48 protein-coding genes (1 of these 48 only partly in view) are annotated in these 57,671 nt (G+C 52.4%); 14 read left to right on the forward strand and 34 right to left on the reverse strand.

The annotated features are described in order from the left end of the window. Positions 1-65: 65 nt before the first annotated feature. A complete protein-coding gene (locus KKH3_RS16390) occupies positions 66-2,366 on the reverse strand; it encodes a TonB-dependent siderophore receptor (RefSeq protein WP_039361524.1) in 2,301 nt (766 codons plus the stop codon). 426 nt (positions 2,367-2,792) lie between these two features. Here KKH3_RS16390 and KKH3_RS16395 point away from each other — a divergent pair, with 426 nt between their 5' ends. Together KKH3_RS16395 and KKH3_RS16400 are read left to right on the forward strand one after the other, a co-directional pair. Further along, the gene (locus tag KKH3_RS16395; protein ID WP_039361526.1) at positions 2,793-3,776 is read left to right on the forward strand and encodes a helix-turn-helix transcriptional regulator; all 984 of its coding nucleotides are present in this window, start codon (positions 2,793-2,795) and stop codon (positions 3,774-3,776) included. A 110-nt stretch (positions 3,777-3,886) separates the two neighbouring features. Next, positions 3,887-5,215 (forward strand): MmgE/PrpD family protein, encoded by a 1,329-nt coding sequence (locus KKH3_RS16400; RefSeq protein WP_039361528.1) that lies wholly within the window; start codon positions 3,887-3,889, stop codon positions 5,213-5,215. A gap of 98 nt (positions 5,216-5,313) precedes the next feature. On the opposite strand, the gene KKH3_RS16405 is transcribed toward KKH3_RS16400, so the two are convergent. From KKH3_RS16405 to KKH3_RS16425, 5 genes are all read right to left on the reverse strand, one after another. Next, positions 5,314-7,026, reverse strand: coding sequence for a hypothetical protein (locus KKH3_RS16405; protein WP_039361530.1), 1,713 nt, complete (start codon positions 7,024-7,026; stop codon positions 5,314-5,316). A 128-nt stretch (positions 7,027-7,154) separates the two neighbouring features. Continuing rightward, complete coding sequence (locus KKH3_RS16410) at positions 7,155-8,333, reverse strand: dienelactone hydrolase family protein (protein ID WP_039362547.1); 1,179 nt, start codon at positions 8,331-8,333, stop codon at positions 7,155-7,157. Between the two features lie 161 nt (positions 8,334-8,494). After that, the gene (locus KKH3_RS16415; RefSeq protein ID WP_080756550.1) at positions 8,495-10,408 is read right to left on the reverse strand and encodes a rhamnogalacturonan lyase; all 1,914 of its coding nucleotides are present in this window, start codon (positions 10,406-10,408) and stop codon (positions 8,495-8,497) included. 191 nt (positions 10,409-10,599) lie between these two features. Continuing rightward, positions 10,600-11,784 carry an MFS transporter gene (locus KKH3_RS16420; protein WP_039361531.1) on the reverse strand — a complete coding sequence of 395 codons (1,185 nt, stop codon included), beginning with the start codon at positions 11,782-11,784 and terminating at the stop codon, positions 10,600-10,602. Then, positions 11,781-12,974 carry a serine hydrolase domain-containing protein gene (locus tag KKH3_RS16425; protein WP_039361533.1) on the reverse strand — a complete coding sequence of 398 codons (1,194 nt, stop codon included), beginning with the start codon at positions 12,972-12,974 and terminating at the stop codon, positions 11,781-11,783. The genes KKH3_RS16420 and KKH3_RS16425 overlap by 4 nt, the downstream gene beginning before the upstream one ends. Before the next feature lie 119 nt (positions 12,975-13,093). Between KKH3_RS16425 and KKH3_RS16430 the strand changes: the two genes are divergently transcribed. Then, positions 13,094-13,990 (forward strand): LysR family transcriptional regulator, encoded by an 897-nt coding sequence (locus KKH3_RS16430; RefSeq protein ID WP_039361535.1) that lies wholly within the window; start codon positions 13,094-13,096, stop codon positions 13,988-13,990. Positions 13,991-14,050: 60 nt separating this feature from the next. On the opposite strand, the gene lpdA is transcribed toward KKH3_RS16430, so the two are convergent. The 4 genes from lpdA to pdhR all read right to left on the reverse strand — a co-directional run bounded on the left by lpdA (position 14,051) and on the right by pdhR (position 21,186). Beyond that, positions 14,051-15,475, reverse strand: coding sequence for a dihydrolipoyl dehydrogenase (gene lpdA / locus KKH3_RS16435; RefSeq protein ID WP_039362549.1), 1,425 nt, complete (start codon positions 15,473-15,475; stop codon positions 14,051-14,053). A gap of 236 nt (positions 15,476-15,711) precedes the next feature. Then, positions 15,712-17,601 (reverse strand): pyruvate dehydrogenase complex dihydrolipoyllysine-residue acetyltransferase, encoded by a 1,890-nt coding sequence (aceF, locus tag KKH3_RS16440; RefSeq protein WP_039361537.1) that lies wholly within the window; start codon positions 17,599-17,601, stop codon positions 15,712-15,714. 14 nt (positions 17,602-17,615) lie between these two features. Beyond that, a complete protein-coding gene (aceE, locus tag KKH3_RS16445) occupies positions 17,616-20,279 on the reverse strand; it encodes a pyruvate dehydrogenase (acetyl-transferring), homodimeric type (protein WP_039361539.1) in 2,664 nt (887 codons plus the stop codon). 142 nt (positions 20,280-20,421) lie between these two features. Beyond that, entirely contained in the window at positions 20,422-21,186 is a 765-nt protein-coding gene (gene pdhR, locus KKH3_RS16450; RefSeq protein WP_010306328.1) for a pyruvate dehydrogenase complex transcriptional repressor PdhR, read from the reverse strand. Between the two features lie 681 nt (positions 21,187-21,867). Here pdhR and KKH3_RS16455 point away from each other — a divergent pair. Continuing rightward, the gene (locus tag KKH3_RS16455; protein ID WP_039361541.1) at positions 21,868-23,226 is read left to right on the forward strand and encodes an amino acid permease; all 1,359 of its coding nucleotides are present in this window, start codon (positions 21,868-21,870) and stop codon (positions 23,224-23,226) included. A gap of 78 nt (positions 23,227-23,304) precedes the next feature. Here the strand turns inward: KKH3_RS16455 and ampE are convergent, their stop codons facing one another. Together ampE and ampD are read right to left on the reverse strand one after the other, a co-directional pair. Then, positions 23,305-24,159: a beta-lactamase regulator AmpE gene (gene ampE, locus KKH3_RS16460; RefSeq protein WP_039361543.1), complete on the reverse strand. Its 855-nt coding sequence runs from the start codon at positions 24,157-24,159 to the stop codon at positions 23,305-23,307. Then, positions 24,159-24,731, reverse strand: a complete 573-nt coding sequence (ampD, locus tag KKH3_RS16465) for a 1,6-anhydro-N-acetylmuramyl-L-alanine amidase AmpD (RefSeq protein WP_039362552.1) — start codon at positions 24,729-24,731, stop codon at positions 24,159-24,161. Before ampD ends, ampE begins: the two co-directional genes overlap by 1 nt. Positions 24,732-25,147: 416 nt before the next feature. Between ampD and KKH3_RS16470 the strand changes: the two genes are divergently transcribed. From KKH3_RS16470 to hofC, 5 genes are all read left to right on the forward strand, one after another. Continuing rightward, positions 25,148-26,008, forward strand: coding sequence for a nucleoside-specific channel-forming protein Tsx (locus tag KKH3_RS16470; RefSeq protein ID WP_039361545.1), 861 nt, complete (start codon positions 25,148-25,150; stop codon positions 26,006-26,008). Positions 26,009-26,153: 145 nt separating this feature from the next. Beyond that, positions 26,154-27,044, forward strand: coding sequence for a carboxylating nicotinate-nucleotide diphosphorylase (nadC, locus tag KKH3_RS16475; RefSeq protein ID WP_039361547.1), 891 nt, complete (start codon positions 26,154-26,156; stop codon positions 27,042-27,044). 317 nt (positions 27,045-27,361) lie between these two features. After that, entirely contained in the window at positions 27,362-27,808 is a 447-nt protein-coding gene (gene ppdD, locus KKH3_RS16480; protein ID WP_039361549.1) for a prepilin peptidase-dependent pilin, read from the forward strand. A 2-nt stretch (positions 27,809-27,810) separates the two neighbouring features. Next, a complete protein-coding gene (gene gspE, locus KKH3_RS16485; protein ID WP_039361550.1) occupies positions 27,811-29,283 on the forward strand; it encodes a type II secretion system protein GspE in 1,473 nt (490 codons plus the stop codon). Further along, complete coding sequence (gene hofC, locus KKH3_RS16490; RefSeq protein ID WP_039361553.1) at positions 29,280-30,485, forward strand: protein transport protein HofC; 1,206 nt, start codon at positions 29,280-29,282, stop codon at positions 30,483-30,485. Before gspE ends, hofC begins: the two co-directional genes overlap by 4 nt. A 78-nt stretch (positions 30,486-30,563) precedes the next feature. On the opposite strand, the gene KKH3_RS16495 is transcribed toward hofC, so the two are convergent. Continuing rightward, entirely contained in the window at positions 30,564-31,604 is a 1,041-nt protein-coding gene (locus tag KKH3_RS16495) for a GMP reductase (RefSeq protein ID WP_010681506.1), read from the reverse strand. 286 nt (positions 31,605-31,890) lie between these two features. On the opposite strand from KKH3_RS16495, the gene coaE reads away from it, so the two are divergent. From coaE to yacG, 3 genes are read left to right on the forward strand one after another with little or no spacing between them, the layout of a single operon-like run. Then, positions 31,891-32,517 (forward strand): dephospho-CoA kinase, encoded by a 627-nt coding sequence (gene coaE, locus KKH3_RS16500; protein WP_039361555.1) that lies wholly within the window; start codon positions 31,891-31,893, stop codon positions 32,515-32,517. Further along, positions 32,510-33,262: a cell division protein ZapD gene (gene zapD / locus KKH3_RS16505; RefSeq protein ID WP_039361556.1), complete on the forward strand. Its 753-nt coding sequence runs from the start codon at positions 32,510-32,512 to the stop codon at positions 33,260-33,262. Before coaE ends, zapD begins: the two co-directional genes overlap by 8 nt. A gap of 57 nt (positions 33,263-33,319) precedes the next feature. Further along, complete coding sequence (gene yacG, locus KKH3_RS16510) at positions 33,320-33,514, forward strand: DNA gyrase inhibitor YacG (protein WP_039361558.1); 195 nt, start codon at positions 33,320-33,322, stop codon at positions 33,512-33,514. Between the two features lie 44 nt (positions 33,515-33,558). On the opposite strand, the gene mutT is transcribed toward yacG, so the two are convergent. From mutT to secM, 3 genes are all read right to left on the reverse strand, one after another. Next, positions 33,559-33,954 (reverse strand): 8-oxo-dGTP diphosphatase MutT, encoded by a 396-nt coding sequence (gene mutT, locus KKH3_RS16515; RefSeq protein ID WP_039361561.1) that lies wholly within the window; start codon positions 33,952-33,954, stop codon positions 33,559-33,561. Positions 33,955-34,044: 90 nt separating this feature from the next. After that, positions 34,045-36,747 carry a preprotein translocase subunit SecA gene (secA, locus tag KKH3_RS16520; RefSeq protein ID WP_039361563.1) on the reverse strand — a complete coding sequence of 901 codons (2,703 nt, stop codon included), beginning with the start codon at positions 36,745-36,747 and terminating at the stop codon, positions 34,045-34,047. Positions 36,748-36,858: 111 nt separating this feature from the next. Continuing rightward, positions 36,859-37,374: a secA translation cis-regulator SecM gene (gene secM, locus KKH3_RS16525; RefSeq protein WP_181939659.1), complete on the reverse strand. Its 516-nt coding sequence runs from the start codon at positions 37,372-37,374 to the stop codon at positions 36,859-36,861. Positions 37,375-37,400: 26 nt separating this feature from the next. Between secM and KKH3_RS16530 the strand changes: the two genes are divergently transcribed. Beyond that, the gene (locus tag KKH3_RS16530) at positions 37,401-37,928 is read left to right on the forward strand and encodes a DUF721 domain-containing protein (protein WP_039361567.1); all 528 of its coding nucleotides are present in this window, start codon (positions 37,401-37,403) and stop codon (positions 37,926-37,928) included. 12 nt (positions 37,929-37,940) lie between these two features. On the opposite strand, the gene lpxC is transcribed toward KKH3_RS16530, so the two are convergent. The 17 genes from lpxC to KKH3_RS16615 form a co-directional block, all read right to left on the reverse strand. Continuing rightward, positions 37,941-38,858 carry a UDP-3-O-acyl-N-acetylglucosamine deacetylase gene (lpxC, locus tag KKH3_RS16535; protein WP_039295256.1) on the reverse strand — a complete coding sequence of 306 codons (918 nt, stop codon included), beginning with the start codon at positions 38,856-38,858 and terminating at the stop codon, positions 37,941-37,943. A gap of 104 nt (positions 38,859-38,962) precedes the next feature. Continuing rightward, positions 38,963-40,114: a cell division protein FtsZ gene (ftsZ, locus tag KKH3_RS16540; protein WP_005975217.1), complete on the reverse strand. Its 1,152-nt coding sequence runs from the start codon at positions 40,112-40,114 to the stop codon at positions 38,963-38,965. Between the two features lie 67 nt (positions 40,115-40,181). Next, entirely contained in the window at positions 40,182-41,438 is a 1,257-nt protein-coding gene (gene ftsA, locus KKH3_RS16545; protein WP_010298002.1) for a cell division protein FtsA, read from the reverse strand. 53 nt (positions 41,439-41,491) lie between these two features. Further along, positions 41,492-42,316 carry a cell division protein FtsQ gene (gene ftsQ / locus KKH3_RS16550; protein ID WP_039361569.1) on the reverse strand — a complete coding sequence of 275 codons (825 nt, stop codon included), beginning with the start codon at positions 42,314-42,316 and terminating at the stop codon, positions 41,492-41,494. Between the two features lies 1 nt (position 42,317). Then, positions 42,318-43,238 carry a D-alanine--D-alanine ligase gene (locus KKH3_RS16555; protein WP_039361571.1) on the reverse strand — a complete coding sequence of 307 codons (921 nt, stop codon included), beginning with the start codon at positions 43,236-43,238 and terminating at the stop codon, positions 42,318-42,320. Positions 43,239-43,246: 8 nt separating this feature from the next. Continuing rightward, on the reverse strand, positions 43,247-44,707 hold the full coding sequence (gene murC, locus KKH3_RS16560) for a UDP-N-acetylmuramate--L-alanine ligase (protein ID WP_039361573.1): 1,461 nt from the start codon (positions 44,705-44,707) through the stop codon (positions 43,247-43,249). Between the two features lie 62 nt (positions 44,708-44,769). Then, positions 44,770-45,861: an undecaprenyldiphospho-muramoylpentapeptide beta-N-acetylglucosaminyltransferase gene (gene murG / locus KKH3_RS16565; protein ID WP_039361574.1), complete on the reverse strand. Its 1,092-nt coding sequence runs from the start codon at positions 45,859-45,861 to the stop codon at positions 44,770-44,772. Continuing rightward, positions 45,858-47,060 (reverse strand): cell division protein FtsW, encoded by a 1,203-nt coding sequence (ftsW, locus tag KKH3_RS16570; protein ID WP_039361576.1) that lies wholly within the window; start codon positions 47,058-47,060, stop codon positions 45,858-45,860. The genes murG and ftsW overlap by 4 nt, the downstream gene beginning before the upstream one ends. Then, positions 47,060-48,376, reverse strand: coding sequence for a UDP-N-acetylmuramoyl-L-alanine--D-glutamate ligase (murD, locus tag KKH3_RS16575; RefSeq protein ID WP_039361578.1), 1,317 nt, complete (start codon positions 48,374-48,376; stop codon positions 47,060-47,062). Before murD ends, ftsW begins: the two co-directional genes overlap by 1 nt. Positions 48,377-48,379: 3 nt before the next feature. Further along, positions 48,380-49,462 (reverse strand): phospho-N-acetylmuramoyl-pentapeptide-transferase, encoded by a 1,083-nt coding sequence (mraY, locus tag KKH3_RS16580; protein ID WP_039361580.1) that lies wholly within the window; start codon positions 49,460-49,462, stop codon positions 48,380-48,382. Then, entirely contained in the window at positions 49,456-50,817 is a 1,362-nt protein-coding gene (gene murF, locus KKH3_RS16585) for a UDP-N-acetylmuramoyl-tripeptide--D-alanyl-D-alanine ligase (RefSeq protein ID WP_039361582.1), read from the reverse strand. The genes mraY and murF overlap by 7 nt, the downstream gene beginning before the upstream one ends. Continuing rightward, positions 50,814-52,301, reverse strand: a complete 1,488-nt coding sequence (gene murE, locus KKH3_RS16590) for a UDP-N-acetylmuramoyl-L-alanyl-D-glutamate--2,6-diaminopimelate ligase (RefSeq protein WP_039361583.1) — start codon at positions 52,299-52,301, stop codon at positions 50,814-50,816. Before murE ends, murF begins: the two co-directional genes overlap by 4 nt. Next, positions 52,288-54,051, reverse strand: a complete 1,764-nt coding sequence (locus KKH3_RS16595; protein WP_039361585.1) for a peptidoglycan glycosyltransferase FtsI — start codon at positions 54,049-54,051, stop codon at positions 52,288-52,290. The genes murE and KKH3_RS16595 overlap by 14 nt, the downstream gene beginning before the upstream one ends. Before the next feature lie 23 nt (positions 54,052-54,074). Beyond that, positions 54,075-54,395: a cell division protein FtsL gene (gene ftsL / locus KKH3_RS16600; RefSeq protein ID WP_010298037.1), complete on the reverse strand. Its 321-nt coding sequence runs from the start codon at positions 54,393-54,395 to the stop codon at positions 54,075-54,077. Beyond that, entirely contained in the window at positions 54,392-55,336 is a 945-nt protein-coding gene (rsmH, locus tag KKH3_RS16605) for a 16S rRNA (cytosine(1402)-N(4))-methyltransferase RsmH (protein ID WP_039361587.1), read from the reverse strand. The genes ftsL and rsmH overlap by 4 nt, the downstream gene beginning before the upstream one ends. Positions 55,337-55,338: 2 nt before the next feature. After that, the gene (mraZ, locus tag KKH3_RS16610; protein ID WP_010298042.1) at positions 55,339-55,797 is read right to left on the reverse strand and encodes a division/cell wall cluster transcriptional repressor MraZ; all 459 of its coding nucleotides are present in this window, start codon (positions 55,795-55,797) and stop codon (positions 55,339-55,341) included. Positions 55,798-56,189: 392 nt separating this feature from the next. After that, positions 56,190-56,381, reverse strand: coding sequence for a hypothetical protein (locus tag KKH3_RS16615; RefSeq protein ID WP_039361589.1), 192 nt, complete (start codon positions 56,379-56,381; stop codon positions 56,190-56,192). A 304-nt stretch (positions 56,382-56,685) separates the two neighbouring features. On the opposite strand from KKH3_RS16615, the gene KKH3_RS16620 reads away from it, so the two are divergent. After that, on the forward strand, positions 56,686-57,123 hold the full coding sequence (locus KKH3_RS16620) for an L-alanine exporter AlaE (RefSeq protein WP_010298045.1): 438 nt from the start codon (positions 56,686-56,688) through the stop codon (positions 57,121-57,123). 84 nt (positions 57,124-57,207) lie between these two features. On the opposite strand, the gene cra is transcribed toward KKH3_RS16620, so the two are convergent. Continuing rightward, positions 57,208-57,671: the 3' portion of a catabolite repressor/activator gene (cra, locus tag KKH3_RS16625; RefSeq protein WP_039361590.1), read on the reverse strand. Its footprint extends 541 nt past the window's final position; 464 of the gene's 1,005 nt are visible here — the last part of the coding sequence; its start codon lies beyond the right edge, outside the window; its stop codon occupies positions 57,208-57,210.

Here is a 57,671-nt window from a genome sequence, read left to right on the forward strand (position 1 = left end):
ACCCACAATAAAAACGCCACAGGATTTCCCGTGGCGTTGGCAATGCCGTATGACGGATAGAGCACTTAGAACGACGTCTTCACATTCACAAAGAACGTCCGACCTGGTTCGTTATAGGTTGCTGCACCTGCACCCGCAATAGTAACAACACCGTTATTCACCACGTCCTGCGCATTACCTGCACGGAACAGGCGTTTATCAAACAGGTTCTCTACGCCACCTGTCACGCTCAGGTTCTTGTTAAACTGATAGGTACTGCTTAAGCCGAACAGCGCATAAGGGCTTAACTCATTGGTGGCGCTACCGGTTACGCGTTCACCTTTGTAGTTATACATCTTCGGCTTTTGGCGACCATACCAGGTCACATCGGCCAGGAAGGAAAGACTCTCCGTCGCCTGCCAGTCCACTGATGAATTCAGAGTAAATTCCGGCGTAATCGACAGATAATCGCCCGTGGTTTTATTTTTCGATTCCAACATCCAGGTCAGGTTGTTACGCCAGTTGATGCTCTCCGTGACGGGAACGGTCAGGCTACCTTCCAGACCCTGAATGACGGCTTTCGGCACGTTGCCCCACTGGAAGATATTGGCGTTAGCATATTGAGCATTGGTTCCGCCCACCGCTTTACCAATGACCGTGTTGCCTGCTTCAATCTTGTTACGGTAATCGTTATGGAAGTAAGTGATGCCCGCAATCAACCCATCACGATGAAATTCCAGACCAATCTCTTTATTCAGACTGGTTTCCGCTTTCAGATCTTCGTTACCGATCAGGTAGCAGGACGTACCACCCGCACAGCCCTGCCCACGGCTATAAAGGAGGTAATTCTCGTTGGTCTGGTACAGGTTAGGCGCTTTATAAGCACGAGCGATACCTAACTTCAGCGTGTAGTCGTCACCCAATTCCTGCGACAGGTTGAGCGATGGGCTCCAGTTGGTGCCTGCCGTGCTGTGATGATCGACACGCAGCGCTGGCGTCAGAATGGTACTGTCCGTCAGTTGGACGTTATCTTCCACGAAGGCCGAAGCCAGACGCGCGGCAGATTTCTCACTGCGACCACTGCTGCTCAGCGACCCCACGCTGCCCGCTTCGGTTGTCGTCTGCGTGTTCGACACCGGATCCGTCATCTTCTGTTCGTTCCATTCAACCCCAAACGTGAGCACCTGATCGACCCACAGATTCAGCGGAAGATTGACCTCGTTGTGCGCGGTAAAATTATCCAGTTTGATGGTGCCGTATTGGTTCGGATTATTGGTATCAAAAATACCTTCTAAGCCGCCGGACAGCCCCTCAAGAATACGGGTATTGTGCGTACGTTCATATTGCAGATACGACGTAGAACTGACGCCGCTGTCCCAGTAGCCGCGATGCGTAACCGCAAAATTCTGGCGGTACATGCGGTTAGTTTCCTTGCCATAATTACTGACAACCAGCGCGTTAGTGTTGGTGTTTTGCGAATCACCCGCATAGATATTGCCCTGACGGCTGTAACCCGTTTCAAACTCCAGCGACTGTTGCTCGGTCATATCCCAGCGCAACAGACCGTTGATATCCTTATTACGCACCCCTTCGCGCCCGGAAGGCAGTGAAGCTGACTGATTACCTGCGCGTGCAGACTGATGCCCTTCGTTAATATCGCGTGCATCGGCCTCGGTTTTATTCAGGTTACCATACAGACGGAAGCTCAGGCTGTCGGTCAGGCCGCCCATCAGGCTGAAATCGGTACGCTTGGTGGCGCCTTCCGAGCTATGCTCCGGCGCGTTCAGGTAGGTGTTCCAGGTGCCGTGCCATTCCTGCGTCGGCTGTTTGGTGAGGATGTTGACCACACCGCCCGCCGCACCGTTACCATAGCGTGCCGCCGCCGGGCCGCGCAGCACTTCAATACGCTCAACCATGTCGGCAGGCACCCAGTTGGTGTCACCACGGGTATCGCGCTCGCCGCGCCAGCCGTAACGCACAGCGGTACGGCTCGATACAGGTTTGCCATCCACCAGAATCAGCGTGTTTTCCGGTCCCATACCACGGATATCGATCTGGCGATTGTTACCGCGCTGGCCGCTGGTTGAGTTACCAGACAGATTAACACCCGGCATAGTGCGAATCAGATCTGACAGATCGTTAGCAGGCGGACGCTTGCTGATATCCTCAGCCGTAATCACCGACACGCCCGGAGCCTGACGGGTTTGCTCAGCGGCCGTCACCACCATCGTATCGCCCGACGCTTTATTTTCGGCCTGATTCTGCACCTGAGGGGCAGGTTCTGTTGAAGACGTCGTCGAGGTTTGCGCCGCACTCAGAAACGATGTCATCCCGCAGCTAACGCCAATGAGCGTCGCCAGATAACGACGCGATTGTGGTAGTTTCATCAAAATTATCCTGCCCTGTAAGAAATGAATAAGTAGCCTGAAAAAGGATCAACATCGCAGCCGGTACAGCGACACCTAAACGACAATCAGCAAACGCGCTGAATAATGGCGGAGATAAAACGCGCAGACGTGGCGGTTATCGGGAGAGAAGCGTCATGCCAACGGGCATCACGTTGTGTTGTTATGAAATGCTGTGTGTAATCAATCAGCCCTTTTCTCCGCATGGCCGGAAATGGAAAATGCATTTATCGTACAATGTGATGTTCCCAACGAAAAATGCTATTGAGAAGTATTTGCATTACCATTTTGGCGCGGTCATTGTTACATTTGTCATTCAGGACGGGGTTTGCTCTAGCAGCAAAATGTTTTGCCAAAGCATCAAAATGGAAGGCGCAGGTCGAAGGGTTTAATCAGATAGGTAATCACGTGCGCAGCTTCACTCAATCATCAAAGCCGATCTATAAAGATCATATCGTTCAGCAATCGAGCCTGGTTGCGAACAATTACCGTTTTATCGGCCCTCGGCTGATCGATAACACGCCAGTGCTATTTGGGTCGTTCACTGTCATGCAGCTCAACCCGCATCTGATCCTGCATACCGCGGATGTGATTAATCGCCACAACATGAAAACCCAAAACCTGCTGGATGGCGCGATCAAGCTAGCCATCGTGGTGAGTGGCAATGCGCATATCTCATTTGGTCATCAGGAACTGCATCTGGGAGAGAACCAGCCCGCCTCGCTGATTACGCTGACAGAGCCGACGATGTTTACCCGTATCGGCAAGCGTGATGAATATGAAAGGACGATTACGCTGACGTTCGACAGGGAATGGCTGTACGGCAATATGATGGATACCGTTGGCGACTGGCAGGCCATCCACGATTTCACGCAGACTCATCTGGCGACACACCTGTGGACACCGTCCCGACAGGCGCTGGCGATTGCCTTACAAACGCTGGACGCAGAACCTTGTCAAACACCGCTCCAGCGCCTTTATCTGGAAATGCAGTGTATGAGCCTGATTATCGAGGCGTTTACTTCATTAACCGCCAGCGTGGCGCAGGAGAAAAGCAGCGGTGTCACCCTGCGCAGCTACCATCGCATTCAACAGATCAAAGAGATGCTGGAAAGCGGCAGCGCCGATAATCTATCGATGAGCGAAATCGCCAAAAGCGTCAACATGAGTGAAAGCACGTTGCAGCGCCATTTCCGTCAAACGTTCAATATGAGCGTTTTTGAATACCTGCGTAACTGCCGTTTGCAGCGTGCCATGCTGGCCTTGCAGAAAGATGGCATCGGTATTGCGCAAGCGGCCAGCATCGCCGGTTACAACAGCCCAGCCAACTTTGCCACCGCCCTGCGCCGTGCATTCGGTATTACGCCGGGTCAGTTAAAAGACCGCTTCTGATATTGAATCACTAATAACCAAATGAAATTTGTTATTCCATCTGGTTATTAATCGCCACTCAATAATGCGCAGTAAATTAGTGCTTTTATGCCAGCGACACATGACGACTCATGATCAATCAGACTGATATCACCGCAACGCTTGCCCACTACATCATCCATAGCGAACCCAATCGAGAAGCGATTGATGCCGCCCGTGAAGGCGTAACCGATTTTATCTCCACCGCGCTCCCTATCACGCAGGGAGCCATTGCCGATAGCGGGCTCGCACCGTTAAAGCAGGTTTTCAGCGGTACGGACAGCCTGACGCGTAGTCTGATACTGGGTTATGCCGGTCACGTACTGGACTTTGACGATTATCATCCGGCGTTTCGTGGTCACCCCAGCACCGTTATTCTCCCCGCGCTGTTTGCGCTTGCCGCAGAAGCATCATCCGTGACGGAAGAGTCCTTTTTGACGGCATACGTGATCGGTGTGGAAACCGCAGGCAGAATCGGGCTGGCGTGCGGCCCACGTCATTACAGCCTCGGTTACCACAACACCGCTACGCTCGGCGCTATCGCCGCTGCCGCTGCTGCGGCACGTCTGGCTGGCGCATCGGTGGCGCAGACACAAACGATTCTTGGCCTGGCCGCTACACAGGCCGCCGGGCTGCGAGCACAGTTTGGTTCAGCGGTTAAACCGCTACACGCCGGGCTTGCCGCCAGAGCGGGACTGACCGCCGTCAAGCTGGGGTTAGCGGGCTTTGAGGGTAATCAACAGCAGGTAATTGACGCCTTTCTTGCCGCACATGGCGATCAAAAACAGCAGCCGGAGCTGTTGATTGAAAACTGGGGAGCGCCGTGGCGTATGCTTTCTCCCGGTCTGGAGTTCAAACGCTACCCGACCTGTGGTGGCACCCACAGCGCCGCCGAAGCTGCGTTTGCGTTGCGGGAACAGTGGCATCAGCAGAATGGTGCGGATGCCGATCTGGCCGATGCCATCGAACATATCACGGTGGCCTTCCCGCCAGGCGGCGATGTCGCACCCTTTATCCGTAACGCGACAAACGGCGTAGAAGCACGGTTCAGTCTGGAGTATGTGATTGCAGCAGCGCTGATTGAAGGGGAACTGAAGCTGGCGCATTTTTCGGAAGCACCGGTTGAAACCACAATCTCCGCACTGGCGAATCGCGTCATACGCCGTGCCGATGAAACCGCCCCACCCGACGAGCTTGACCCGGAGGCGCGTTTTCATGAAGTTACACTGCACTTGCGTAACGGCGGCACGCTAATTCAGCGCACCACACGTCAGGAAACCTCGGCACGCCCTACCGATTTACGCGCCAAATTGCAGCAAACTATCGGTTCTCTGGCACATCTCGACAGCAACCAGATCGCCGACCGCTGCGCATTACGGCAGGAAGGCGATTTGCGCTATTTACTCGGGCTACTGTTTTAATTTTCCACGACTAAAATCGCAATAACGGTTTTAGGTTTCTGGCGCTGCCGATAACCTTCTTATCGGCAGCGCCGTTATCAACACACCGCTACAGCAACTCAATCTGCCTGATGGGAAAGCCATTTCCCTTTTTCATCAAAGACCGTCACACCCGGCTCACTGGAGTAGCGCCCTTCCCCCAGTGGTTTATAGTGGGTCGCCAGTATATGGGGAGCACGATATTTAAAATCGAAATAGCCCTCATCAGGATTCTTGATAATCAACTTGCCCGTGCTATCGATAAGACCTTCGTTTACTTTGAAGTAGCGATCATCAAGGTTGTTTTTAAAAGACGTCGCTTCCTCATACGTAAACAGGTTCTTTCTCTCTTGCTCAGGAATAGCCGGGAAACCCGTCACATCAAGCTGACGTAATACATGCAGGAACATCAGGCGTTCCAGCGGTGTTCCTGCATCTTTTGGTACTAAAAATTGTAATGTCAGCCCACTTCCCACATTCACATCGTATTCATAACCGACAAATGCGCTGTCACCATAAATAAAAATGTTATCGACTTCTTTGCCTTCAGGAACGATCTCTTTGGTTTCCGCCATGAGCTCGGGAATAGATTGAGAAGAGACTTTAAAATAAATGTCATATTTAAAACTTTCCGACGGAAACTTTATCTCAATACGCGTTTTTGACATGCTCCGTTTAATAAAGCGTTCCGGTTTTTCCATGCGCTGTTCGAGTTTTTTCCATATCGCTTTGTGCATATCGGCAATAGCAAACTCGTCAGCAATCTTTACACCATACTTCGCTTCCAACGCCTGCTGAGATAATGCCAGATCGTACATCGACAGCTTCTGTTCACCGCGGTAGCGTTCATCCATCGTCCGTAATACGGCAAACGCTTTGGCTAACGCAACGGAGTCTTCAGCATTCGCTAATCCAATAAAATAGCGGTGCTTCGCCTCATCATATTGAAAATAGACGGCTTCCAGTTTGCCTTGTTGATTATCGTATGCCGCACCGTTTTCCGATTGGAACAACACCCCTTTTTGCCCTTCCAGCCACGATGCCAGCGTAAAATCCTCTTTCGCCGCACTCACGGTGAACAGGTCAACGTCGGTGTTATTCTGCCGATCATGATAGGTATAAATCTGCGTGTCTTCATTTTCCCGATCGATAAGCAGACGCCCCATTCTGCGCACATAAGTCCCGTGTTCCCGCAGGCTCAGCTTGTCGTATAGGTTAAACGGCAGCTTAATCGTAAAGTCATCTTTAGGGTGAAAAGGAATTCCAGGAAAGTCGTTCATTGGCGCGTGGTTGAATGCTGCTTTCTCTTCAAGAAGCCACGCCTGATAGGCTTTTTTATGTTCGTCAAAACGTTGCTTTATCTTAAGTAAATCGAGTGACTGTTCTTCCGTCTTTTTCAAGACCATGGTGATTTCACAATAATAAAACGCACAGGCAGCGCTTTTATCCGAGACGAACTGTACCGTGTTTTTTCCGGTAATTTTTAGCGTATGCCACATGCCGTTGATCTGTATACGGTTGTCTTTCATTTCCTTGGTATATTCGCCCTCCGCGCTGTAGTAACTCACCTGCGTCGGCGTCAGATTAAAATAAAGGTCGTTTTTAATGCTTTTGAGGTTTTGCGCGATATGCTCCTGAAGCTCATCTCTGTTTTTATTCGCTTCTTTATGCTCGCTGTTATCAAACACCACGCGAATATCTTCAACCAGATATTTCCCCTCACGAAGCTTTTCTTCTCCGTTACAGCCCGACAGCCATAACGTCATGATTAAAACACCCAGATATTTCTTCATCACTGCATCCCTGTAAAATTAAAAAGCCTCTGAATGCTACAGCACGCAGAGGCGGGTCATGCATCAGTAATCTGATGTTATCAAAAAACTTATTATACTCGTCATACGTCAAGTTGCATGTACGTTGGCTAGGGTTTTAGCCACTGGTCCAGAAAGCTAAAGACTTCTTCCTGCTGCTCCTGATAGAAAACGTGTCCCAGTTCAGGCCAGATCTTGGTTTGCAGCTTGCTGTCCGCCCGCTGGGATTGCCACACCTTGTGCATTTTGGCGTAAGCGTCTTCAACGGATTGCGTCGGAAACAGCTTGTCTTTGCCACCGTTAAATAACAGCATCGGTTTTGGCGCGGCGACGCTCGCCACATCAGGGAAATCAAAGCGTGTCGGTAGCCCCGGATGCAGCATATAGAATGCCGACTGGCCTCTCAGCACATTATTGCCCGGCGTCATCAGCCCGTCGTACGTGCCAATCCAGGACACCGCAGCCGTTGCTGCTACCTTGTCAGACAGCGCCGCGAGCTGCCAGGCGCGATAAGCGCCCATCGAGAAACCGACGACGCCAATACGTTGTTTATCAACCTGTTCAAGCGATGCCAGAAAATCCGTTGCTCGCATATCTTCGTAGGCCATCAGCCCCGCGAGCGAGCGCCCCAGATTAAAGAAATTGCTCGCCAGCGCCTGCTGCTGCTCATATTTTATCGGCCCACGCGATCCCCAACCTAGCGCATCCACCGCCAGCACCACATAGCCCCGTTTCGCCAGTTCATCCCCGACAAAGCGCCCGGTGAAAAACTTATCGGCCCATGCCTGTGCAGAATCAAGCTGTGCGTCATTGCCCCACGGCTTGATCATCTTCTCTTTGCCGATATCAAACTTCGCACCGTGGTCATGCAGCAGGATCACCGCCGGATGTGGCCCCGCGCTTTTTGGCGTCAGGAGCAACGCGTCTACGCGGCTTTCATCGGTCAGGTTGAAGGCGACTTTCTCCGCCGTGTAGCTGCCGCGATCTTGTTTTTCAATCGCTTGTGGCGCGAAATCTTTGGTGGAGTCTGGCGTCAGAAGCAGCGAACGCAACGTTTTTCTCGACTGGGATTGCCACTGGCTAAAATCCGTAAAATTCCCAGAAAGCCAGGAATCCGAGTAGGTCATCTGCTGTTTAAGCTGCGGATAAAATGAAGGAAGCCCTTCATCCGTCACCGCCTGATTCGTCGCTGATTGAAGAGTAGGTTTCATATCGTTCGCCATCAGTGAAGGGCTAGCCAGCAAAGCAGCCAGTAACCAGACAGAGGTGCGCAAGGTATTAATATTCATCATAACCTCAAAAACAAAACGTCGTTTCTTTTTTGAGGTTTGATTGTAATTGATACGGATAAAAATAAACGAATAGAAGACGTATTCTGCGAAGCGCCCCGAAAAAATAGCGCTGTACGTTGAAGGGAAATCGGCACGATCGCGATCGTGCCGATGGGCGCTCACTTCTTCGGTGCGGTATAGACACTTTCCCATTTCACAGGGAGCGTCATCCCATCGCCAAGGTAAAAGCTGGTGTGTGGTGGTTGGTTATAGCCTGCATTCTGAGCCGCAACCTGTGTCCGATAGGCCGGATCGTGCATCAAGGTTGGCATACGGTATGCGGTTTCTGACGTGGTGCTGAAAATCTGGAGTTCGCTGCTATCAGATTTAGGAATAATGAACTCTTCGCGCCAGTCACCAAACAGGTCAGCACTCAGGACGGGTGTCGCTTTCGTCCCGTTTATCCACGTCCCTGAATTGTAGGTATAAGCACTGAATAGCCGAGTCGAGCCCGGTTTGGCTGGTAGCCACTTATCAATCACCGAACGATCCCATGTTTCACGCAGCAGGTCGCCATCCCACCAGATACCAAAATTGATATGTGATGGTTTCTTATCGGAGATCTGTTCGCCTTTCGCGTTGAACAGCCCACCCTGTGAAGACCAGCATTCCACCCCTAGGTGGGCAGGATCGATATCCATACAGACGCCACGTCCATTATCGCCACCCGAACCGTTACTGTATCCCCAGAGGATCTCGCCCGTAGCCGCATCATGCATTTCCATCGCGTTATCGCCATATTGTTTCGCACCCTCATGCACCATGAAGACTTGTTTACCTTCACGCGAAGGATCCAGTACACCAAAATGCAGCGCGTCACCATGGCCCAGGCCTTTCGAATTCAATAACTTACCGTTGCTACCAATCGTTGCGGCACCAAAGATGATATCGTCTTTCCCATCACCATCAGCATCGCCAGTGCGGAAATGGTGCGCACCTTGGCCATAGGCGGTGTTCAAGGTATCACCCGACGTTCCGCTGTCATACGTCCAGCGCTGCGTCAGCTTGCCATCACGCCAGTCCCATGCCACCACTACGGCCCGACCATAATAACCGCGTGAGAACACCGCGCTAGGGCGCTCGCCATCAAGATAGGCGACCCCTGCCAGAAAACGGTCAACACGGTTGCCATAGCAATCCCCCCAAGCGCACACATCGCCGCGTTCGGGGAGATAATCTGTGGTTGCCATCGCTTTCCCTGTTTGACCATTAAACACCGTCAGGTACTCAGGCCCGGTGAGAACACGACCATTAGTATTACGGTAATCCGCCTGGCTATTGCCAATGACCTTTCCTGCACCATCCACGGTGCCATCGGCGGTTTTCATCATCACTTCTGCCTTGCCATCGCCATCCAGGTCATACACGATGAAGTCGTTGTAATGTGGCCCAGACCGGATGTTTTTCCCTAAATCAATACGCCACAGTCGCGTTCCATCCTGTTTATAGGCATCGATATACACATTGCCGGTGTAGCCAGAATGCGCATTATCTTTCGAGTTACTCGGCGCCCACTTGATCACATACTCATATTCTCGATCACCGTCCAGATCGCCAACCGAGCCATCATTCACACCATAGGAATAGGCATCACCATTAGGCGTAACCCCATCAGCAGGTTTATTTAAAGGAATCGATTGATAACGCTTGCCACTCAATACACTTTTAGCGACCTCAGCCACGCCTTCAACGCCATTAATAACGGGACGTATAGAATAAACGGAATCGGCGTTGCCATTAGGATCAATGAAATTGGTACTGGTGCTCAGTGGGGAAGTATTAATGCGCTGACCATCACGATAAATATTAAAGGCAATATTTTCAGGATCGGTGGCAAACAGCCGCCAGCTCAAAAAAACATGTTTCGATGATTTGAATGCAAATAGCCCACGATCCAGCAATTCAATCTGCTTACTTTTTCCTGCCGCATAAGCTGACGTCATCAGCCCACCCTGACCACCAGCCATCACGGTTGCAAGCAATCCAAAAGCAAGGATGCTTGTTCGCGGCGTTATGCATAAATAGCGTTTCATTTTCTCTCCTTGATGATGTGAAGAATGCCCTTACTCCCAGTTGTACAAATTACATACAGGCATATCCACGCCAGAATAGTACAGCAGCGTAATTATCAATCACGAAAATAAGGCAAGAAATCATGGCGTCTATGTATGATAAATAAACAATTATTACGCTAGGAAAAATCACAGACAGAAAATTTGACACTTTACCGTCGTACTATGGGAAAGCCGTGTTGTCTGGCAAACCAGACAACAACGAGTGCAATCAATAACAGCACCAGCAGAACCGGAGAGAAGGCGGCAACACCAAGACGCTCCAGTAGAACACCACCGATAATACCACCCCCTGCAATAGCCATGTTCCACACTGTAACCAACATAGACTGCGCCACATCGGCGCCCCCTTCTGCCGTTCTGACAATAGCCGTCTGGAATAACGTCGCCGCGCCGCCGAAGGCAAGCCCCCACATGGCCACAGCCGCATAGAGCACAGCCAGTACATCACCTGCCACGCCAAGCGCCAGTACGGACAGGCAGAACAATGCCGAGCAGGCAAGCGTCAAGGCTCGCAAATAGCGGTCAATCAGCACGCCAATAACCCAGATACCCAGCAGCGAGGTGATGCCAAATACCAGCAGTACCAAACCAATCTGTGCAGCCATGCCTGCGGCCGCGAGAAACGACGCAATGTAGGTGTAAAGAATGTTATGCGCCAGTACAAAGGCCAGCACGGCACATAACACTGGCCGCACGCCCGCCATCGTGAACACGCGCACCAGAGATAGCCTCTTGCCTGCGGATTGCCCTGCGAAATCTGGCACCTGAATGCGCACCCACAACATGAGTATTACGGCCAAACCGCTCATCATAGCGAAACACATGCGCCAGCCGATCACGTTGCCAAGCAAGGTGCCAGCGGGCACGCCGATAGACAACGCCAATGGGGGGCCCACCATCGCTATCGCAATAGCCCGCCCCTTCTGGTGTTCTGGCACCATACGCGCCGCGTAGCCTGCCAGTAGCGCCCACAGCAGCCCAGCAGAAACCCCCGCCAGAAAACGTGCCGCCATCGTCAGCAGATAGCTACCGGAAAACGCCGTAACCGTATTGGCGACGGCGAAACCGACGATAGCCGTCAACAGCAACTGACGGCGTCGCATACCTTGCGTAGCGGCGGTCAACGGGATCGCGGCCACCAGAGAACCCACGGCATAGATAGTGACGGTTTGCCCGACCCAGGCTTCGGACACCGCCAGCCCCTGTGCCATTTGCGGCAGCAGGCCAGCAGGCAGCGCTTCGGTCAGAATAGTGATGAAGGCTGCCGTAGCCAGCGCCAGCAATGAGGCAATAGGCAGTCTGTCACGGTGTATATCGGTCAGTGAGGCTGTCATCGTACCGCCTCCAGCTCGTCATATACTGCATCGCGCAATTCGGTGACAAAACGCCCCGACATCCCCTCGTACATCGTGTTGGTGAAAGCCACCACGCTCAAACCCTGTGTTCGATCGACAAACCATGAATGGCCGTAGGCACCGCCCCAGCGCCAGGTGCCTGACGATTCCGGCGACTCGGCCAACTGTGGATTACGCAAGACTGAGAAACCGAGGCCAAAACCGCAGCCCGGTGCATTGGGCAGCTCCAGATCCTGAGTCTGATCGCGCCCCATCTCCTCAAGCAGCGCATCAGGCAGCGGGACACCGCCCCCTTTACGCAAAGCTTCCAGCAAACACAGCAGATCCCACGCAGTCCCCGCCATGCCAGCACCGCCTGACGGAAAGGCCTGTGCATCAAAGATACGGGCAGGACTGTACGCAATGCCGACTGCGCCTTCAAAGGGAGACACCGTTTCACCTTCGCTCAGGCGATGCGGCTGCGGGGTGTCGTTCACGTAAGCGGTAGTCAGACGTAAAGGATCACGCACAACGAAACCCGTATCGTGCATACCCAATGGATCGGTCACCAGTTGGCGAATCGCCTCATCCAATGACGAACCGTGAATGCGTTCGATCAAGGCACCCAATACGTCCGTCGCCAGTGAATAGCCCCAACCCTCTCCCGGCACGTATTGCAGGGGAACGCTGGCGATACGGCGTAGGTTCTCATTCAGGCTGATACCGGAGGCATCCATACCGTCAGAGACACCCGCTCGCGCGTAGGGGCCGTCCGCGTGAGTTTCAAAAAAGCGGTAGCCTAACCCCGCGGTGTGACTGAGCAGTTGTCGCACGGTGACGCGCGCTGGGCTGCCGTCGGCCAGTCGGAGCTGGAACGTCGGCATCCAGCAAGTGATATCCTCATCCAGATCGAGCCGGCCTTGCGCCACAAGCACCAGCGCCGCCACGGACACGATGGGCTTGCTGACAGAAGCCAGCCGGAAGATAGCATCCAGCGCCATGGGGCGTGCGCGCTCCCGGTCAGCCCATCCAGCCGCCTGCTGATGCATCAATTCTCCATGACGCGCGACCAGCACAACAGCACCAACCAAACGTCGGTCGTCCAGCGCCTGTTGAACAACAGCCTGAATTCGGGCTGAGAGCGGTGCTGAAGAAGCATCGGTATACAGAGGAAATGCGGGAGTGATCACGAAATGTTCCTTTCATCAATGAGCGTTCCCGTTACGATAAAAAATCAACAATTAAAGAAAAAGTGGGCTACAGTTCCTCGATATACGGAACAAGTTGTCCGCAATAGAAAGGAAATTGTATGGATAGCCTGAATGGCTTCCTGGTGTTTGTGCAAGTGGCGGAAACACGCAGTTTCGTTGCGGCGGGCCGACTACTGGGCGTGTCAGCGTCTGCGGTAGGCAAAAGCGTCGCACGGCTCGAAGAGAAACTGGGCGTGAGGCTGTTTCACCGCAGTACGCGCAGCATCACACTGACGGCTGAAGGCTCACTGTTTCTGGCACGTAGCCGACGTATTCTGGCCGAAATCGAGGCCGCAGAAGTGGAACTGTCGCAAACCAGTGTCGTTCCACGCGGACGCCTGCGCGTAAGCCTGCCGCTGGTCAGTTCACTGGTGCTACCCGTGCTCGGCGAATTCATGCGTGAATACCCCGAAATCGAACTGGATCTGGATTTCACCGACCGAATGGTGGATGTGATTGAGGAAGGTTTCGATGCCGTCGTACGGACAGGTGACCCCGTTGATTCACGCCTCACCGCTCGCAGGCTGGGTACTTTCCGTTTTTTGCTGGTGGCCGCGCCAGAGTACCTTACTCGGTACGGTTCCCCCCAGACACCTGCCGACCTAATGCAGCACACCTGTCTGCATTATCGCTTTCCCAACAGCGGCAAGCTGGAACCGTGGGCGCTGCGGCTTCCCCCCGACGAACCAGAGCTGCGATTGCCCACCTCGATGATCTGCAACAACATCGAAACGCGCGTCTGCTTCGCACTACAAGGGCTGGGCATTGCTTACCTGCCAGATTTCTCTATCCGCGAACCGCTGGCCGGAGGCCACCTACAGCCGATTCTGACCGACTACATAGAACGCAGCGGCGTCTTCCATGTGCTGTGGCCAGCCAGCAAGCATCCGTCCCCCAAAGTACGGGCACTCGTGGATTTCCTCTGCGAGCGAGTATTTCCCGCCGCTGAGACGTAAAAAAATCCGGCACCTATCAAGGTGCCGGATTGAATTCACGCTATTCGAACCTGAGAGAACTTACTTCTTCTTCGCTTTCGGGTTCGGCAGGTCGGTGATGCTGCCTTCAAAGATTTCAGCGGCCAGACCAACAGACTCATGCAGCGTTGGGTGCGCATGGATGGTCAGTGCGATGTCTTCTGCATCACAGCCCATTTCGATCGCCAGACCGATTTCGCCTAACAGTTCACCACCGTTAGTACCGACAATCGCCCCACCGATAACACGATGAGTTTCTTTGTCGAAAATCAGTTTGGTCATACCGTCAGCGCAGTCAGACGCGATAGCACGGCCAGATGCCGCCCATGGGAAGGTCGCGGTTTCGTAGCTGATGCCTTTTTCTTTCGCTTCTTTCTCGGTCAGACCCACCCATGCCACTTCCGGTTCGGTATAGGCAATAGAAGGAATCACTTTCGGATCGAAGTAATGTTTCTTACCGGAGATCACTTCAGCAGCAACGTGGCCTTCATGCACGCCTTTGTGCGCCAGCATCGGCTGACCGACGATGTCACCGATAGCATAGATGTGCGGCACGTTGGTGCGCATTTGCTTATCAACATGGATGAAGCCGCGATCGTCAACTTCCACGCCTGCTTTGCCCGCATCCAGATTTTTGCCGTTCGGTACACGACCGATAGCAACCAGAACCGCATCGTAACGCTGTGGCTCAGCTGGCGCTTTTTTGCCTTCCATCGTCACATAGATGCCGTCTTCTTTGGCTTCTACTGCCGTCACTTTGGTTTCCAGCATCAGGTTGAACTGCTTGCTGATACGCTTGGTGAAGACCTTAACGACATCTTTGTCAGCAGCCGGGATAACCTGATCGAACATTTCAACCACGTCGATCTGTGAACCCAGAGCGTGGTAAACGGTACCCATTTCCAGACCGATGATACCGCCGCCCATCACCAGCAGACGTCCTGGAACGTTTTTCAGCTCCAGCGCATCGGTAGAATCCCATACGCGCGGGTCATCATGAGGAATGAAAGGCAGTTGGATCGGACGTGAACCCGCAGCGATAATCGCGTTATCGAAGCTGATCGTCGTTTTGCCGTTTTCACCGTCAACTTCCAGCGTGTTAGCGCCAGTAAATTTGCCCAGACCGTTAACGACTTTAACTTTACGGCCTTTTGCCATACCAGCCAGACCACCGGTCAGTTGGGTGATGACTTTTTCTTTCCACAGACGGATTTTATCAATGTCGGTTTTAGGTTCACCGAACACGATGCCGTGTTCTGCCAGTGCTTTGGCTTCTTCAATGACTTTAGCAACGTGCAGCAGGGCTTTGGAAGGAATACAACCCACATTCAGACACACCCCACCCAGCGTGGAGTAGCGCTCTACCAGTACGGTTTCCAGACCCAAATCCGCCGCGCGGAATGCAGCAGAGTAACCTGCGGGGCCGGCACCAAGTACCACTACCTGAGCTTTAATTTCAGTACTCATCATGACCTCTTAATTGATTTCCGGCGGGTCTGTGACGTCACACCCGTCGTCATTCTGATTGAGGGTGCATTTTTAATAACGCCCTCTTCCACCGGGACGTGTCTTTGCCGCTGTAGTTTACAAAATCGTTAACAATTTTGAAACAACAAGCGACTAACGATTTGTCCTTGATCACTGACAGCTGTAACACATCACAGCTTATCAGAAAAAAGCCGGCCGTCAGGCCGGCTTTTCGATTACATCACCAGACGGCGGATGTCAGACAACGTGTTGTTAATGATGGTAATGAAGCGAGCACCATCAGCACCGTCAATGACCCGGTGGTCGAAGGACAGAGACATTGGCATCATCAGACGCGGAGTGAACTCTTTACCATTCCAAACCGGTTCCATCGCGGACTTAGACACACCCAGAATAGCAACTTCCGGCGCGTTGACGATCGGCGCAAAGTGCGTAGTCCCGATGCCACCCAGGCTGGAGATGGTGAAGCATCCGCCCTGCATTTCGCCTGCGGTCAGCTTACCGTCACGGGCTTTCTTGGAGATCGCCATCAGTTCGCGAGACAGCTCAGTGATGCTCTTCTTGTTCACATCTTTGAACACTGGAACCACCAGACCATTCGGGGTATCAACCGCTACACCAATGTTGATGTATTTCTTCAGTGTCAGACGTTGAGCGTCTTCAGACAGTGAACTGTTGAAGCGTGGCATCTGCTCAAGGGCAGCAGCAACGGCTTTCATGATGAAGACAACTGGGGTGAATTTCACATCCAGTTTGCGCTTCTCAGCTTCGGCATTCTGCTGTTTACGGAACGCTTCCAGATCGGTGATGTCGGTTTTATCAAAGTGCGTAACGTGCGGGATCACCACCCAGTTACGGCTCAGGTTGGCACCAGAGATTTTCTGGATGCGACCCAATTCCACTTCTTCCACTTCACCAAACTTGCTGAAATCGACTTTCGGCCACGGCAGCAGCCCCGGCAGAGAACCACCGGTAGCAGCGGCAGGCGCAGACTCAGCGCGTTTCACGGCATCTTTCACGTAAGCCTGAACGTCTTCGCGCAGGATACGGCCTTTACGACCAGAACCCTTCACTTTCGCCAGATTCACGCCAAATTCACGAGCCAGACGACGGATAACCGGCGTGGCGTGAACATAAGCGTCATTCTCAGCGAACTCGCCCTTGCCTTCAGCTTTCGCTGCTGGTGCAGCAGCAGGTTTTGCCGCTGGAGCCGGTGCAGCCGCTTCTTGCTTGGCAGCCGGAGCTGGAGCCGCAGCAGGTGCAGCACCTTCCACTTCGAAGACCATGATCAGTGAGCCGGTTTTCACTTTATCGCCGGTGCTGATTTTGATTTCTTTAACCGTACCCGCAAACGGCGCAGGGACTTCCATTGAAGCCTTGTCGCCTTCAACGGTAATCAGTGACTGCTCAGCTGCGATTTTATCGCCAACTTTCACCATCACCTCAGTGACTTCAACTTCGTCACCGCCGATATCCGGTACGTTAACTTCTTTCGCCGCAGAGGCCGCTGGCGCAGCGGCAGGAGCCGCTTCTGCTTTAGGTTCAGAGGCAGCAGGTGCAGCACCCGCCACTTCGAATACCATGATCAGAGAACCGGTGGAAACTTTATCGCCGGTGCTGATTTTGATCTCTTTAACCGTACCTGCGAAAGGTGCCGGGACTTCCATAGATGCTTTGTCGCCTTCTACGGTGATCAGAGATTGTTCAGCCGCAACGGTGTCGCCTACTTTAACCAACACTTCGGTCACTTCGACTTCATCACCGCCGATATCCGGTACGTTGACGTCTTTCGCTGCCGATGCCGCTGGGGCAGCAGCCGGAGCTGCTTCTTTCTTCTCTTCTGCCTTGGCAGGCGCAGCATCAGCTGCACCGTCGGCGGAATCGAAAATCATGATCAGTTTGCCAGTTTCAACTTTGTCACCGACAGAGACTTTAATCTCTTTCACGACACCAGCTTGTGGAGAAGGGACTTCCATAGAAGCCTTATCACCTTCAACCGTGATCAGCGACTGTTCAGCTTCAACTTTGTCGCCAACCTTCACCAGCACTTCGGTGACTTCAACTTCATCTGCACCGATGTCCGGTACGTTGATTTCGATAGCCATGTAATCTTTACCTCTTATGCCAGACGCGGGTTAACTTTATCTGCATCGATGTTGAATTTAGTGATGGCATCTGCAACCACTTTCTTATCGATTTCACCGCGTTTAGCCAGTTCACCCAGAGCAGCAACCACGACGTAAGACGCATCCACTTCGAAGTGGTGACGCAGGTTCTCACGGCTGTCAGAACGACCGAAACCGTCAGTACCCAGTACGCGGTAATCGCTAGCAGGGACGAAGTTACGAATTTGCTCAGCAAACAGCTTCATGTAGTCAGTAGATGCAACCGCTGGCGCATCGCTCAATACCTGAGCTACGTAAGGGACGCGTGGCGCTTCGGTCGGATGCAGCATGTTCCAACGCTCACAATCCTGACCATCACGAGCCAGTTCAGTGAAGGACGTTACGCTGAATACGTCAGAACCGATGCCGTAGTCTGTCGCCAGAATCTGAGCCGCTTCACGTACGTGACGCAGGATAGAACCTGAGCCCAGCAGCTGCACTTTACCTTTGCTACCCTCAACCGTTTCCAGCTTGTAGATACCTTTACGGATACCTTCTTCCGCACCCTGCGGCATCGCAGGCATGTGGTAGTTTTCGTTCAGCGTGGTGATGTAGTAGTAAATGTTTTCTTGCGCGTCGCCATACATGCGGTGCAGACCGTCATGCATGATGACAGCCACTTCGTAGGCAAATGCCGGATCGTAAGAAATACAGTTCGGGATAGTCAGAGACTGAATGTGGCTGTGACCATCTTCGTGTTGCAGACCTTCGCCGTTCAGCGTCGTACGGCCTGAAGTCCCACCGATCAGGAAGCCACGCGCCTGTTGGTCACCCGCTGCCCAGCACAGGTCGCCGATACGTTGGAAACCGAACATGGAATAGTAGATGTAGAACGGAATCATCGGCAGGTTGTTGGTGCTGTAAGACGTTGCCGCTGCCAGCCAGGAAGAACCTGCGCCCAGCTCGTTGATACCTTCCTGCAGAATCTGACCTTTCTGGTCTTCTTTGTAGTAGGCAACCTGCTCACGGTCCTGCGGGATGTACTGCTGGCCTTTCGGACTATAAATACCGATCTGGCGGAACAGACCTTCCATACCGAAGGTACGCGCTTCGTCGGCGATGATCGGAACCAGACGATCTTTGATAGATTGGTTCTTCAGCATCACGTTCAGGGCACGTACAAACGCGATAGTGGTAGAGATTTCTTTGTTCTGCTCTTCGAGCAGCGTGCTGAAATCTTCCAGCGTTGGCAGGTCCAGCTTCTCATCAAAGTTCGGCTGACGAGATGGCAGGTAGCCACCCAGCGCCTGACGGCGTTCGTGCAGGTATTTGTACTCTGCAGAATCTTTATCGAAAGTGATGTAAGGCAGTTTTTCGATGTCGTCATCCGACACCGGCACGTTGAAGCGGTCGCGGAAGTAACGCACGCCATCCATGTTAACTTTCTTAACCTGGTGAGCGATGTTCTTACCTTCAGCCGCGTCGCCCATACCATAACCTTTAATGGTATGCGCCAGAATAACGGTTGGTTTACCTTTGGTGTCCTGCGCTTTTTTCAGTGCAGCGTAGACTTTCTTCGGATCGTGACCACCACGGTTCAGTGACCAAATCTGATCGTCGCTCCAGTCTTTAACCAGTGCAGCCGTCTCCGGGTATTTACCGAAGAAGTGCTCACGCACATAGGCACCGTTTTTGGATTTGAAAGTCTGGTAGTCGCCGTCGACGGTTTCGTCCATCAGTTGGATCAGTTTACCGCTGGTATCGTTACGCAGCAGTTCGTCCCAACGGTCGCCCCACATGACTTTGATCACGTCCCAGCCAGCGCCGCTGAAGATACCTTCCAGCTCATTGATGATCTTACCATTACCCGTAACCGGACCATCCAGACGTTGCAGGTTACAGTTGATAACGAAGACCAGGTTGTCCAGTTTTTCACGGGTCGCGATAGTGATCGCGCCTTTGGATTCTGGCTCGTCCATTTCACCGTCGCCCAGGAAGGCATAAACGGTTTGCTTAGACGTATCTTTCAGACCACGATTTTCCAGATACTTCAGGAATTTAGCCTGGTAGATGGCACCGATTGGGCCCAGACCCATAGAAACGGTCGGGAACTGCCAGAAGTCCGGCATCAGTTTAGGGTGCGGATAAGAAGACAGACCGTTACCGTGAACTTCCTGACGGAAGTTGTTCATCTGATCTTCAGTCAGGCGGCCTTCAAGGAAGGCACGAGCGTAAACGCCCGGAGAAATATGGCCCTGGAAGTAGACCAGGTCTCCGCCGTCCTGCGCAGTGCGAGCACGGAAGAAGTGGTTAAAGCACACTTCGTAGAAAGTGGCGGAAGACTGGAAAGAAGCCATGTGGCCGCCCAGATCCAGATCTTTTTTAGAAGCGCGCAGTACCGTCATGATCGCGTTCCAGCGGATTGCTGAGCGAATACGACGTTCCAGATCCAGATTACCAGGGTATTCCGGCTCGTCTTCCACTGCGATGGTGTTGACGTATTGACGCGCCGCCAAACCAGCAACAACACTTACGCCGCCTTTACGGGCTTCACTCAGAACCTGATCTATCAGGAACTGAGCGCGCTCAACACCCTCTTCACGGATGACCGATTCGATCGCCTGCAGCCAGTCGCGGGTTTCGATCGGATCCACGTCATTATTTAAACGATCTGACATGGTTATTCCTTATCTTCTCTAATCAGTTAGTTTATTGGAGCCTGTCTTCCTGCATTCTGACTTAGGTTTCACCCTAAGAAAAACGCAGGAAGACAGGCTCATCGTCGTCATTACCGCATTCAGAGCCCCAAAGTGCGGGTGCTCAATCCCTGCGTTGCTGGAGCCGACGCAGCGATCTCTCGCGCCGACTATGTTCCCGGTTAAGATCCAGCAATACTTCCTCAATAAACGCCAGATGACGGTGTGATGCTTCGCGCGCCTTTTCCGGCTCACGGGCAACAATCGCCTCAAAAATGCTGGCGCGATGAATGCTAACCTGAGCCAACACTTCGCGGCTCAAATAAAGCAACTCAAAATTCTGCCTCACGTTCTGTTCGAGCATTGGCCCCATACAACGCACCAAATGCAGCAACACCACATTATGCGTGGCTTCTGTTACAGCAACCTGATACTGCATAACGGCTTCTGACTCAGCGTCCAGATCGCCCGCTTCCCTCGCCTTCTCAATCACGGCATGACAATCACGGATACGTTGCAGATCCGACTCTGTGCCACGCAACGCAGCATAGTAGGCAGCAATGCCTTCCAGCGCATGACGCGTTTCCAGAAGATCGAACTGTGATTCGGGATGTGTGCTCAGTAATTCTGCCAGCGGATCGCTGACGCTTTGCCATAGATTGGCTTGAACGAAGGTACCACCACCCTGACGGCGCAAAAGGAGACCTTTGGCTTCCAGGCGTTGAATGGCTTCTCTCAGAGAAGGGCGGGAAACATCGAACTGTTTTGCCAGTTCGCGCTCCGGTGGGAGCTTCTCGCCGGGGCGCAAGGTTCCCTCAAGAATCAGAAACTCCAGCTGCTGTTCAATCACATCTGACAGTTTGGGCTGACGGATCTTGCTGTATGCCATAGTGAATTCTTCTCTGCGAATGGCGCGGAGTCAATTGGTAATACCAATTTAAAAAACGTGACGCTAAAGTAACAAAGTATTCACCTTCTGTCCATAAGGACCTTGAGCTAAATCACCAATCCCACCAGATTTTAACAAATGCACGAGAAACCTGCGGCAAAGTGATAGCCCGCCTGTGGTATGACCATTAATCCCCTCTGTCTATATTTTAACTTTTTTGAAACGTAAAGCAGGCGTTGCTGAACCGTTTAAATACGAAAATAGTGAATTTTAATTCAAAAAATCAGGTTTTTTATTCTCACAAGGAAAGCGTAATTACTCGCAGATCTCTATCGTGGTAAACACCATTTTACAGCGGGGATAAAGAGATAATAAAAAGGAGTAAACCTAAAGGGGTAGCAAGTTCCCTTCCCCCCTAAAAATCATCTCTCAATTTCTTGTTATCAGGTTCTTAATCAGGGAGAGGTAAAATTTTTGATGTGGCGATAGTTTTTAATTATCAGATTATAAGAAATCAGTGCAATCTGGCGTACTTATCACTATTCTCTGCCAAACGGTAGCGGCTTTCTTATTTTAAGAAACACCAACCCGTAAAAATAAAATTACACAAACGTATAGTCACTAATACGCGTGTTCGTTCACACCGTGTTTTTTACTTGCACTGGCAGAGGGTTAAATTTGATGGATAATCAACACACGGACGGCACGCTAAAGCGTGGTTTGAAAAACCGTCATATTCAGTTGATTGCCTTGGGTGGCGCGGTAGGTACTGGCCTCTTTCTTGGTATTGCGCAGACAATCAAAATGGCCGGGCCATCGGTCCTGTTAGGCTATGCAATTGGCGGGCTGATCGCGTTTCTCATTATGCGCCAACTGGGCGAGATGGTGGTCGAAGAACCGGTAGCCGGATCGTTCAGCCACTTTGCTTATAAATACTGGGGCGATTTCGCGGGCTTTGCATCGGGATGGAACTACTGGGTGCTGTATGTGCTGGTCGCCATGGCCGAGCTCAGCGCTGTGGGGATTTATGTCCAGTACTGGTGGCCAGACATTCCGACCTGGGTGTCCGCCGCTGTCTTCTTCCTGCTGATTAACGCCATCAATCTGGCGAACGTCAAAGTCTACGGTGAGATGGAATTCTGGTTTGCCATCATCAAAGTCGCCGCGATTATTGGCATGATCGTCTTCGGCGGCTGGCTGCTGCTCAGCGGTACGGGCGGGCCGGAAGCAACCGTGACCAACCTGTGGGCGCAGGGCGGATTCTTCCCGAATGGCGTGCTTGGTCTGGTGATGGCGATGGCCGTTATCATGTTCTCATTTGGCGGGCTGGAACTGGTGGGGATTACCGCAGCAGAAGCGGATGACCCAGAGAAAAGCATTCCACGTGCAACCAATCAGGTTATCTACCGTATCCTGATTTTCTATATCGGTTCACTCGCTATCCTGCTGTCACTGTACCCGTGGGGCAAGGTTGTGGAAGGCGGTAGCCCGTTTGTCATGATCTTCCATGAACTGAACAGTAACGTCGTGGCGACGGTGCTGAATATCGTGGTATTGACCGCTGCGCTGTCCGTTTATAACAGCTGTGTTTATTGCAACAGCCGCATGCTGTTCGGTCTGGCGAAACAGGGTAACGGGCCGAAAGTACTGAAAACTGTTGATGGCCGTGGCGTTCCCGTTGTTGCTATCGGCATCTCCGCGCTGGCAACGGCACTGTGCGTGCTGATCAACTATCTCATTCCCGGCAAAGCGTTCGAGCTATTGATGGCGCTGGTCGTGTCTGCTCTCGTGATTAACTGGGCGATGATCAGTCTGGCGCACCTGAAATTCCGTGCGCAAAAGGACAAAGAAGGGACGGTGACCAAGTTTAAAGCGCTGCTTTATCCGCTGGGTAACTACCTCTGCCTGCTGTTCCTGGCGGGTATACTGGTCATCATGTTCCTGACGCCGGGCATTCAAATTTCCGTCATGCTGATTCCGGTCTGGCTGGTTATTCTGGGCGTGGGATACTTTATCAAAAAGAAAAATCAGGCGAAGTAAGCCTCAGCGTTAACCGTGTTTCCTCGATTCAATGGCCGACCCTGTCGGCCATTTTCACATCAGGCTAAGGGGGAAACATCAAACCAACGCTCCATATATTGTCAGGAGTGCGACCACCACCACCAGCACCAGCGTCACCTTTTTCGCCAGCGTCACAGCAGCTTTGGGCGTCTCTACAGGCTCGATATGGGATTCACGCGCCAGAGAAAACTGAGCCAACTGCGTTAACACCCAGTATTGCGAGCTTCGGGAATCCCCCAGCGAGGCAAACCAGGCTGGCAGCGCTTTTTCGCCGTGTCCCAGCAAGGCGTATGCGGCACCGGCTAAACGTGCAGGGATCCAGTCAAGCCAATGCAATAAGCTATCAACACCTGATTGTGCACGCTCCAGCGGAGTGTGGTGGCGGGCAAGCCAGGTCTGTCTGGCGCGTAAAAACGCATACCCCGTCAGCGCAATCGGCCCATATGGCCCGGCAGCGATGAACCAGAACAGCGGAGCTAAATAAAAGCGGAAATTTATCCACAGCAGCGCGTTTTGCAGCTCTTTCAACTGCTCACTTTCGCCTGTGCCAACGGGCAGACCGTGAATCAGCGCCAGTTCTGCCGCCATTTCCCGACTCGCATCGGCTTCGCCGCGCTGTGCCGCCTGCAAATAGCGCCGATAGTGCTGGCGGATTTCACCCGCACCAATGCACATCAGGCTAATGATAATCCACAGCAAAAGAGAAATCAGGCCAAACAGAATGCCGCTTGTGAGACACAGCAGGCCCGCCACCACGCCCATGCTACACAGCGTGAGGAACAGCGTTTGCAACAAAGACGGAGACGGCATGTGCCGGAACACGACCTCAAGCCGATGATCGATCTGCCAGTGCTCGCCCTGTTTGAACAAGCGCTCCCATGCCAGCGTAAGCAACAGTGTAAACAGCGTCATTAATCCAGGCTCCCTTTGTTCTCTGTCCAGTTTTCTTGTAGCAGATGATGATAGCCGTCCCAGTCAAATGCCGGGCCGGGGTCGGTTTTACGACCCGGAGCGATGTCGCTGTGTCCGGTAATGCGCGACGGCGTAATGGGATAGGCCTGCATTAACAGGCGTGTAATCGCAGCCAAAGAATGATATTGCTCTGTGGTAAAAGGCAGCGTATCCGTCCCTTCCAGCTCAATGCCGATAGAAAAATCATTACAACGTTCCCGGCCTTCAAACTCCGAAACGCCAGCATGCCAGGCGCGCTGATCGAAAGACACATACTGCGTAGTTTGCCCGTCGCGGCGAATCAGACAGTGCGCCGCGACGCGTAAATGAGAAATATCGGCGAAATAGGGATGCACCGAGGGATCCAAAGTAGCCGTAAACAGTTGGTCAATATAGGGACCGCCAAACTCACCGGGCGGCAAACTAATATTGTGGATCACCAGTAGGGAAGGCACCTCATTATTCGGGCGGCCATCATAATGCGGTGAAGGCGTGTGTGTAATGTCGGATAACCAGCCATTTTCCAAAAGCATCGGCGATAACCTCGCATCGTATCGTTTGCCGGCTGAATCAGGCGAAAAATCAATTTCAGGCGTAAAAACCATGTAGCCAAAAATCCTTGTATCCAAGATACCATGTTTCACGTCATGCTATCTATTCAACTGGGCATCAATAGATTTTACCGTTTGTTTTGTGATATTCCTGCCGTTTCCCTGCCTGAATGCAATCCGATACCTTTTTAGTAAGGTGAAATCTCCCACATCATTATGTGATAAAAGTCACATTACAAATGTAATGACGCAACAATAGGCAATCGTTTTCGTGCATTGCGTCTATTTTTACTTAAAATACATGACAAAATTATCTTCTGATTTTTTTAGATATTACCAAAACTTATTTTGCGGTCTTACGTACGACGTACATAACGTCTAACACTATGGTACTTAACATGAAAAAAACTTTCGCTGTAGGCGCCTTGCTTGCACTGTCATGCTCAATGCCTGCACTTGCCGACAGCAATAAAGCCGAATACCTGTCCGACTGGTGGCATCAGAGCATTAACGTCGTCGGCAGTGCCCACACCCGTTTCGGACCGCAACTGAACAGCACCACCTACCTCGAATACGAAGCGTTTGCACGTAAAGACTGGTTCGATTTCTACGGCTATGCCGATGCACCTAAATTTTTTGGTGGCGATCCCGACAGCCGTGGCATTTGGGACAAAGGATCTCCGCTGTTTGTCGAGATCGAACCACGCTTCTCTATTGATAAGCTGACGGGCGCTGACCTCAGTTTTGGCCCGTTTAAAGAGTGGTACATCGCCAATAACGTTATCTACGATCAGGGTCGCAACAGCGGTTCACGCCAAAGCACGTGGTACATGGGCTTAGGTACTGATATTGATACCGGCACCGATCTGTCCCTGTCAGTGAACGGCTATGCCAAATACCAATGGCAGAACTACGGCGCAGCGAACGAAAACGAGTGGGATGGCTACCGTGTAAAGGTGAAATATTCTTACCCACTGGGCTCAATGCTGGGCGGCAACGTCTCGTATATCAGCTTCACCAATTTCGACTTTGGCTCAGAACTGCGTGATAAATCGAATGCAAGCCGCACTAACAACTCCATTGCCTCCAGCCATATTCTGGCGCTGGGCTACGACCACTGGCACTACTCTTTCGTTGCGCGTTATTTCCACAACGGCGGCCAATGGGCTGATGGCGCAGAACTCAATTTCGGCAAAGGTCCGTTTGAAGTGAAATCTACCGGCTGGGGCTACTACCTGGTCGTTGGTTATAACTTCTAAAATCGCATCCCCTTTCCGGCGATCGGAGATCGCTCGCCGGAAAGTAAATAACAGTAACGGATTGAATTATAATAACTATTCATTCTGGATGTCCCGATATAAACAAGGTAGCATAGACCTCCGAATCCCCCTTCGGAGTTTTGTCATGTCAACGCGTCGCTACAGTCAGGAACAACGCCAAAAAGCTTTACTCGCTCGTATTGCACAAGATATCCCCGCTAGCGTGCAACTGGCCTTACGTGAAGATTTAGGCAGCATCGTCGATGCTAATCAAGATATTACCGCCCTTCTGCTACCCGACAACGAGACCGTCAGCGCCCGCATTATCACGCGCGAAGCGGGTATATTCTGCGGCACGCGCTGGCTTGAGGAAGTCTTTTCTCAATTAGGCGGCACGACAACGATCGTCTGGCACGTTACCGATGGCGACGCCATCACGCCCAACCAAACGCTGTGTGATATCACAGGCCCAGCCAAACAGCTCCTGACGGGCGAACGCACTGCGCTGAATTTCCTGCAAACGCTGTCCGGCGTCGCCACCGAAGTCAGCCGTTATGTTGCCGTATTGCAGGGAACGCGCACTCGGCTGCTGGATACGCGCAAGACGCTACCGGGGCTAAGAACCGCACTGAAATACGCCGTATCATGCGGTGGCGGAGACAACCACAGACTCGGTTTATCCGACGCCTTCCTGATCAAGGAAAACCACATCATCGCCGCAGGCTCAATCAAAAATGCGGTAGAAAAAGCGCAGTCTTTACGCAGCGATGTTCCGGTAGAAGTTGAAGTCGAATCGCTGGATGAGTTACATCAGGCGCTGGAAGCGGGCGCAGATATCATCATGCTGGATAATTTCAGTCTCGATAACATCCGAGAAGCCGTTGCTGTAGCACAAGGCCATGCGCTGCTGGAAATCTCCGGCAATGTCACTCTCGACACGCTGCGTGGCTATGCGGAAACTGGCGTGGACTATATCTCAGTCGGGGCGTTAACCAAGCACGTACAGGCACTGGATTTATCCATGCGCTTCGTCTAACCGTTCCTCTATTTCTACCTGCGAGGTGCTATTACGCACCTCGTACACCTCTCATCCTCTCGCACACCATCGTAACGCCATAGACTGACAATCCCACACGAACATCCTGCCCCGACAGCGTGAAATTGCGTCTCTACTCGCAAAAAACTTTCAATCCTCTGCAAATATCTAAAAACATGTCGTGACGCTTTCCTATTTCGCTTTTCCCTGCTCGTCAGCCTTCATACGCTTTTCTATGCTGCCAGCCATCCGTAGGGATTTATGTAACGCAACATTTATGCGCCACAAAATTTATATGCAACAACAGGGAAATCAACATGACAAAACAACAAGGATTTACGCTGATTGAGCTGATGATCGTCATTGCGATCATCGCCATCCTCAGCGCTATTGGCGTACCGGCTTATCAAGGCTATCTGCAAAAAGCAGCGCTGACGGACATGCTGCAAACGATGGTGTCTTATAAAACGCCAGTCGATCTCTGTGGTCTGGAAAATGCCGCTTTTACGGCCTGCAATGCAGGTAATCAGGGAATACCGGGTAGCAAATCTTCACGCTATGTCAGCGCCGTTAGCGTCACTCAAGGAGTGATTACGCTAACCGGACAATCCACGCTGCAAGGTCTGCGCGTGATTCTGACACCAACATGGGATACCGAAATCGGCGCTTCACGCTGGACGAAAAACTGTGCCACGGATAACAATACAGAGAGCCTGCAATCCGCCTGTCAGGACGTTTTCCGTTTTGATAATACGGCAGGCTAATCATGACAGACTCATCCTTTTCCTCCGAGCATACGCTCAGCGAGTTACAGACGCTGTGCCGACGGTATCAGGCATTGTTGCTCAGCCTCGATGAACAAACGCTGTCGGTCGCCGTCACGGCTTCCCCTTCTGCGGAAATGATTGCCGCGCTGCGTTTCGCCAGCAATCGCCGAATTATGGTGGAACAATGGCCACAGGCCAGAATGGAACAACAGCTTAACCCGCTGAACGCCGTTGCCGAGCCCGCAGAAACCTACCATGCCAATACTTATAACAGCAGCACCAGGCCGCAGGATCATGACGATGACTCCCCCGTTGCACAATTTATCCATCAAACGCTGCGTCTCGCCGTTCAGCGACGCGCTTCTGATATCCACTTTGAGCCGTTACTGGACAGCTATCGCGTACGTCTGCGCATTGACGGCGTGCTACAGGCCATATCCGCACCGCCTCCCGAACTGACAAACCGTATTACCGCACGGCTGAAAATCATGGGTAAGTTGAACATCGCCGAACGGCGATTGCCGCAGGACGGTCAATTTAGCCTGACGCTGGATCAACAAGCCTATTCGTTACGCATTGCGACCCTACCCGTACAACAAGGAGAAAAAGTCGTGCTGCGTATCTTGCAAACGCACCAGCAGGAGTTAGCACTGGATAAACTCGGCCTCACCACAAAGTCATTACAGCAGGTGATTAGCGTACTGAGCGCCTCACAGGGGATGCTGTTAGTCACGGGTCCAACGGGCAGTGGAAAAACCGTCACGCTTTACAGTGCGATACGCTGGCTAAACGAGTGCAGCCGCAATATCTGTAGCGTAGAAGATCCGGTCGAAATTCCCCTGGAAGGAATTAACCAAACGGCAATCAATCCTAAAGCTGAACTGGGATTTGGCCGAATTTTACGAGCCCTGCTGCGACAGGATCCTGACATCATTATGATCGGTGAAATACGCGATGCCGAAACCGCAGAAATTGCAGTAAAAGCCGCACAAACTGGCCATCTGGTTATGTCCACGCTGCATACCAACTCTGCCGTAGACACGTTAACTCGCCTCAGTCATCTAGGCATCCCCGGTTACCTGTTAGCGGCGGCGCTAAAACTCATCATTGCCCAACGCCTTGTACGTCGGCTATGCCCGCACTGTAAAACCCCAGGAGAACCGCTACTTTCACTGCCAAACAACCTATGGCAAGGGCCACTGCACCATTGGAAAGCCCACGGTTGTAGTCACTGTTTTTCTGGCTACTATGGCCGCGTCGCGCTCTATGAATTATTGCCCATCACGCCAGATTTTCAGGCAGCACTGGCGGGCAACGCCAGCACAGGGGAATTATCCACACTGTCTCACCACTCAGGTTTTCCAACCTTGCTCGCCGCAGGGCTTGAGTTGGTCAACGATGGCCTGACCTCACTTGAGGAAGTCTACCGTGTAGTGGGCGATGAGCACGCAATGAACCAGGAGACGCAATGAAGCTACAGCGCTTATACCACTGGCAGGCCATCACGTCTGAGGGCGAATTTATCGATGGAGAACTCATCAGCACACACCGCCAGTACGCCTATGCCAGCCTGATTGCGCAGGGCTACCAGCCGCTTCTTGTAAAAGCCGGCGATTATCTGTCGCTACGCTACTGGAAACGTGAGCAGCTAGGCGAGTTAATCAAACAGCTTGCTGCCCTGCTACAAGCGGGATTGCCACTGCTGGAAGCATTAAAACTGGTGTCGGAACAGCACGAGCGCCCCGGCTGGCGCTGCATATTGCGGGAGGTTCGTACCCATGTTGCGCAGGGAAGCTCGCTGTCTGAGGCATTACACGAATATCCCCATATCTTTCCCGTTTTGTATCAATCCCTCATTGCCGTCGGCGAATTGACTGGGAAGTTAGACGCATGCTGCCTACAGCTCGCTCAGCAGCAAGAAAAACAGTCCAGACTGCAACAGAAAGTCATCAAAGCACTACGCTACCCCTGCTTTGTTTTGGCCATTGCCATAGTGGTCAGCATGATGATGTTGACGTTGGTTCTGCCCGAGTTTGCGACGCTCTATTCCTCGTTCGATACACCGTTGCCGTGGTTTACCCGGCAGTTGCTGCATCTGGCAGAGATAGTCACTGACTACGGATTTATTGGGTTGCTGGTACTCAGTGGCCTGATAGTGGGCTACGCCCGCTTGAGGCAGAAACGGCCATTATGGAAAATCCGAGAGCAGGAGTGGCTGCTGAAGCTTCCTATCGTATCTAGCCTGCTACGCGGTAAATCGCTGAACCAGATATTCCATATCCTCGCCATGACGCAACATGCTGGTTTGACGCTCCCGGAAGGGCTCGATGCCGCCGCGACGATCCGTCACCCGCTTTATCAGACCGCGATTCAACAAATACAAACGCAACTGCATCAGGGCACGTCGCTGTACCATGCCACACAACATCACGCCTCGCTGTTCCCCGCACCTTGTCCGCAGTTAATTCGCGTGGGGGAAGAAACCGGTGCATTGGATACGATCTTTACACAACTGGCAGAATGGCATGAGGGTCGGGTACAGCAGCAGGCAGACATGTTGACACAAACGCTGGAACCGTTGTTGATGATGGTCGTCGGGGGAATGGTCGGGGCGCTGGTGATTGGCATGTATTTGCCTATCTTTCAGTTGGGGAATGTATTGGCCGGTGCCTGAACCGACCAATACAGAACCAAAAAGCTACATCGTACCCGCCACCGTTAGCGGCAGACAGACGACGCGAAACAGCAGCAATTACCCGTTGAAAATACGGTTTTCCTGCTCGGCCACGCGGATAAACGTCGTACGCTTCGTCAGTTCTTTCAAACGGGATGCGCCGACATAGGTGCAGGCCGAACGCAGGCCGCCAAGAATATCGCGCACGGTATTGTCTACCGGACCACGCAGAGGCAATTTCACGGTTTTTCCTTCCGCAGCCCGGTACTCCGCCACGCCACCGACATGGCGCTCCATCGCGGATGCAGAACTCATGCCGTAGAACAGCATCATTTTCTCACCGTTTTCTTCGACGATGGTTCCTTCACATTCATCATGTCCTGCCAACATACCGCCCAACATGACGAAATCGGCTCCGCCGCCAAAGGCTTTCGCTACATCGCCTGGCATGGCGCAACCGCCGTCGCTCACAATTTGTCCACCGAGACCATGCGCTGCATCGGCGCATTCAATCACCGCCGAGAGCTGAGGATAACCGACCCCCGTTTTAACGCGCGTCGTGCAGACAGAACCGGGGCCAATACCGACTTTAACAATATCCGCGCCAGAAAGAATAAGTTCCTCAACCATTTCACCAGTCACAACGTTTCCAGCACAGATAACCTTATCTGGGCAGGCCTCGCGCGCTTTTTGCAGGAACGTGACAAAGTGCTCAGAATAGCCATTGGCCACATCGATACAGATAAATTTCAGCTCAGGCGATAGCGCCAGAATTTGCTTTAACTTGATGAAATCAGCCTCAGATGTCCCGGTCGAGACCATCACATGGCGCAATACCGATGCCGGTGTGCGTTGCACAAACTGAGACCATTGCTCGACAGAATAGTGTTTATGGACCGCCGTCAGAACATCAAAAGAGGCCAGGACCTCCGCCATACTAAACGTACCCACGGTATCCATATTGGCTGCGATAATCGGTACACCGGACCAGTTGCCGCCGGCATGGAGGAAGGTGAATTGGCGTTCCAGTTCAACGTCGGAGCGGCTTTTCAGCGTCGAACGCTTTGGCCGGATGAGAACATCTTTAAAGCCTAACTTTAAATCTTCTTCAATACGCATGAGGTTCGAGTTCCTGGTGAGTGACGGCGGAATGCTCAGTATTGATTATTACTGAGTGAAAAAATAATGCCCTTTACCAGTGACGTTATCATACGCAGGAATAATCCTGCGGCAAGACTGCGATTTTCACTTTATTTGGGATAAAATCAGAGAAATTTACCTATCACCGAGCAACGTGATAGCGTGAAGCACACTGCGGTTTATGCCTGATTGACTTCAGGGGCAGAGGAAAGTATTCCTCTCCACTTGAAAATAGTAGCAATGTTAACTTTTCAACACGGGTGCAATGACATACATCGTAGCCTTAACGGGCGGTATCGGCAGCGGCAAAAGTACCGTAGCCGATGAATTTGCCAAATTAGGGGCCACTATCGTTGACGCTGATATCATCGCGCGTCAAGTAGTCGAGCCTGGGAAACCCGCGCTGGATACCATCAGGATCCGGTTTGGCGACGCTATACTCAATATCGATGGTTCATTGAACCGCACCGCACTACGCCAACGGATTTTTTCCTCACCTGAGGAGAAGCAGTGGCTGAATAATTTACTCCATCCGTTGATCCATCAGGAAACACAGGCCCTGTTTCAGGCTGCATCCGCACCGTATATTCTGTGGGTCGTCCCTTTACTGGTGGAGAACGGTTTACAACAGCGAGCGCAGCGTATCCTGGTCGTTGATGTAGACAAAGAAACACAGCTTGCACGCACGCTGGCCCGCGATGGCATCAGCCAGCAACAAGCAGAAAATATACTGGCAGCACAGGCTACCCGAGAACAGCGCCTGGCTTATGCCGATGATATTATTGATAACAGTCGCTGCCCAAACGCGCTGGCTCCACAGGTTGCGGAATTACACCGCCAGTACCTGAAGCTCGCCGCCTACGCAGCCGACAGGATGACTAAGAATGAGTGACGCTCCCTCAACGATTTTATTCGAATACCCGCTGAACGAAAAAACACGTACCTGGTTGCGTATCGAGTCATTATTGCAGCAGTTGCACCAAAACCACTCCCTGACCGATATGGGAGGCGCTCTGACATTTTTTCGTGCTATCGCCGAACTGCTCGATGTGCTGGAACGTGGAGATGTACGTACCGAGCTACTGAAAGAACTAGAGCGGCAACAGCAAAAACTGCTGCAATGGAGTGACGTACCAGGCGTTGACATGGAGCGCATCCATACGCTGAGACGCCAGTTGAAAGATCTGGCCAGTACGCTGATGGCTGCACCACGAATGGGGCAGTTCTTACGGGAAGATCGCCTGATTGGCATGGTTCGCCAGCGACTGGGGATCCCCGGTGGATGTTGCAGTTTCGATTTACCTACACTGCATAGCTGGTTACACCAACCTCAGGAACTGCGTGAGAAATTGGTTTCCGGCTGGCTTAACTCTTTGTCTCCGCTCAAACAAGCGCTGGATATGATCCTGGAACTGATCCGCCACTCCGGCACATTCCGCCCTCAGACAAGCCTGAACGGTTTCTTCCAGGACAATGCCTCCGATGCTGATCTGCTGCGTTTGCGCCTTGAACTGGTACATCAGCTCTATCCACAGATATCCGGTCATAAGACACGCTATGCCATCCGTTTTCTGCCATTAGATATCGAAAACGGCCACATCCCTCCGCGTTTAACATTTGAACTGGCCTGCTGCTAGACTCAGCTCTGGCAAATCAGAATGTGTTGAGTCACAAATAGAGTGAAAAAGAATTTTATGACCACAGAAATTACGACAGTGAAATGCCCAACCTGCAAGCAGGCGGTCATCTGGGATGAAACCAGCATCTATCGCCCATTTTGCAGCAAACGTTGTCAACTCATCGATTTAGGTGAATGGGCTGATGAAGAAAAGCGCATTCCAAGTGATGATATGGTTTCTGATAGTGAAGAGTGGAGCGAAACGCGCTAACGGCCGCGTTTCGCGATGATGGCTTTCAGACAGGTAAAGCTAGATTAAAGCGATTTCAGCCAGCGGATCATCTCTGCATTCGCTGGCGGAAATTCTTCCTCACGTAATTCTTCTACGCTAACCCAGCGAGACTCCTGACCTTCCCGGCCATAGGGTTCCCCCTGCCATGTTTCAACCAGAAAGAAATGAAGCGTGATAATTCTCTCCGGCGTAGAAAACGTTTTGTCGTTTAGCGCCTGTGGTGCGCTCGCTTCAATGCCCGTTTCTTCACGCAGTTCACGAATCAGCGCCTGCTCTGGCGTTTCGCCCTCTTCAACTTTACCGCCGGGAAATTCCCACATCCCTGCCATATGAACGCCATCAGGGCGGCGAGCAATGAAATATTGCTGCTCCACATTGCGGATGATGCCGACCGCGACGGATAACTGTTTTTGCGTCATGACACTTCCTATCAGGTTCTTATCAAGTAAAAGGCGGTCAATGACCGCCCTTGTACTTATCACATTTTAATCACTGGATTCAGCGGCCAATTATTTCTGTAAGCGACCGTGGCACTGCTTATATTTCTTGCCTGAACCACAGGGGCAAGGGTCGTTACGTCCAATTTTACGGTCAGCCTGCGCCGGTGAACCCATGTTCAGGCTATCTTCTTCCTGATGGCTAAACTGTTGCTGCTGCGCCAAACGCTCAGCTTCTTCACGGCGTTGCTGCTCCAGCGCTTCGATTTCTTCCGGCATTCTCACCTGAACTTTGCTCAGCGTACTGATCACCTCATATTTCAGTGATTCCAGCATTGCGGCAAACATAGAGAACGACTCTCGCTTATATTCTTGTTTCGGATCTTTCTGTGCATAGCCACGCAAATGGATGCCCTGACGCAGGTAATCCATTGCCGCCAGATGCTCTTTCCACAAGGAATCGAGCGTTTGCAGCATCACGCCTTTCTCGAAGTTGCGCATGACTTCCGCGCCAACCACTTCTTCTTTGCGATGATAAACCTCAAGCGCCTGCTGGAAAATACGCTCACGCAACGTTTCTTCATGTAGCTCAGGCTCTTTATCCAGCCACGCCTTGATCGGCATATCCAGGTCGAAGTCGTTCTTCAGGCGCTGCTCCAGGCCTTCCGTATCCCACATTTCTTCCAGAGATTCCGGTGGAATATAGCTGTCGATAGTCGCTTTAAACACATCCTCACGAATACTGGTGATGGTTTCACTGATATCGGACACATCCAGCAGTTCGTTACGCTGTGTGTAGATCGCACGACGTTGGTCGTTCGCCACATCATCGTATTCCAGCAGCTGTTTACGAATATCAAAGTTACGGCTTTCCACTTTACGCTGTGCGTTAGCAATCGCCTTGGTGACCCACGGGTGCTCAATCGCCTCGCCCGGTTTCATACCCAGTTTACGCATCATGTTGGAAACGCGATCGGAGGCAAAAATACGCATCAGCGCATCTTCCATCGACAGGTAGAAGCGTGATGAACCCGCATCCCCCTGGCGACCAGAACGACCACGCAACTGGTTATCGATACGGCGAGACTCATGGCGCTCTGTACCGATAATATGCAAACCACCCGCAGCCAACACCGCATCATGGCGCACTTTCCAGGCCGCTTTGATTTCTGCAATTTGTGCGTCATCTGGATTTTCCAGATGTGCGACTTCTGCCTGCCAGCTACCACCCAATACAATGTCCGTACCACGACCGGCCATATTAGTCGCGATAGTCACCGCGCCAGCCTGACCCGCCTGAGCAACGATATCGGCTTCCATGGCGTGGAATTTCGCATTCAACACATTATGTTTGATGCCCGCTTTTTCCAACGCATGAGAAACCACTTCCGATTTCTCGATAGAGATCGTACCGACCAGAATCGGCTGGCCTTTTACCGAGCGGTCTTTGATATCTTCAATAATAGCATCGATTTTTTCCTGCTCAGTCATGTAGACCAGGTCAGGCAAGTCTTTACGAATCATCGGACGGTTGGTCGGCACCACAATCGTATCCAGCTTATAGATGGAGCTGAATTCGAACGCTTCGGTATCTGCCGTACCGGTCATACCAGCCAGTTTTTCATACAGGCGGAAGTAGTTCTGGAAGGTAATGGAAGCCAGCGTCTGGTTTTCATTCTGAATGGTCACCTTCTCTTTCGCTTCAACAGCCTGATGCAAACCATCGGACCAGCGACGCCCCTGCATGGTACGGCCAGTGTGTTCGTCAACGATGATCACTTCACCGTCTTTCACAATGTAATCCACATCGCGGGTAAACAGCACGTGCGCACGCAGCGCGGCGGTCACATGGTGCATCAGCATGATGTTCGTCGGAGAATACAGTGATTCGCCCTCCTCCATAATGCCTTCTTTCACCAGCAATTCTTCTACCAGAACCAGACCTCGCTCGGTGAGGTTAACCTGACGCGCTTTCTCATCAACAGAGAAGTGGCCTTCGCCGTGGAAGGTATCCGAATCTTCTTTCTCCTGACGGATCAGGTGAGGGATGATTTTATTGACGCTGATATAAAGCTCAGAGCTGTCTTCAGCCGGGCCAGAAATGATCAGCGGCGTACGCGCTTCATCGATCAGGATGGAGTCAACCTCATCCACCAGCGCGTAGTACAATTTACGCTGCACACGCTCTTCTGGGCTGAACGCCATGTTGTCACGCAGGTAGTCAAAACCGTATTCGTTATTGGTACCGTAGGTGATGTCTGCGGCATACGCTTCACGCTTCGCAGGAGCAGGCATACCCGGCAGGTTGATGCCGACACTCAGGCCAAGGAATTCAAATAAAGGACGGTTATTTTCAGCATCACGCTGTGCCAGATAATCGTTCACGGTCACGACGTGTACGCCACGACCCGTCAGCGCGTTCAGGTACGCAGGCAACGTTGCCGTCAGCGTTTTACCTTCACCAGTACGCATCTCTGCGATGCAGCGTTCGTTCAGTACCATACCGCCAAGCAGCTGCACGTCAAAGTGGCGCATACCAAATACACGCTTACTGGATTCACGCACCACGGCGAAGGCTTCAGGCAACAGACTCTCGAGCGTTGCGCCTTTTTCCAGACGAACACGGAACTCCAGCGTTTTCGCTTGCAGTTCCTCATCTGAAAGTTTTTCCATTTCTGGCTCTAAACGACTGATGACATCAACATTTTTACGCATACGACGCAGCGTACGATCGTTACGGCTACCAAAAATTTTGGTTAGGATATTCATGACCATAATAGTTTTAATCTCACAAATGCCACGTATCCAGTGGCAACACAACATCGAAAAACTGAGAAACTCAGCAAAAACGAGAGAAATTTCTTCAGCTAATTATCCACTACACTTTCAGCTGAGAATATATGGCCCTGCACGGATGCCGCGGATTTGGGCAAGCCAGATGCCGATTTGATGGTGTGCCTGAGGATAAAAAGTGACGCGCCCAGCATGAGGGGAGATCACAAAGGGATACTGTGAATCCTGCGTCAGCAATGCATTTAGCGTATCTAGCAAAACCAGAGAATGAGGTTGAAGCTCGTCAACCTGCTGGGCACTGGCCGTCTGTGGCGTCGTCAACGCAAAAGAAAGGTGGCGGATTACCGTACGAATCGCATGCTGATGCCAGTAGTCAACGCTGTAGGACGAGCGCCGATGCGCTTCTTTCAACGCAACCAGATCGGTAAGGTTCAGCGATACGTTATTCTGGCGACTAACGCTAGAGCTTGAATTAGGGAGTGAGGCGATATCCTGTGAGTCGTTCAGGCTTGTCGGCAGGCCAAAACTCGCCGCGACCATCCCTAATAAGAGATGCGGCCAGAAATAACGTCTGCCAAATTGTCGCCAACGATTTAGAATACCAATCACGAGTAACATCCACCGGAGCCAGGTCTATGCGTGATAGCCGCCCACAATCACTGGAATTTCTGTTTGATAGCGCATCTATGTCGGGTAAAGGCCCGCTACAAGATGTGCAACAGCGCGCTATCGCCTTATTAAAACTCAATCGTGCCGTACGCGGATTACTGCCAGCACCGTTGCACCCATGGTGTCGCGTCGCTAATTACCGGCAAGGTTTACTAATACTGGAAACCGCCAACGCCAGTTGGCTGATGCGGTTACGTTACGAACAACCTGCGTTGCTCTCTGCATTACGCGCACAAATACTACCATCATTGGCTTCAATCGACATCAGGATTAATCCAACGCTTGCCGCAAAAGGGCATGAAATCGTGAAAAATAGTGACATTGCAGCGACGGAAAATACCGACGACAAACCGTTGCGTCAGTTGAGTGAACAAAGTGCGGAGACATTGAGGACGTTAGCAGGCAACAGCCCGGAAAAACTCAGAAAGATATTAGAACGACTGGCTTCACTGGCCGGAGAGAGTACCAGAAAAACCAGTCGTAATAAGAAGTAACGGCTTTAAGCGTTATGCTAGCACGATAGACGGTGCTTTAAATGCCAACGGCATCTCAGCTTCGTCTTCAAATGTCACGTATTCCCACGCTTCCTGATTTGCCAGCACAGCCTGCAACAGTTTGTTGTTCAGTGCGTGTCCAGATTTAAACGCAGAAAACGCACCGATGATGTTGTGGCCACACATAAATAGGTCACCGATGGCATCCAGCATTTTATGGCGAACAAACTCATCTTCAAAACGCAGACCGTCTTCGTTCAGTACGCGGTAATCGTCAACGACGATAGCACAATCCATACTGCCGCCCAGGCACAACCCACGAGACTGCAAGTATTCGATATCGCGCATGAAGCCGAAGGTACGCGCACGGCTGATCTGGCGAACAAACGCATCAGCGGAGAAATCCAAACGATAGCGCTGGTTGCCGGCATCAATCGCCGGGTGGTTGAAGTCGATAGTGAAATCCAAACTGAAGCCGTTAAACGGTTTCATTTCGGCCCACTTGTCGCCATCTTCAACGCGAACGGACTGTTTGATGCGTACGAATTTCTTGGCACAATTCAGCTCTTCGATACCCGCATCTAACAGCAGGTAAACGAACGGGCTGGCGCTGCCATCCATAATGGGAATTTCTGGCGCGTCAACATCAATGACAATATTGTCAATGCCCAACCCTGCAAGCGCAGCGTTAAGATGCTCCACCGTAGAAATACGGACGTCATGCTCATTAACCAGGCAAGTACAGAGCATGGTATCACGCACGGATTTTGCATCAGCCGGAAAATCAACCGGGGGATTCAAGTCTGTGCGGCGATAGATGACCCCGGTATTTGCCGGTGCAGGACGCATGGTCAACGTGACCTTCTTGCCGGTATGTAACCCGACACCAGTCGCCTGAACAATACGTTTTAATGTACGTTGTTTGATCATCATTTTATCTCGCATGTTACTGAACCTACCGACCTAGTATACACCAGGCTCGGTGGCACAGTTTAGCACAAAGAGCGGAGATTCCAACGTTATCTGGCAGCAAATTAGTCTGCCTGCTTACGCAGAAACGCTGGGATATCCAGATAGTCTGGCTCTTTATTCGTCTGCGGATTCTGGTCGTTAACCACTTTGGCAGCCGGTTTTTCCTGCGCCAGTGGCGTCATACCGTGTTGCTGATAACGATGATCCATCACAGGCTGGCTGGCCTGCTTGTTCGTTACCAGAGTAATCTCAGGACGCTTGTCCATACCGATACCCGTCGCAACAACCGTTACACGCAGTTCATCATTCATTTCCGGGTCAAGCGACGTACCGATTACGACTGTCGCATTATCGGACGCGAATGCACGGATGGTATTACCTACCGTCTCGAACTCATCCAGACGCAGGTCAAAGCCCGCCGTAATGTTGACCAACACGCCACGTGCGCCGGACAGATCGATGTCTTCCAACAGTGGGCTGGAGATCGCCATTTCAGCCGCTTCTTCTGCACGGTCTTCACCACGCGCAACACCGGAACCCATCATGGCATAACCCATTTCGGACATCACGGTACGCACGTCTGCAAAGTCGACGTTCATCAGACCCGGACGCGTAATCAGCTCGGCAATACCTTGTACCGCGCCTTTCAGTACATCGTTTGCCGCGCCAAATGCATCCAGCAGGGAGATACCGCGTCCCAGAACTTTCAGCAGTTTGTCGTTTGGAATGGTGATCAGCGAGTCGACGTGCTTAGACAGCTCAGCGATACCCTGCTCCGCAAATGCCATGCGCTTTTTGCCTTCAAAGTTGAAAGGCTTGGTCACGACAGCAACGGTCAGAATACCCAAATCTTTTGCGACTTCGGCGACTACTGGCGCAGCACCTGTTCCCGTACCACCGCCCATACCGGCGGCGATAAACACCATATCAGCACCTTCCAGTGCTGAACGCAGTGCTTCGCGATCTTCTTCAGCCGAATTACGGCCAACCTCAGGGTTAGCACCTGCACCCAGACCTTTTGTGATACCGCTACCGATCTGAATAGTCTGGCCAACAGCCGTTTTACGTAATGCCTGCGCATCCGTGTTGACCGCGAAGAACTCGACGCCTTCGATGCGCTCACGCACCATGTGTTCGACGGCATTACCACCGCCGCCACCGACGCCGATGACTTTAATCACCGCGTCGTTGGTTAATTCCATTGGTTCAAACATAATTTCTCTCCGTTTGTGCCTGTAACTACGAGATCATAAACTGTGCCAGGTGATCTCTTTGATAAAATTAAAATTCTTTCCTCAACCAGCTGTTGATTCTCTTGAACCAGTTGCTCACTGAGGCACGTTTTTCGACTTCATGCTCACCACCCAGATGAGATTCTTTTCCGTAATGCAGCAACCCAACCGCCGTTGAGTAATAAGGCTCTTGGGCATAATCCGTCAGCCCTGTTATATTCATTGGTTGTCCAATACGCACCTGTGTATGGAACACACGCTGCGCACAAGCCGCCAGACCGTCTATTTGCGCGGCACCGCCCGTCAGCACAATCCCTGCCGCCAGATGGTGTTTCACGCCTTGTTGACGCAACTGCTCCTGCAACTGTAAAAGTTCATCGTTCACCAAGTTCAACAGCTCGGTGTAACGTGGTTCAATCACTTCCGCCAATGTCTGTCTTTGCAGACTGCGAGGTGGACGTCCTCCAACACTCGGGACCTCCACATTCTCATCTTTGCCGACAATCGCGCCTAATGCACAACCGTGTCGCACCTTGATCGCTTCGGCATCCGTCGGCGGCGTACCAAATGCGTAGGCAATATCGCTGGTAACCACATTGCCCGCATACGGAATCACTTTAGTGTGTCGCAATGCGCCGCCAGTATAGACAGCGATGTCCATTGTACCGCCGCCGATATCAACAACACACACGCCCAGCTCACGTTCGTCTTCAGTCAGAACCGCATAACTGGAAGCCAGCCCCGCAAAAATAAGCTGGTCAACTTTTAAGCCGCAGCGTTCAACGGCTTTAACAATGTTCTTCGCCATATCGTTATGGCAGGTTATCAGGTGGACTTTCGCCTGCATACGCACGCCGGATAAGCCAACTGGGTTTTTAATCCCTTCCTGATAATCGATCGCGTACTCCTGTGGAATCACATGGAGAACACGGTGTTCATCACGCACGCGCACGGATTTAGCGGTATGCACCACGCTTTCTACGTCGTCCTGCGTGACCTCTTCTTCTGAAATAGGCACCATCCCTATTTCATTCTGGCAGCTGATGTGTTTTCCCGAGAGCGCCAGATACACGGAAGAGATCTGGCAGTCTGCCATCAACTCAGCTTGATCAATAGCGCGCTGAACACATTTAACGACCGATTCCAGATCGTTTACGCCGCCTTTATCCATACCGCGTGACGGGCAACTGCCTACGCCAATAATATTGACCATGCCATCGGGCAGAACTTCCCCTACCAGCGCAGCCACTTTTGCTGTACCGATTTCCAGCCCAACTACCAGTTTTCTGTCCGTCGACTTGATCATTGTTGTTTAGCCTGTGCTCGTTTCTGGTTACTGTTCTGTTGCTGATCAATGTCTTATTGCTGACCAACTCGTTGCCGATCAACGTCTTGTTGATCAAGCAAGGCTGGAGCCCAGCCTATCGCAGCTCCGCTGTCGTACCGCAAGTCGACATGGCTGATGCGTTTGTTTTCACTCTGAGCCTGCCGCTGTAATAGCGGATACAACTCGATAAAGCGTTGCAGACGCTTGGCCCTATCGTCCCGCCCCAGCTCCAGGCGAGTATCATCGTCTAATCCTAGTTGCCACGAATGCCGAGCACTCATCGCAACCATTTTTAACGTAAACTTCCCGGCTGCCAGCGTCTGATTCATTGTGCGGTAGCCTTCCAACACTTCAGCCTCACTGCCTTCCGGGCCATACAGCAATGGCATCTTGCGATTACCAATACGTTCGGCGGGTACACTGAACGAATTTCCTTCCGCATCAACCATCAGTTGGTCATTCCAACGTGCTACCGGAACATATTCAACCAGATGAATCTTTAATTCGTCCGGCCACTGCTTACGCACGCTGGCCTGTTTTATCCACGACAGGCGTTCAATCTGCTGCTGGATCACGTTCACATCCTGTGTCATGAACGTTCCCGGCGCCCCCAACGACAAAATGGCCTGACGGATATCGTCGTTGGTGGTGTACTGCCTTTCTCCTGTCACTGCCATGCGGGAGAGCGGTAAACGGCTGGCATCTTTCATCCACCCCACTACCATCCAGCTTCCCCAGACGATCGTCCCTATCACCATCAGCAGGAAAATCATCCCTGCCAATTGGCCTCCATTACTGCGACGTGTTCCTTTCGTTTCAGGCTCTCGTCCGCGTGTATTCAGCGCTGCCTGCGACATATCAGCCAGCGAGCTCTAAAATTTTCACGACCAGTTGCGAGAAAGTCAGCCCACGTTGGCGCGCAGCCATAGGAACCAGGCTGTGGCTCGTCATCCCGGGAGACGTATTCACTTCAAGCAGATAGAAAGCGCCGTCGCTATCCAGCATAAAATCGACACGTCCCCATCCACGGCAGCCCACGGCACGATAAGCCGCCATAGCCAGTTCAGCTAACGCCTGCTCTTTATCGTCCGGCAAACCACTCGGGCAGAAATACTGCGTATCGTCCGACAAATACTTCGCTTCATAGTCGTAAAACGTACCCGCAGGCTGAATACGGATAGAAGGCAATACCTCGTCACCCAGAATAGCAACCGTATACTCAGGGCCGGTCAGCCATTTTTCGACCAGAACATCGTCATCGTGGCGGAATGCTTCTTCCAGTGCCGCAGGCAGCTCGCTAAGCGTGTTCACTTTGCTCATACCAACGCTGGAACCTTCACGGCTTGGCTTGACAATCAACGGCAGTCCAAGGTGGGTGAACTTTGCCAACAGCGCGTTTGCTGCCATCTCTGAATATTGTCGACGATCCAACGCCACGTAAGGCGACACGGGTAACCCGACCGCTTGCCACACCTGTTTGGTGCGGAGTTTATCCATCGTCAGCGCAGACGCCATAACGCCGCTACCGGTATAAGGCAATCCCAGGAACTCCAGGACGCCCTGCAATGTGCCATCTTCGCCACCACGACCATGTAATGCGATGAAAACCTTGGCGAAGCCTTCTTCCTTCAGCGTCGTCGCAGAGACGTCACGAGTATCAACCGCATGCGCATTGATGCCCGCCTCTTTCAGGCCAGCCAAAACCGCCTGACCGGAAAGTAACGACACTTCACGTTCGGCAGAGGTTCCACCAAGCAATACAGCAACTTTCTCAGTCATGATGTTCCTCATTCACTCATCTGCGGCTGTAATCTGGAATCAGCCAGTTTACGCGCCAATTTACCGATGTTGCCGGCACCTTGAACCAAAATAAGGTCTTCACCTCGCAGCGCCTGTGACAACAGTTCCGGTAAAGTATCCACATCCGTCACCAGAATCGGATCAATCTTACCTCTTCCGCGAATTGTACGGCACAGTGAACGGCTGTCCGCGCCCGGAATCGGCGACTCTCCAGCGGAATACACATCCAACATCAGCAGCACGTCAACCTGCGATAACACGTGCGCAAAATCATCATACAAATCGCGGGTTCGCGTATAGCGATGTGGCTGAAAAATCATGACCAATCGCTTATTCGGCCACCCGGCTCGGGCTGCTTTAATGGTGGCATCGACTTCCGTCGGATGGTGACCGTAATCATCCACCAACATCGCCGTACCGCGTTGCCCATTCACCAGTTCAAGCGGGTACTCACCGAGGAAATCGAAACGACGTCCGGTGCCCTGAAAACGCTCAAGCGCGCGCAGAATCGCCTCGTCATCAATACCCTCATCGGTCGCCACGGCAACCGCCGCCGCTGCGTTGAGCGCATTGTGACGCCCCGGCGCATTCAGCGTGACAGTGAGCAGCGGTTTATCTTTCCGCTCCAGCGTAAAATGCCCTTGCGCACCAGTCTGGTAATACCCTGAAATACGCACATCGGCATCGTCGCTAAAGCCATACGTGGTGATATGACGACCCACACGCGGCAGCAGCTCACGGATTACCGCATCATCAATACACATCACCGCTTGCCCGTAAAACGGCAGGTTGTGCAGGAAATTGATGAACGTCTGCTTCAGGTTCTCAAAATCGCCCTGATAGGTGTCCATATGGTCGGCTTCAATGTTGGTCACAATCGCCACCATCGGCTGCAAATGCAGGAAAGACGCATCGCTTTCATCTGCTTCCGCAATCAGGTAGCGGCTTGAGCCCAAACGCGCATGCGTTCCCGCCGCCTTCACTAATCCGCCATTTACAAACGTCGGATCTAATCCCGCTTCTGCGTAAATACTGGTGACCATCGCGGTTGTTGTCGTCTTGCCGTGCGTCCCCGCAATCGCAATACCGTGACGAAAACGCATCAGTTCCGCTAACATCTCGGCACGACGGATCACTGGAATACGTGCGTCATGCGCGGCGACAATCTCAGGGTTATCCGCAGTAATCGCACTCGACACCACCACCACGCTGGCGTTCAGAACGTTCTCCGCACGGTGGTGAAAATAAATCTGTGCGCCAAGTTCGCTCAACTGCTGCGTCACCGCATTCGGAGCCAGATCGGACCCGCTAATCTCATAACCTTCGTTGGCCAACACTTCGGCGATACCACCCATGCCAGCACCGCCGATGCCGACAAAGTGTATGTGCCGGACGCGATGCATCTCGGGCACGATTGAACGTAGTTTCGCCAGTTGTTGAGTATTCACTTTATTCTATCGCTACCTTGTAGCGCCGTCGTACAGCCTTGTGTCCGACAACGTTGTATTAATTAACCATGAGCCACATGTGTGACCCGACTGCCTGCCGCTGCACTGACTTCAACCGCAACCCGTTCGGTTGCATCTGGAATCGCCACTGCGCGGGCTTTTTGCGCCATTGTTAGCAAGGTTGCGCGGTCCCAACCGGACAGCACCTCACTAACAGCCTCCACGCTGAACTGTGGCTGCTCAATAATTTTTGCCGCACCTGCCTTTTCCAACGGCAGCGCATTCCAGTACTGCTGCCGATCTTTATGCTGGAAGGGGACAAACAGTGCTGGTAGCCCAGCCGCCGCAATTTCACTGACGGTTAATGCGCCGGAACGGCACACCACAACATCCGCCCAAGCGTAAGCTGCCGCCATGTCATCAATAAACTCGGTAATCTTGTGCTGCGTCTGTCCAAGATCCTGATAGGCCTGCTGAACGGTTGATAACGCGCCTTTGCCGACCTGATGCCAAATCGTCACGCGATCGCCCAGTTGTGCAGCCACGCCGGGCAGCGTTTGGTTCAGCACTCTCGCGCCCTGACTACCACCGACAACCAGCACCCTCACAGGGCCTGAGCGATCGGCTAATCGTGTTTCAGGCGTAGGTAACGCCAGTACATCGGTTCTGACCGGATTCCCCACCACATCCGCGTTGGGAAACGCGCCCGGAAATGCCTGCAATACCTTTTTTGCGATATGGGATAACCAGCGGTTGGTCAGCCCTGCAATCCCGTTCTGCTCATGCAATACGACCGGAATACCACACAGCCAGGCTGCCAAACCGCCGGGACCGGAAACGTAACCGCCCATGCCCAGCACCACATCAGGCTGGTAGCGGCGCATAATTGCCCGCGCCTGACGCACGGCCTGAAAAATACGAATCGGCGCGCTTAACTGCGCCAGAATGCCTTTACCACGCAAGCCAGAAATACGGATAAAATCAATTTCGATACCATGCTTAGGCACCAAATCGGCTTCCATACGATCCGCCGTACCTAACCAGCGAACCTGCCAGCCCTGCGCCATCAGGTGATGCGCAACCGCCAGCCCGGGGAAGACATGCCCGCCCGTACCGCCAGCCATCACCATCAAACGCTTGCCTTCGCCACTCATCGGGCACCTCTCGTAAACGCCTGCGCTTTCGTCAGACGCGTTTCAAAATCAATGCGTAACAGCAACACAATCGCCGTCGACATAATCAGCAAGCTGGAGCCGCCGTAACTGATGAGCGGCAACGTCAGCCCTTTCGTCGGTAGCATCCCCGCCGCTGCGCCTACGTTCACCAGCGTCTGGAAGCTGAACCAGACACCGATCGAACATGCCAGAAAGCCTGAAAAGCGCTGATCGATCTCCAGCGCCCGCTTCCCGATAGACATCGCGCGAAAAGCGACGAAGAATATCATTAACAACGCCAAAACCACACCGATATAGCCGAGTTCTTCACCTAAAATAGAGAAAATGAAATCGGTATGCGCTTCCGGCAGATATTCCAGTTTCTGTACTGAATTCCCCAGCCCTTGCCCCCAGAATTCACCTCGCCCAAATGCCATCAGGGACTGCGTTAACTGGTAGCCACTGCCAAACGGATCGTCCCATGGGTTCCAGAAAGACGTCACACGCCGCATACGGTAAGGTTCAGCCACAATCAACAGGCCAACGGCAAACACCCCACAGCCGATAATCGCCAGAAACTGCCACATCTTGGCGCCCGCCAGAAACAACATCGCCAGCGTCGTAATAAACAGCACAACCACGGTACCGAGGTCAGGCTGCGCTAGCAACAGAACCGCCAGTACCACCATCACGCCCATCGGTTTGCAAAAACCCCAGAAGTTATTTCGTACTTCTTCAACTTTGCGCACCATGTAACTGGACAGGTAGCAAAACAGCGCCAGCTTGGATAATTCCGCAGGCTGAATACGCAATGGCCCTAGCGAAATCCAGCGTGATGCACCGTTGACCGAGCTTCCCACCGCGAGCACCACCAACAACATAACCATGGCGAGCAGTAGCAGCACTGGGCTATAACGTTGCCATATCTCCATCGGGACACGCAGCGTGATTAACGACAGGCCAAATGCCAACCCCAGATAAATCGCATCACGCTTCGCGAACAGGAATGGGTCGCTGGCAAGACGCTGCCCAACAGGCATAGAAGCCGAGGTCACCATCACAAAACCAATCACGGCCAGCCCAAGCGTCAACCACACCAACGTTCTGTCATACAGAACAATACTGAGCGTATCGCTTTCGCGCGTTCCCATAACCCAGCTCTTGATGCGTTCGATAAACGCCAGCCCGAAGAACCGCATTAGCCTAACTCCTCCGCCAGACGAGCGAATTCATCGCCTCGCTGTTCAAAACTGCGGAACTGATCCAAACTGGCGCAGGCTGGCGACAGCAACACCATATCGCCTGGCTTAACGCGTTCGGCGATGATGCGCATTGCCTGTTCCATCGTTTCTGTCTGCTCGGCAATTTCTGGACGCAGCGCAGCCAGCTGCTGACCATCCTGACCGAAGCAATACAAATGAATGTGCTCGCCCTGCAAATACGGCACCAGCGGCGAGAAATCGGCAGATTTACCGTCACCGCCTAACAGCAAGTGCAGCGTGCCTTCTACCGCCAAGCCGCTCAATGCCGCCTCAGTGCTGCCCACATTGGTCGCTTTAGAATCATTGATCCACCGCACGCCGTTACGCTCAAAGGCCATTTGAAAACGATGAGGCAGCCCGGTAAAGGACGTCAACGCCGTCAGCGCAGACGAACGTGGAATTTTCACAGCATCAGCCAGCGCCAGCGCTGCCAATGCGTTTGTATAATTGTGCTGCCCGACAAGTTTGATTTCACGGGTATTGAGCACACGTTCACCGTCCACCCGCAGCCAGGTTTCCCCCTGCTGACGGTTGAGATGATAATCGCCGACATCAACCCCAAAACTGCGACAACGAGCATCTGCACCGCGAACCGGCATGGTCAGCGCATCATCAGCATTCACAACACACAAATCCGCGTGCTCATAAATACGCAATTTCGCCGCCCGATACTGCTGTAGACCAAACGGGTAACGGTTGGTGTGATCTTCCGTCACGTTCAGAATGGTTGCCGCTGCGGCGTGCAGGCTACGCGTCGTTTCCAACTGGAAACTCGACAGCTCCAACACATAAAGCTGAGCAGGCTGTTCGAGCAGTTGCAGCGCAGGCAGGCCAATGTTGCCACCGACGCCCACCTGCCAGCCCGCAGCTCGTGCCATTTCACCGACCAGCGTCGTCACCGTGCTTTTACCGTTAGAACCGGTAATCGCCACAATCGGTGCCTGCGCTTCACGGCAGAACAATTCGATATCGCCAACGATCTCAATGCCAGCATCGGCGGCGTCACACAAAATCGGTGTCGCCAATGCCACACCTGGGCTGGCGACGATCAAATCCGCACTCAACAGCCAGTCTTCATTCAGGCTACCGAGGTGTCGTTCTACCTGCTCGGGCAGCTTATCCAGACCCGGCGGACTGATACGGGTATCCACCACGCGTGGTACGACACCACGCGCGAGAAAGAAATCAACACAGGAGAGCCCGGTCAGACCCAACCCGATAATGACGACTTTTTTACCCTGATAGTCCACCATGTCTTACCGTACCTTCAGCGTTGCCAGGCCAATCAGCACCAGCATCAACGAAATAATCCAGAAGCGCACAATCACACGCGGTTCCGGCCAGCCCTTAAGTTCATAATGATGATGAATTGGCGCCATGCGGAAGATCCGCTGCCCGCGCAACTTAAAGGACCCGACTTGCAAAATCACCGACAGCGTTTCAACGACGAAAACACCGCCCATAATCACTAACAAAAACTCCTGACGCAGCAGGACCGCGATAGTCCCCAACGCGCCGCCCAGTGCCAGAGAACCTACGTCTCCCATGAAGACCTGCGCCGGATAGGTGTTAAACCACAGGAATCCAAGCCCCGCGCCCACAATCGCGGTACAGACGATCACCAGCTCACTGGCATGACGGATATACGGAATATGCAGATAACCGGCAAAATTCATGTTGCCCGTTGCCCATGCAACCAGCGCAAAGCCAGCGGCAACAAATACAGTCGGCATGATTGCCAAGCCATCCAGACCATCCGTCAGGTTTACGGCATTACTGGTGCCGACAATCACAAAGTAGGCCAGCGCAACATAGAGCAGACCCAATTGTGGCATTACGTCTTTGAAAAACGGCACAACCAACTGCGTGGCTGGCGTATCTTTACCGATGGCATACATAGTGAAAGCCACCACGAGCGCAATCACTGACTGCCAAAAATATTTCCAGCGGGCAATCAGCCCCTTGGTATCTTTACGGACCACTTTGCGGTAGTCATCAACAAAACCGACCGCGCCATAGCCTGCTAACACCAGAAGTACGCACCAGACATATGGGTTCGACAGATTCGCCCACATCAAAACGGAAACGATGATCGCAGCCAGGATCATCACGCCCCCCATCGTCGGGGTACCGCGCTTACTGAAATGTGATTCTGGCCCTTCGTTACGCACAACCTGCCCGATCTGCAAACGCTGCAACCAGGCAATCATATGTGGTCCCATCCATAGGGAAATAACCAATGCGGTCAGCAGGCTGACAATGGCGCGGAACGTCAAATAAGAAAAGACGTTAAAGCCGGTATAAAGTTTGGCCAAATGTTCGGCCAGCCATACTAACATTGAGCATTCTCCTGTAATGCATGTACAACCTGCTCCATCGCAGCACTGCGTGAGCCTTTAACCAATACGCTGATGACGTTATGTTCTGACATCAGTACCTTCAAACGTGAAACCAGTGCAGCTTTGTCCTGAAAATGCTCACCATTGCCACTGGCAGTGCCGATCAATTCACTCAATGTTCCCACACTTAATACGCGATCAATACCCGCAGCACGCGCCGCTTCGCCCACTTGACGATGGCACTCAGGGGCTTCATCCCCTAGCTCGCCCATATCACCAACGACCATCACGCGGTAGCCCGGCATTTCAGCCAATACCTGTGCCGCCGCCGTCATCGAGCCCACATTCGCGTTGTAGCTGTCATCCAGCAGCAGCTTGCCCTCAGACAACGCAATCGGAAATAACCGCCCCGGCACCGCCTGAAGCTGAGATAATCCAGATTTAACGGCTTCCAGCGTCGCGCCGACGGACATCGCCAGAGAAGCCGCTGCCAGTGCGTTCGACACATTATGTCGACCGGGTAAAGGCAGCAGAACCTGCGTTTCGCCGAATGGCGTGTGAAGCGTGAAACGCGTACCTTGTGCCAAAACGTCTACGTCGCTGGCAAAAAAATCGATGTCGCAAGCGGCCTGCGGCGAGAAACGCCACACGGTTTTATGCTTAACCATGACCTGCCAATGCGGGAAATCGTTGCTATCCGCATTCACAATCGCCACACCGTCTACTGGCAAACCAGCAAAAATCTCACCTTTCGCCTGCGCCACACCCGCCAGAGAGCCAAACCCTTCCAGATGCGCAGCGGCCAGGTTATTGACCAGTGCGCTTTCCGGCCGCACCAAATCCGTGGTATAGGCAATCTCACCAATGTGATTTGCCCCGAGTTCAATCACCGCAAACTGGTGTTCCGCCGTCAGGCGTAGCAGCGTTAACGGCACACCGATATCGTTATTGAAGTTACCGGCGGTATACAACACAGAGCCGCACTGGCGCAGAATCGACGCCGTCATCTCTTTAACCGACGTTTTGCCGGAAGAGCCAGTCAATGCGACAACACGCGCCGTTGACTGCTGGCGAACCCAGGCACCCAATTGTCCCAACGCCAAACGCGTATCACTCACCAACAATTGCGGTACATCGATAGGTAAGTGCTTACTGACTAAAAGAGCCGACGCACCGCCTTTCACCGCATCAGCAGCGTAGTCATGTGCATCAAATTTCTCGCCTTTCAGCGCGACAAACAAACAGCCAGATGCCAGCTTACGTGTATCGGTCGAAACATCTTCAATATCAATGTTTTCACCAATCAACTGCGCATTCAGCACCGTGGCAAGCTGCTGCAAGGAGACGCGAATCATGCAATCACCTCCAGCAGGCGGGCAACGGTAATACGATCGGAATAATCAAGACGCTGATTACCAACCAGTTGGTAGTCTTCATGACCTTTGCCTGCAACCAGCACCACGTCATTTTCCTGAGCCTGCATGATGGCGCTGGTCACTGCCTCAGCACGTCCGTGAATCACCTGAACCCGTCCGGCGTCCAGCAGGCCAGAGAGAATATCGGCAACGATCGCCTGAGGCTCTTCACTGCGCGGGTTATCATCAGTCACCACAACGCGGTCGGCCAGCTGTTCTGCGATGCCGCCCATGAGTGGGCGCTTACCTTTATCGCGATCGCCGCCGCAGCCAAACACGCACCAGAGTTTCCCCTGACAGTGCAAACGCGCCGCTTCAAGCGCTTTTTCCAGCGCGTCTGGCGTGTGAGCGTAATCTACAACGACCGTTGGTTTTCCTTCAGCATGGAAAACCTCCATGCGGCCACATACAGGCTGCAGTTGAGATCCCGCGATGACCAATTTGTCGAGCGGATAACCGAGAGACAGCAACGTTGCCAGCGCCAGCAGCATATTGCTAACGTTAAACGCCCCCATCAGGCGACTGTCAATTTCGCCGTGTCCCCAGCTTGAATCAAACGCAATCGTGGCACCGTTGTCGTGATAATCAATCTGTGTCGCTTTCAGCCAGCGCCCACGGCAGCCGGGAACCAGCTTGTTTTCCATTGTTACAGCAACCGCATCCGGCAGCTTCGCCAACCAGCGCAGACCAACCTCATCATCAGCATTGATAATCATCTGACCAACGCGATGCTCGGCAAACAACGCCCATTTAGCCGCTTCATAGCTTTCCATATCGCCATGATAATCAAGATGATCGCGACTCAGGTTAGTGAACACTGCCGCCGCAAACGGCAACGCCGCCACACGATGCTGCACCAGCCCGTGGGAGGAGACTTCCATTGCGGCAAATGTCGCACCTTGCTCTACCAGTTGGCTTAACACCTGCTGAACATCGACAGCGGAACCCGTCGTATTCTCTGTCGGGATCGCCCGACCCAATAGGCCATTGCCTACCGTACCCATCACCGCACTCGTTTCGCCTAGTGCCTGGCTCCACTGCGCCAGAAGTTGGGTCGTTGTCGTTTTTCCGTTGGTTCCCGTTACGCCAATCAGCTGTAACTTTTCCGCCGGCTGCTGATAAAAATGACCCGCCAGCGCGGAAAGCCGCTGGTTCAAGTTGCTGAGATACACCACAGGCACACCGTGCATTTCGCGAACGGTGCCATCAGCGGCCTCACCTTCTGCTTCGGCAACAATCGCTGCTACGCCTTGCGCAATTGCCTGCGGAATATAGCGCCGTCCATCTGCTTTGTGCCCGACAATCGCGACAAACAGATCCCCGGCAGCCGCAACGCGGCTGTCTAATGTCATTTCCCGCAGCGCTCGCGCCGGAGTGTCTTGCACCCACGGCGCAAGTAAATCGCGCAAATTACGATCTGCCACCTGATCCCTCTTCTCTATTAATTACGAACTCGTTTTTTTCGCCCGTCGGCAACGCATCCGGTTCGATATTCATCGTACGCAAAACGCCGCCCATGATGGCGCCAAAGATTGGCGCAGAAACCGCGCCGCCGTAGTATTTCCCTGCCTGCGGATCGTTAATCACGACAACCAGAGCAAAACGTGGGTTGCTGGCTGGCGCCACACCCGCCGTGTAGGCAATATATTTGTTGATGTATTTGCCATCTGGGCCAACTTTCTTGGCCGTACCGGTTTTAATCGCGATACGGTAACCTTTGATGGCCGCCTTGGTACCGCCGCCGCCAGGCAGCGCCACACTTTCCATCATATGCACCACGGAACGCACCAGCGCTTCAGAAAAGACACGCTCGCCGGGAACCGGTGGATCAACTTTAGTGATCGACAGTGGACGGTAAATACCGAAACTGCCAATCGTGGCGTAGACTCGCGCTAACTGTAACGGTGTTACCATCAGCCCGTAGCCGAAAGAAAAGGTGGCCCTCTCTATGTCAGACCACCGTTGTTTTTGAGGGTATAAGCCACTGCTTTCTCCGACCAACCCCAAATTGGTCGCTTTTCCTAATCCAAAACGCGCATAAGTATCTAGCAGCGCAGAGGAAGGCATCGCTAACGCCAGTCTGGAAACACCGACGTTACTCGATTTCTGCAACACGCCCGTCAGCGTCAATTCGCTGTAGCGCGCCACGTCTTTGATTTCATGCCCATTAACGTAGTAAGGCAGCGTATTGAGCACGCTATTTTCTTTAACGACACCGCGCTGCAACGCCGTCATCACCACCATCGGTTTCACCGTAGAACCCGGCTCGAAGATATCGGTGATGGCGCGGTTACGCATAATCTCTTTCGGCGTATCGGCCAGATTATTCGGGTTATAAGACGGGCTATTCGCCATCGCCAGCACTTCGCCTGTATTTACATCGACCAATACAGCCGTTCCCGATTCAGCTTTGTTAAAAGCAACCGCATTGTTGAGTTCACGGTACACCAGCGCCTGCAAACGCTCATCAATACTGAGCGCAAGATTATGTGCAGCCTGACTGTCAACGGAGGAGATATCTTCAATCACGCGGCCAAACCGATCTTTACGCACGGTACGTTCACCGGGTTGCCCGGTCAGCCAGCGGTCAAAACTTTTCTCTACCCCTTCAATACCCTGCCCATCGATATTGGTGAAGCCAATGAGGTGAGAGGTCACTTGTCCAGAGGGATAGTACCGGCGAGACTCCTGCCGTAGATTAATACCCGGCAACTTCAGTTTATGGACGTATTCACCGATAGCCGGATTCACCTGACGCGCCAGGTAAACGAAGCGCCCTTTAGGATTAGCATTAATCTTCGTTGCTAACTGATCCAACGGGATATCGAGCGCATCGGAAAGTGCTTTCCAGCGCGTATCCAACGTAATACCGCCACGTTCGTTCACTTCTTTCGGATCGGCCCAGACGGCATTCACTGGCACGCTGACGGCAAGAGGACGACCAGCACGATCGCTTATCATGCCGCGCGCCGTTGGCACTTCCTGCACGCGTAGGGAACGCATATCCCCCTCGCGCACCAGCTTGTCTGGATTGATGACCTGAAGATAAGCCGCACGAGCCATCAAGCCAACCATCGCAAGCAGGATACAGCCGCAAAGCAACGCAAAACGCCAGCTAACAAAGCTGGCTTGATCTTCCTGGCGCTTTAACTTTCCTGTACGGGCTGCTTTCATGCTTAGCTGGTTGCCTATTTAGTTCATTGCTTAACCACAATGTTTTCCTGTGACGGATCAACATGCCCCATTTGCAGTTTTTCCGTCGCGATCCGCTCTACGCGGCTATGATCCCCGAGTGAGTTTTCCTCCAGGATCAGGTTTCTCCATTCGATATCCAACGCATCTCGCTCCAGCAAAAGCTGTTCGCGTTCTGCCGTCAGCAGACGTGTCTTATGCGCCGTTGTGACCACAAAGACCGCAGAAACCAACACGGCAACCATCAGCAACACCGGAAGCTTTGCATTACGCAGCAAGTCCTCACCGATGACGCCGACCAGCGTATGCCGCTCGTTACCGATCACGCTGGCAGTCTCTCAGCGAAGCGCAGAACCGAACTGCGCGCACGTGGGTTTTCTGCAACTTCCGCTTCCGAAGGCATCAGTTTCTTGCCGACAGCTTTTAACGTCTGTCCGCCCTGGCTACGCAGTTGCTCTTCCGTTAACGGCAAGCCCGCTGGCACTTGTGGCCCACGGCTCTGATGGCGAATAAACCGTTTCACAATCCGATCTTCTAACGAGTGGAAGCTGATCACCGACAGACGACCCTGTGGAGCCAGTACGCTCAGTGCGCCTTCTAATGCACGTTCGATCTCTTCCAGTTCGCTATTGATGTAAATGCGTATCGCTTGAAAACTGCGCGTTGCCGGATGCTTATGCTTTTCTCTAATCGGGCTGGCGGCAGCGATCAATTCAGCGAGTTCTTTTGTCCGCGTCATCGGATCGAGACGATTGCGCTCTACAATCGCGCGAGCAATACGCTTGGCAAAACGCTCTTCGCCGAATGTTTTCAAGACCCAGACAATGTCGTCTGCTTCTGCTTTCATCAGCCATTCAGCCGCGGACAAGCCACGCGTCGGATCCATACGCATATCCAGTGGGCCATCACGCATAAATGAGAACCCACGTTCAGGGTCATCAAGCTGAGGAGAAGAAACGCCAAGATCGAGCAGAACACCATCGATCTGCCCGGTCAGTCCGAGTTCCGCCACATACTCCGCTATCGCGGAAAACGGCCCATGAATAATAGAGAAACGAGGATCGTCAATCGCCTTGGCGGCTTCAATCGCCTGAGGATCGCGATCGATAGCTAACAGGCGTCCTTCCGGCCCCAGATGGGAAAGAATCAGACGAGAATGACCACCACGGCCAAATGTGCCGTCGATGTATATGCCGCCGCTGCGAATGTTCAGGCCATTCACTGCCTCATCCAACAGGACGGTGGTATGTTTATAATTTTCCAGCATGACTATAGCGATAGGTCCTGCAACCGCTCAGACAAGGGTTCCTGAGTCGATTGTTCAGCGTCAATATCATCCCTGACCTGTTGATACCAAGTCTGTTCATCCCACAGTTCAAACTTGTTGAACTGCCCGACTAGCATCACTTCTTTTTTGAGGTCCGCATGCTGCCTTAACGTATTCGCAATCAACAAACGCCCTGCACTATCCATTTGGCACTCGCTGGCATGCCCCAATAACAAACGCTGAACACGACGTTCAGCAGGGTTCATGCTCGATAAGCGCGACAGTTTTTGTTCAATAATTTCCCATTCAGGTAAGGGATAAAGCAGCAGGCATGGCTGATGCAGGTCAATGGTGCAAACCATTTGACCTTGCGATTCCCCGTTCAGCATTTCCCGATATCGGGTAGGCACAGCAAGGCGCCCTTTACTGTCGAGGTTAACCAGCGTAGCCCCACGAAACATACCTGAGTTACCCCTCCATAACCTTTTTCACCACTTTACCCCACAAAATCCCACCTTTAAGAGTGTACGGAGGGTATGAAAACCTTGTCAAGCCAGAGCTGGCGCGCGTTGGGATTATTCCTGAATGAATTGGGGCCGTCATAGAGGTAAAAGGAATAAGGAGTCAGAATTAACAAAGATTAACACCATGATAATTTGAGAGAAATTCATAGCGAAATGGGAACATTGCAAACATATAGCTACTAATTCCGACATATCGATTATTTTTACTGTCACACGCTGATACCAAAGACAGCGGTTTTCGGAATAGTCTTACCAAGCCGAACACCTTGAATACCAAGGCCTGAACGAGCCCACAGGATCATACCGCAGCGGTTAACCATTGCTCAATGTCACATTTTTAACATCAACATCACCGATTCTTCATTAATCAGCCGATTTACGTTAATTATGCCCTCTGCCGGCGAATACGGTTTCCTGAAAAGAAAAGCAGGCTCAGGAAACGGACCAAATAAATTGAGCGTACCCGCCCTCAAAGACGTATTAAAATGGGGCACCACAAGCAACCCTGTCTTATCGGTCATCTACTCACTTCCTTTAATGCTTTAACGCAATTCCTTCCCTCGCAGAAAGTCCTCTTTCCCAAAAGATCATAATCAATTGTTTTTAAATAATTTTAAATCTCTCGTCGCGATAAAAAAACGGGAAAGTTACCGGACAGACATAAAGTAGCGGGAAAGTATAAAAAACGTTCAAAAATAAATATTTTTAGCTAGTACAAAGCCAATCAATCAGTGATGTAAACTACGCAAATCAAATAAGGCACAACAAAAAACCACACAAAACCATTACACCAGTTTATCCGCCCTAAGAATGGAGCAACCAGGAATGTTTTCCCCGACGTCACGATTGCGAAGTGCCACCGCAGATACCTTTGCGCTCGTTGTCTATTGTTTCATCACTGGCATGGCGATAGAAATCATGCTTTCCGGTATGAGCGTCGAGCAATCGCTGTCTTCACGTTTGTTGTCTATTCCCGTCAATATTGCCATTGCCTGGCCGTACGGACTGTATCGCGATCGCGTGCTGAATATGGCCAGACGTCACGGTGGCGATCATTTTCTGGTGCGCAGCGTTGCCGATCTGTTTGCCTATGTCAGTTTCCAATCTCCTGTTTACGCCATTATTCTCTGGTCTATCGGAGCGAATCCTGCGCAAATCCTGACCGCAGTCACCAGTAATCTGGTGGTGTCGATGGTAACAGGCGTGATATACGGCTATTTTCTGGAATATTGCCGTCGGCTATTCCGGGTCGCATTGCCATAAAAGCGAATGGAAATGAAGTAGTGAATTGAGATTGAGCAAAGAAGAAGCGCCATAGTCACTATGGCGCAGAAATGCAGACAGAGATTACACGCGGCTCAGTGAACCACGACGGTACAGATTACGTCGGATACGATTCAAACCAGGCTTCGGCCTTTTCGGTTCATCCAGACTGGCCAGCACCAGCTCCAGTACGCGCTCAGCGACTTCACGATGGCGCTGAGCGACAGACAATACTGGGCATTCCAGATAATCCAACAGCTCATTGTCCCCAAAGGTCGCGATAGCCAGATTATTCGGCAAACGCCCGTTAATCTTCAGATTGACGTCCATCACTCCCTGCAATAGCGGGAATGAAGTGGTGAATAACGCTTCGGGCATAGGGTTATTTTTCAAATAATCCATAAACGCGGCGGCAGCGGCTACACGCTCATAGCTATTGGAATAAAGATATTTCACTTCACGCGGATCGCTCGCCCACGCCTGCCGGAACCCCTGCTCACGCAGGAAACTGACGGAAAGCTCAGGGAGGGCACCAAGATACAGTACCG

Source organism: Pectobacterium actinidiae (assembly GCF_000803315.1).
Classification (GTDB): domain Bacteria; phylum Pseudomonadota; class Gammaproteobacteria; order Enterobacterales; family Enterobacteriaceae; genus Pectobacterium; species Pectobacterium actinidiae.

What these genes read in the sequence shown, in the direction of transcription:
- ampE (WP_039361543.1), bottom strand. Translation starts at nt 24,159, where the DNA reads ATGACGCTGTTTACACTGTTGCTTACGCTGGCATGGGAGCGCTTGTTC.
- ppdD (WP_039361549.1), top strand. Translation starts at nt 27,362, where the DNA reads ATGACAAAACAACAAGGATTTACGCTGATTGAGCTGATGATCGTCATT.
- ampD (WP_039362552.1), bottom strand. Translation starts at nt 24,731, where the DNA reads ATGCTTTTGGAAAATGGCTGGTTATCCGACATTACACACACGCCTTCA.
- hofC (WP_039361553.1), top strand. Translation starts at nt 29,280, where the DNA reads ATGAAGCTACAGCGCTTATACCACTGGCAGGCCATCACGTCTGAGGGC.
- mraY (WP_039361580.1), bottom strand. Translation starts at nt 49,462, where the DNA reads ATGTTAGTATGGCTGGCCGAACATTTGGCCAAACTTTATACCGGCTTT.
- lpdA (WP_039362549.1), bottom strand. Translation starts at nt 15,475, where the DNA reads ATGAGTACTGAAATTAAAGCTCAGGTAGTGGTACTTGGTGCCGGCCCC.
- secA (WP_039361563.1), bottom strand. Translation starts at nt 36,747, where the DNA reads ATGGTCATGAATATCCTAACCAAAATTTTTGGTAGCCGTAACGATCGT.
- KKH3_RS16615 (WP_039361589.1), bottom strand. Translation starts at nt 56,381, where the DNA reads ATGACCGATAAGACAGGGTTGCTTGTGGTGCCCCATTTTAATACGTCT.
- pdhR (WP_010306328.1), bottom strand. Translation starts at nt 21,186, where the DNA reads ATGGCATACAGCAAGATCCGTCAGCCCAAACTGTCAGATGTGATTGAA.
- KKH3_RS16595 (WP_039361585.1), bottom strand. Translation starts at nt 54,051, where the DNA reads ATGAAAGCAGCCCGTACAGGAAAGTTAAAGCGCCAGGAAGATCAAGCC.
- murF (WP_039361582.1), bottom strand. Translation starts at nt 50,817, where the DNA reads ATGATTCGCGTCTCCTTGCAGCAGCTTGCCACGGTGCTGAATGCGCAG.
- KKH3_RS16390 (WP_039361524.1), bottom strand. Translation starts at nt 2,366, where the DNA reads ATGAAACTACCACAATCGCGTCGTTATCTGGCGACGCTCATTGGCGTT.
- murD (WP_039361578.1), bottom strand. Translation starts at nt 48,376, where the DNA reads ATGGTGGACTATCAGGGTAAAAAAGTCGTCATTATCGGGTTGGGTCTG.
- nadC (WP_039361547.1), top strand. Translation starts at nt 26,154, where the DNA reads ATGTCAACGCGTCGCTACAGTCAGGAACAACGCCAAAAAGCTTTACTC.
- yacG (WP_039361558.1), top strand. Translation starts at nt 33,320, where the DNA reads ATGACCACAGAAATTACGACAGTGAAATGCCCAACCTGCAAGCAGGCG.
- KKH3_RS16415 (WP_080756550.1), bottom strand. Translation starts at nt 10,408, where the DNA reads ATGAAACGCTATTTATGCATAACGCCGCGAACAAGCATCCTTGCTTTT.
- aceE (WP_039361539.1), bottom strand. Translation starts at nt 20,279, where the DNA reads ATGTCAGATCGTTTAAATAATGACGTGGATCCGATCGAAACCCGCGAC.
- KKH3_RS16405 (WP_039361530.1), bottom strand. Translation starts at nt 7,026, where the DNA reads ATGAAGAAATATCTGGGTGTTTTAATCATGACGTTATGGCTGTCGGGC.
- KKH3_RS16555 (WP_039361571.1), bottom strand. Translation starts at nt 43,238, where the DNA reads ATGACTGAGAAAGTTGCTGTATTGCTTGGTGGAACCTCTGCCGAACGT.
- KKH3_RS16400 (WP_039361528.1), top strand. Translation starts at nt 3,887, where the DNA reads ATGATCAATCAGACTGATATCACCGCAACGCTTGCCCACTACATCATC.
- ftsZ (WP_005975217.1), bottom strand. Translation starts at nt 40,114, where the DNA reads ATGTTTGAACCAATGGAATTAACCAACGACGCGGTGATTAAAGTCATC.
- ftsW (WP_039361576.1), bottom strand. Translation starts at nt 47,060, where the DNA reads ATGCGGTTCTTCGGGCTGGCGTTTATCGAACGCATCAAGAGCTGGGTT.
- zapD (WP_039361556.1), top strand. Translation starts at nt 32,510, where the DNA reads ATGAGTGACGCTCCCTCAACGATTTTATTCGAATACCCGCTGAACGAA.
- mutT (WP_039361561.1), bottom strand. Translation starts at nt 33,954, where the DNA reads ATGACGCAAAAACAGTTATCCGTCGCGGTCGGCATCATCCGCAATGTG.
- mraZ (WP_010298042.1), bottom strand. Translation starts at nt 55,797, where the DNA reads ATGTTTCGTGGGGCTACGCTGGTTAACCTCGACAGTAAAGGGCGCCTT.
- murG (WP_039361574.1), bottom strand. Translation starts at nt 45,861, where the DNA reads ATGAGTGGCGAAGGCAAGCGTTTGATGGTGATGGCTGGCGGTACGGGC.
- KKH3_RS16530 (WP_039361567.1), top strand. Translation starts at nt 37,401, where the DNA reads ATGCGTGATAGCCGCCCACAATCACTGGAATTTCTGTTTGATAGCGCA.
- KKH3_RS16455 (WP_039361541.1), top strand. Translation starts at nt 21,868, where the DNA reads ATGGATAATCAACACACGGACGGCACGCTAAAGCGTGGTTTGAAAAAC.
- rsmH (WP_039361587.1), bottom strand. Translation starts at nt 55,336, where the DNA reads ATGCTGGAAAATTATAAACATACCACCGTCCTGTTGGATGAGGCAGTG.
- KKH3_RS16495 (WP_010681506.1), bottom strand. Translation starts at nt 31,604, where the DNA reads ATGCGTATTGAAGAAGATTTAAAGTTAGGCTTTAAAGATGTTCTCATC.
- KKH3_RS16410 (WP_039362547.1), bottom strand. Translation starts at nt 8,333, where the DNA reads ATGAATATTAATACCTTGCGCACCTCTGTCTGGTTACTGGCTGCTTTG.
- aceF (WP_039361537.1), bottom strand. Translation starts at nt 17,601, where the DNA reads ATGGCTATCGAAATCAACGTACCGGACATCGGTGCAGATGAAGTTGAA.
- KKH3_RS16420 (WP_039361531.1), bottom strand. Translation starts at nt 11,784, where the DNA reads ATGACAGCCTCACTGACCGATATACACCGTGACAGACTGCCTATTGCC.
- coaE (WP_039361555.1), top strand. Translation starts at nt 31,891, where the DNA reads ATGACATACATCGTAGCCTTAACGGGCGGTATCGGCAGCGGCAAAAGT.
- KKH3_RS16470 (WP_039361545.1), top strand. Translation starts at nt 25,148, where the DNA reads ATGAAAAAAACTTTCGCTGTAGGCGCCTTGCTTGCACTGTCATGCTCA.
- lpxC (WP_039295256.1), bottom strand. Translation starts at nt 38,858, where the DNA reads ATGATCAAACAACGTACATTAAAACGTATTGTTCAGGCGACTGGTGTC.
- KKH3_RS16430 (WP_039361535.1), top strand. Translation starts at nt 13,094, where the DNA reads ATGGATAGCCTGAATGGCTTCCTGGTGTTTGTGCAAGTGGCGGAAACA.
- gspE (WP_039361550.1), top strand. Translation starts at nt 27,811, where the DNA reads ATGACAGACTCATCCTTTTCCTCCGAGCATACGCTCAGCGAGTTACAG.
- KKH3_RS16620 (WP_010298045.1), top strand. Translation starts at nt 56,686, where the DNA reads ATGTTTTCCCCGACGTCACGATTGCGAAGTGCCACCGCAGATACCTTT.
- ftsQ (WP_039361569.1), bottom strand. Translation starts at nt 42,316, where the DNA reads ATGTCGCAGGCAGCGCTGAATACACGCGGACGAGAGCCTGAAACGAAA.
- ftsA (WP_010298002.1), bottom strand. Translation starts at nt 41,438, where the DNA reads ATGATCAAGTCGACGGACAGAAAACTGGTAGTTGGGCTGGAAATCGGT.